General features: G+C 72.5%; 40 protein-coding genes. 24 read left to right on the top strand and 16 right to left on the bottom strand.

Features of this window, described 5'->3' with window-relative positions:
* Window positions 1-782 precede the first annotated feature (782 nt).
* Window positions 783-3788, top strand: coding sequence for a LuxR C-terminal-related transcriptional regulator (locus tag E0504_RS04645; RefSeq protein ID WP_131622140.1), 3006 nt, complete (start codon window positions 783-785; stop codon window positions 3786-3788).
* Window positions 3789-3827: 39 nt separating this feature from the next.
* Here E0504_RS04645 and E0504_RS04640 read toward each other — a convergent pair whose 3' ends face one another.
* Window positions 3828-4535 (bottom strand): TetR/AcrR family transcriptional regulator, encoded by a 708-nt coding sequence (locus tag E0504_RS04640; RefSeq protein ID WP_131622138.1) that lies wholly within the window; start codon window positions 4533-4535, stop codon window positions 3828-3830.
* Window positions 4536-4683: 148 nt separating this feature from the next.
* Between E0504_RS04640 and E0504_RS04635 the strand changes: the two genes are divergently transcribed.
* The 3 genes from E0504_RS04635 (at window position 4684) to E0504_RS04625 (ending at window position 9957) form a co-directional block, all read left to right on the top strand.
* Window positions 4684-6498: an ABC transporter ATP-binding protein gene (locus E0504_RS04635; protein WP_131622136.1), complete on the top strand. Its 1815-nt coding sequence runs from the start codon at window positions 4684-4686 to the stop codon at window positions 6496-6498.
* Window positions 6495-8288, top strand: a complete 1794-nt coding sequence (locus E0504_RS04630; protein ID WP_131622134.1) for an ABC transporter ATP-binding protein — start codon at window positions 6495-6497, stop codon at window positions 8286-8288. The genes E0504_RS04635 and E0504_RS04630 overlap by 4 nt, the downstream gene beginning before the upstream one ends.
* A gap of 85 nt (window positions 8289-8373) precedes the next feature.
* Complete coding sequence (locus tag E0504_RS04625; RefSeq protein ID WP_112104976.1) at window positions 8374-9957, top strand: MFS transporter; 1584 nt, start codon at window positions 8374-8376, stop codon at window positions 9955-9957.
* A 15-nt stretch (window positions 9958-9972) separates the two neighbouring features.
* On the opposite strand, the gene E0504_RS04620 is transcribed toward E0504_RS04625, so the two are convergent.
* The 4 genes from E0504_RS04620 to E0504_RS04605 are packed head-to-tail and all read right to left on the bottom strand — an operon-like array spanning window position 9973 to window position 15138.
* Window positions 9973-11658 (bottom strand): ABC transporter ATP-binding protein, encoded by a 1686-nt coding sequence (locus tag E0504_RS04620; RefSeq protein ID WP_131622132.1) that lies wholly within the window; start codon window positions 11656-11658, stop codon window positions 9973-9975.
* Window positions 11655-12587 carry an ABC transporter permease gene (locus E0504_RS04615; RefSeq protein WP_112107181.1) on the bottom strand — a complete coding sequence of 311 codons (933 nt, stop codon included), beginning with the start codon at window positions 12585-12587 and terminating at the stop codon, window positions 11655-11657. Before E0504_RS04615 ends, E0504_RS04620 begins: the two co-directional genes overlap by 4 nt.
* Entirely contained in the window at window positions 12584-13570 is a 987-nt protein-coding gene (locus E0504_RS04610; protein ID WP_131622130.1) for an ABC transporter permease, read from the bottom strand. The genes E0504_RS04615 and E0504_RS04610 overlap by 4 nt, the downstream gene beginning before the upstream one ends.
* Complete coding sequence (locus E0504_RS04605) at window positions 13567-15138, bottom strand: ABC transporter substrate-binding protein (RefSeq protein ID WP_131622128.1); 1572 nt, start codon at window positions 15136-15138, stop codon at window positions 13567-13569. The genes E0504_RS04610 and E0504_RS04605 overlap by 4 nt, the downstream gene beginning before the upstream one ends.
* A 91-nt stretch (window positions 15139-15229) precedes the next feature.
* On the opposite strand from E0504_RS04605, the gene E0504_RS04600 reads away from it, so the two are divergent.
* Window positions 15230-16102 (top strand): TetR/AcrR family transcriptional regulator, encoded by an 873-nt coding sequence (locus tag E0504_RS04600; protein ID WP_131622126.1) that lies wholly within the window; start codon window positions 15230-15232, stop codon window positions 16100-16102.
* A gap of 102 nt (window positions 16103-16204) precedes the next feature.
* On the opposite strand, the gene E0504_RS04595 is transcribed toward E0504_RS04600, so the two are convergent.
* Together E0504_RS04595 and E0504_RS04590 are read right to left on the bottom strand one after the other, a co-directional pair.
* Entirely contained in the window at window positions 16205-21718 is a 5514-nt protein-coding gene (locus tag E0504_RS04595; protein WP_131622124.1) for a type I polyketide synthase, read from the bottom strand.
* A gap of 118 nt (window positions 21719-21836) precedes the next feature.
* The gene (locus E0504_RS04590; protein WP_112107251.1) at window positions 21837-23147 is read right to left on the bottom strand and encodes a phenylacetate--CoA ligase family protein; all 1311 of its coding nucleotides are present in this window, start codon (window positions 23145-23147) and stop codon (window positions 21837-21839) included.
* 317 nt (window positions 23148-23464) lie between these two features.
* Between E0504_RS04590 and E0504_RS04585 the strand changes: the two genes are divergently transcribed.
* The 7 genes from E0504_RS04585 to E0504_RS04555 are packed head-to-tail and all read left to right on the top strand — an operon-like array spanning window position 23465 to window position 31607.
* On the top strand, window positions 23465-24505 hold the full coding sequence (locus E0504_RS04585; RefSeq protein ID WP_131622122.1) for a ketoacyl-ACP synthase III family protein: 1041 nt from the start codon (window positions 23465-23467) through the stop codon (window positions 24503-24505).
* A complete protein-coding gene (locus E0504_RS04580) occupies window positions 24505-26157 on the top strand; it encodes a (2,3-dihydroxybenzoyl)adenylate synthase (RefSeq protein ID WP_112107193.1) in 1653 nt (550 codons plus the stop codon). The genes E0504_RS04585 and E0504_RS04580 overlap by 1 nt, the downstream gene beginning before the upstream one ends.
* Window positions 26154-26426: a phosphopantetheine-binding protein gene (locus E0504_RS04575; RefSeq protein WP_112107195.1), complete on the top strand. Its 273-nt coding sequence runs from the start codon at window positions 26154-26156 to the stop codon at window positions 26424-26426. The genes E0504_RS04580 and E0504_RS04575 overlap by 4 nt, the downstream gene beginning before the upstream one ends.
* Window positions 26423-27904 (top strand): amidohydrolase family protein, encoded by a 1482-nt coding sequence (locus tag E0504_RS04570; protein ID WP_112107197.1) that lies wholly within the window; start codon window positions 26423-26425, stop codon window positions 27902-27904. Before E0504_RS04575 ends, E0504_RS04570 begins: the two co-directional genes overlap by 4 nt.
* Entirely contained in the window at window positions 27901-28764 is an 864-nt protein-coding gene (locus E0504_RS04565; protein WP_131622120.1) for a 2,3-dihydro-2,3-dihydroxybenzoate dehydrogenase, read from the top strand. Before E0504_RS04570 ends, E0504_RS04565 begins: the two co-directional genes overlap by 4 nt.
* A 57-nt stretch (window positions 28765-28821) precedes the next feature.
* Window positions 28822-29568, top strand: coding sequence for an isochorismatase family protein (locus tag E0504_RS04560; RefSeq protein WP_071062928.1), 747 nt, complete (start codon window positions 28822-28824; stop codon window positions 29566-29568).
* Entirely contained in the window at window positions 29565-31607 is a 2043-nt protein-coding gene (locus tag E0504_RS04555) for an anthranilate synthase family protein (RefSeq protein ID WP_112107201.1), read from the top strand. The genes E0504_RS04560 and E0504_RS04555 overlap by 4 nt, the downstream gene beginning before the upstream one ends.
* Window positions 31608-31695: 88 nt before the next feature.
* Here the strand turns inward: E0504_RS04555 and E0504_RS04550 are convergent, their stop codons facing one another.
* Window positions 31696-32094, bottom strand: coding sequence for a helix-turn-helix domain-containing protein (locus E0504_RS04550; protein WP_198541287.1), 399 nt, complete (start codon window positions 32092-32094; stop codon window positions 31696-31698).
* 110 nt (window positions 32095-32204) lie between these two features.
* On the opposite strand from E0504_RS04550, the gene E0504_RS04545 reads away from it, so the two are divergent.
* Window positions 32205-33074: an SDR family oxidoreductase gene (locus tag E0504_RS04545; RefSeq protein ID WP_112107204.1), complete on the top strand. Its 870-nt coding sequence runs from the start codon at window positions 32205-32207 to the stop codon at window positions 33072-33074.
* Between the two features lie 58 nt (window positions 33075-33132).
* Here the strand turns inward: E0504_RS04545 and E0504_RS04540 are convergent, their stop codons facing one another.
* From E0504_RS04540 to E0504_RS04525, 4 genes are all read right to left on the bottom strand, one after another.
* Complete coding sequence (locus E0504_RS04540; protein WP_112107205.1) at window positions 33133-34005, bottom strand: helix-turn-helix transcriptional regulator; 873 nt, start codon at window positions 34003-34005, stop codon at window positions 33133-33135.
* 55 nt (window positions 34006-34060) lie between these two features.
* Window positions 34061-34852, bottom strand: a complete 792-nt coding sequence (locus E0504_RS04535; protein ID WP_112107207.1) for an SAM-dependent methyltransferase — start codon at window positions 34850-34852, stop codon at window positions 34061-34063.
* A gap of 108 nt (window positions 34853-34960) precedes the next feature.
* Window positions 34961-36112, bottom strand: coding sequence for a hypothetical protein (locus tag E0504_RS04530; RefSeq protein ID WP_131622118.1), 1152 nt, complete (start codon window positions 36110-36112; stop codon window positions 34961-34963).
* Window positions 36113-36459: 347 nt separating this feature from the next.
* Complete coding sequence (locus E0504_RS04525) at window positions 36460-38268, bottom strand: serine/threonine-protein kinase (RefSeq protein ID WP_112107211.1); 1809 nt, start codon at window positions 38266-38268, stop codon at window positions 36460-36462.
* 515 nt (window positions 38269-38783) lie between these two features.
* Between E0504_RS04525 and E0504_RS04520 the strand changes: the two genes are divergently transcribed.
* From E0504_RS04520 to E0504_RS04480, 9 genes are all read left to right on the top strand, one after another.
* Window positions 38784-39500, top strand: coding sequence for a hypothetical protein (locus tag E0504_RS04520; protein ID WP_071062943.1), 717 nt, complete (start codon window positions 38784-38786; stop codon window positions 39498-39500).
* Between the two features lie 105 nt (window positions 39501-39605).
* A complete protein-coding gene (locus E0504_RS04515; protein ID WP_071062945.1) occupies window positions 39606-40721 on the top strand; it encodes a serine/threonine-protein kinase in 1116 nt (371 codons plus the stop codon).
* Complete coding sequence (locus tag E0504_RS04510; protein WP_243657410.1) at window positions 40697-42439, top strand: hypothetical protein; 1743 nt, start codon at window positions 40697-40699, stop codon at window positions 42437-42439. The genes E0504_RS04515 and E0504_RS04510 overlap by 25 nt, the downstream gene beginning before the upstream one ends.
* Window positions 42432-42959, top strand: a complete 528-nt coding sequence (locus E0504_RS04505; RefSeq protein WP_071062949.1) for a hypothetical protein — start codon at window positions 42432-42434, stop codon at window positions 42957-42959. The genes E0504_RS04510 and E0504_RS04505 overlap by 8 nt, the downstream gene beginning before the upstream one ends.
* An 83-nt stretch (window positions 42960-43042) precedes the next feature.
* On the top strand, window positions 43043-45541 hold the full coding sequence (locus tag E0504_RS04500) for an Hsp70 family protein (RefSeq protein WP_131622115.1): 2499 nt from the start codon (window positions 43043-43045) through the stop codon (window positions 45539-45541).
* A complete protein-coding gene (locus tag E0504_RS04495) occupies window positions 45522-46577 on the top strand; it encodes an OmpA family protein (protein WP_131622113.1) in 1056 nt (351 codons plus the stop codon). The genes E0504_RS04500 and E0504_RS04495 overlap by 20 nt, the downstream gene beginning before the upstream one ends.
* Before the next feature lie 27 nt (window positions 46578-46604).
* Window positions 46605-48011, top strand: coding sequence for a tol-pal system YbgF family protein (locus E0504_RS04490; protein WP_112107222.1), 1407 nt, complete (start codon window positions 46605-46607; stop codon window positions 48009-48011).
* 231 nt (window positions 48012-48242) lie between these two features.
* On the top strand, window positions 48243-49091 hold the full coding sequence (locus E0504_RS04485) for an SAM-dependent methyltransferase (protein WP_131622111.1): 849 nt from the start codon (window positions 48243-48245) through the stop codon (window positions 49089-49091).
* Window positions 49092-49181: 90 nt separating this feature from the next.
* Window positions 49182-49826: a nitroreductase family protein gene (locus tag E0504_RS04480; RefSeq protein ID WP_112107254.1), complete on the top strand. Its 645-nt coding sequence runs from the start codon at window positions 49182-49184 to the stop codon at window positions 49824-49826.
* Between the two features lie 54 nt (window positions 49827-49880).
* On the opposite strand, the gene E0504_RS04475 is transcribed toward E0504_RS04480, so the two are convergent.
* The 3 genes from E0504_RS04475 to E0504_RS04465 all read right to left on the bottom strand — a co-directional run bounded on the left by E0504_RS04475 (window position 49881) and on the right by E0504_RS04465 (window position 52366).
* On the bottom strand, window positions 49881-51185 hold the full coding sequence (locus E0504_RS04475; RefSeq protein WP_200835342.1) for an RNA polymerase sigma factor: 1305 nt from the start codon (window positions 51183-51185) through the stop codon (window positions 49881-49883).
* Window positions 51185-51604 carry a YciI family protein gene (locus E0504_RS04470; protein ID WP_071062959.1) on the bottom strand — a complete coding sequence of 140 codons (420 nt, stop codon included), beginning with the start codon at window positions 51602-51604 and terminating at the stop codon, window positions 51185-51187. The genes E0504_RS04475 and E0504_RS04470 overlap by 1 nt, the downstream gene beginning before the upstream one ends.
* A gap of 153 nt (window positions 51605-51757) precedes the next feature.
* Window positions 51758-52366 (bottom strand): TetR/AcrR family transcriptional regulator, encoded by a 609-nt coding sequence (locus tag E0504_RS04465; protein WP_112107228.1) that lies wholly within the window; start codon window positions 52364-52366, stop codon window positions 51758-51760.
* Window positions 52367-52448: 82 nt separating this feature from the next.
* Here E0504_RS04465 and E0504_RS04460 point away from each other — a divergent pair, with 82 nt between their 5' ends.
* Together E0504_RS04460 and E0504_RS04450 are read left to right on the top strand one after the other, a co-directional pair.
* The gene (locus E0504_RS04460) at window positions 52449-53372 is read left to right on the top strand and encodes a TIGR03620 family F420-dependent LLM class oxidoreductase (protein WP_131622109.1); all 924 of its coding nucleotides are present in this window, start codon (window positions 52449-52451) and stop codon (window positions 53370-53372) included.
* Window positions 53373-53673: 301 nt separating this feature from the next.
* Window positions 53674-55956 (top strand): MMPL family transporter, encoded by a 2283-nt coding sequence (locus E0504_RS04450; RefSeq protein WP_131622105.1) that lies wholly within the window; start codon window positions 53674-53676, stop codon window positions 55954-55956.
* A gap of 265 nt (window positions 55957-56221) precedes the next feature.
* Here E0504_RS04450 and E0504_RS04445 read toward each other — a convergent pair whose 3' ends face one another.
* Window positions 56222-57184 carry an alpha/beta hydrolase gene (locus tag E0504_RS04445; protein WP_373693863.1) on the bottom strand — a complete coding sequence of 321 codons (963 nt, stop codon included), beginning with the start codon at window positions 57182-57184 and terminating at the stop codon, window positions 56222-56224.
* Between the last annotated feature and the right edge of the window lie 487 nt (window positions 57185-57671).

Raw genomic sequence — 57671 nt, 5'->3', positions numbered from 1 at the left:
GGGCCGGCTGCTCGTGCCGGCTGGCTCGTGCCGGCAGGCGTAGCGGGGTTCCCGTGGAACACAAGCCTTCGTCGCCTTCCGGACAGACCGGGGGAGGCGAGTGGCCCGGTGATGTTCCTGATGTCGATGAAGTCCGAGCGTATGGCTCGATGTGCGTTCCGTGATATTGGTGCCTGGCGTCGTGCCAGCATTGTGATCCTGTGTAAAGGTTGTCAGATCTTCTTGACGATCGATGGTCGCTGGCTTAGGTTGGCCTTAGTTGTTAGACGCTGTCTAGGTCGGAGTCGTCCCGTCTCCGTGAAGCGATCTTCTGTCTGCTCACCCGCCCTCTGTCGGGCATGTCGAGTCGGGCCGGGGACGCCGGTCGGCACCTCTGGCCGACGGTTGCGGGCGCGCTTGGACGGCGGAGCCGTTCCGGTCACGGCGCCGCCTGAGTGACGGAGCGGTCGCGACCACCGGGACGACCGCCCAGGTCGTTCCCGGCCGGCAACAAAAGCACCGATGTCGACACTGGAGATGATCTGTAACCTCAGGGCGTCATTCTGACCACACCGCTGCAGCGCATCAAAAAGCGATGTTCCAGGCGGCACCCGGTGCGGGTCCCGGCAGGCGCGGCGAATCTCGATGCACACAATTTGACAAGGATGGGACGAGGATGCGGAAACTATTGCGTCCACGATGGCCGGATTCGCCAGCCCCGTTCGTGGGGAACCGGCGTGCCGCCGCTCTGACCGTGTCGAGACAGCTTGCCACAATGATCGCGGGCACCTCGCGGTGTACCGGTGCATAAGGGAAACACCGGCGGTCAAGAACTGGACTTCCTGAACCGGGTTGGCTCGCTGGCCCTGGACACCCGAGAATCCGACGGCGGCGTGGGGCCGGTGGCGCCCGGCGAGGACCGCGCCGTCAGCAACCAGCAGTGGCCGATGGCGGCCCGTGCGTCCGAGCTCGCCGCGGTGGTGGGCGCCGTCCGGCGGGGAACCAGCGTCGTTCTCGTCGGCGAGCCCGGTGTGGGCAAGACCCGGCTGCTGCGGACCGCCCTGGCGGAGGTGGCGACAGCCGGTGATCCGGTCCGACTGATCGACGCTCCACACGGGACCCATCCCGACCTGCCCGGCTCGCTGCTGGCGGAGCTCTCGGCGACCTTCGACCTGCTGGGCGGGGATCCGCTCGAGGGCGGTCCGACCGGGGGTTTTCGGCCTCGCGACACGGAGCACCGGCCGGGGGGCCCGGATGCCCGCCCGCGGCGGGTGTTCGGCTCGGCGGGTCTGGGCGCGGCACGCCCGGACCACGGATTCTCCGGTACCCGCCGAGGTCCGGAGGCGGGCGGCGGGAACCGAGCGCCCGCTCGGTTCCCGCCGGCGGCCGGCACGGCGGGACGGGTGGTGCTCGGCGTCGACGACGCGCACCTGTTGGATTCCGAGCCGGCGGCGATGCTGCACCACCTGGTCGCCACCGGCCGGGTCACTCTCGTCGCCGCCGTCTGCTCCGGTGAGAACCAGCACCGGGGCGTCAGCAGGCTCTGGATGGAGCGGCTCGCCGAACGTTTCGACCTGGCCGAGTTCAACGAGAGCGGTGTGCACGCGATGGTCCGGGCCCGGCTCGGCGGCACCGTCGACGAGTCGACGCTGGCCAGGCTGCACCACCTGACCCGGGGCAATGCCCTTTACCTGTGTGAGCTGGTGGGTCACGCCCTGGCTGAGGGGACCTTGGTCCAGGCGGACGGGATCTGGCGGTGGTCCGGTCTCGCGAGCAGCGGTGGCCGGCTCTCCGACCTGGTCCGGCTTCGGCTGGCCGACCTCGCGCCGGATGAGGTCGAGCTGGTCGCCATGGTGGCGCTCGCCGAGCCCCTCGAGGCCGATCTGCCCGTTGTGGCGGAGCTCGCCGCCGCGGCCGAGTCGCTCAACCGGCGCCGGATCATCGTGGCCGAAGGAGTCGGCCGCCGTGTCCAGCTGCGCCTCTTCTATCCGTTGCACAGCGAGGTGCTGGTCGCGTCCCTGCCGGAGCTGACCGCGCGGCGACTGCGCGCCCGGCTGGCCGGCGCGATCGAACAAACGGGGCTGCGTCGGCGCACCGACCTGTTGCGGGCCGTCCGGCTGCGTCTCGACGCGGGTCAGATGCCCGAACCGGCGCATCTGATCGCGGCGGCGGAACGGGCGGTGGGCACCGGCGACGTCGTGTTCGCCGAACGGCTGTGCCGGCTCGCGATCGCGGTGCGGGAGCCGACCCTCTCCCGCAGCCGCATCGAGCTGCTGCTGGGCCGGGCCCTGTGCTCGCAGGGCAGGCATTCGGACGCCGAGGACGTCTTCGGGCCGGGCTGTGACCACGCCCCCCGGGAGGAGCTGGCCGCGCTGGCCCGCACCCGGGCGCTGAACATGGCCGGTGGGCTGGGCCGGATCGACGACGCTGAGGCGCTGCTCGCCGCCGTCCGCTCCGCGGTGCCCGCCGCGGACGAGGCGAAGCTGTCGGCCACCCTGGCGATCGTCTGGATGCTCGCGGACCGCCTGCCGGAGGCGCTGACGCTGGTCGGGTCCGCCATCGCGGGGGAGAACGCGGACTCACCGCTGGTGCGCGAGGCCGTCCCGGTCATGGCGGTCGCGCGCACCGAGCTCGGTGACGCGGCCGGTGCCCTCGAGCTGCTGGACAGCTGCCTGCCGGCACTCGACCGGTGGGCTGATCACCACTGGCTGCCGCACCGGCTGGCGACGGTGGCCGCCTGCGTCGCACTGGGACGGATGGGCGACGCCTCGGCGACGCTGCGGTGGGTGCGCCGCCGGCTGGCCGACGGCCCGTCCCGGGTGATGTGGGATCCGCTGACCGTGCTTGTCGAGGCCCACCACCTGAGGCTGACCGGCCGGAACGCCGAGGCTGTCGACCTGCTGCGGCGCTCCGATGACTCGGCCGCCGCCGCGAGCATCCCGGACATCCGTTGCTGGACGCGTGCCCAGTTGGCGGGTGCCCTCGCGGAGGCCGGCTCCCACGCGGACGCGCTGGTGGCGATCGCGGAGGCCCGTGCGCTGGTGGCCTCGACCGGCGGCTCCACGACCGCCCGCGGGTGGGTGGAGATCGAGGAGGCGGCCGTGCACGCGCATGCCGGTGACCGGGCGCGGGCCGTCGCCCTCGCGCTGGAGCTGGCCGACCGTTTCGTGGCCGCCGGGCGGATTGTTCGCGCCGTCGAGGCGTTGCACCTCGCCGCGCGGCTGGGCGTCGCGAACGCCGTGGTGGCCCGGTGTGAGGCCCTGGCCACCCGGATCGGGGCCGCCGAGGTGGCGCAGGCGTGGTCCGCTCATGTCCGGGCCCTTGCCGGCGCCGACGGTGACGCGTTGAGTGGCGTCTCCCGCCGCTTCGAGGACATGTGCCTGCTGCCGCTGGCCGCCGAGGCCGCCGTCCAGGCCGCCGCCGCGTATCAGATGCGCGGTGCGGTCCGCAGCGGGCGGCTGGCGAGAGTCCGCGGCGCCGATCTCGTCTCCCGATGCGGGGGGCCGCTGCCGCCCTGGGCGTCCGACGAGGTAAGCGTCGCCGCCGGTGCCGCGGCGACGCGTGGCGGGACCAGGTCGCACGGGGTTCCCGGCCCCGAGCTCACCCCGCGGGAACGGGAGGTGGCGGCGTTCGCGGACGTCGGGCTGTCGAACCGGGAGATCGCGTCCCGTCTGGTCGTGTCTGTCCGGACCGTCGAGAACCACCTGCAACGCGCCTACGGCAAGCTCGGGGTGCTGCGTCGCGCCGATCTGGCACTCCGGCTGCAGGAGAGCCTGGAGTCCGGCTTCGCCGCGGGGTCGGCGACCTGACGCCGGGGCGCCGCCGGCTCCGGCCGTGCGCGCCGCCGGTCATCGCGGGGCGCTCGACGACTCCAACCAGGTCGCGACGCCGTCGAGGGCACGGGCCACGGTGAACTCGAAGAACTCGACGTCCAGCTCGGCGGGCGGCCGAGGGTCGCGCGCCCGGGCGAGGGCGTCGACGCTGGCCGCGGCGAGGCCGGGCTGCGGGGTGTCCTGGAAGTCACTGAGGACCTGTGCCATCTTGCCGCGCGCCTCCGGCCGCTCGGCGCGGTCGTCCTCCGCCGCAACCATCATGAACGCGGTGTTGAGCAGGAACCGGTAGACCAGGGTCGCGTCGCCGCCGAAACCGGCGCGCTGCAGCACCTGGACGCCGCGGTCGATCGTGGGCAGGGCGGCGGGAACCGTCGGCCCGATCAGGACGACGCGCCGGGCGACCCCGCGGAACTCCCGCAGCACCGCCCGGCCCTCGCGCAGCAGCCGGGTGAACCACTCCCGCCAGGGCAGGTCGGCGTCCGGGACGGGGATGAGGGCTATCACCCGGTCGGTGATGGCGTCGACGACGGTCTCGCGGTCGCCGACGTGGTGGTAGATGACGCCGGGCCAGACCTCCAGGGCTCCGGACAGCTGGCGGATCGACCAGCCGTCGAGACCCTGGCCGCGGGTCAGTTCCAGCGCCGTGTCCACGATCTTCTCGGCCGTCATCGGCGGCAGACCGGCGGCCAGGCGCGATCGTGCGGAGTGGCTGGGCCGGTCCATGGGGTCACCTTAACCGCCGGGCTCGAGCGCCCCCGTCTTGATGCGAGGAACATCCATCGGCTAAGGTCAGCCTAAGCTATTAGACGGTGTCTAACATCTGTTGCACACTGTTCAGCGAAGGCTTGGACGATCTAGCGAAGGTCGACACATGAACGAAGATCGAGGAGCGCTGGCGGCGCTGCTGCGGCCCATCCGGGGCCGGCTGTGGCTCGCCACCGCGGCGCAGGCCGTCTCCGCGGCCGTGAGCGTCGTGCCCTTCATCGCCGCCGCCGAGCTGGGGCGCGTCCTGCTCGACGACGGCCCGGTCGATCACGGGCGCGCCTGGACGATCACCTGGGTCGGCGTCGCGGCCCTGTTCGCGCGGCTCGTCCTGCTGGCCGTGGCCGGCGGGGTGAGCCACTTCGCGGACAACCGGCTGCAGCTCGACATCCGCCGGCGGATCGTCAGCCACCTCGGCCGGGTGCCGCTGGGCTGGTTCTCCGATCGCAACTCCGGCACGGTCAAGAAGGCCGTCCAGGACGACGTGACGACCATGCACCACCTGGTCGCGCACTCCCGGCTGGAGATCACCGCGGCGACCGTCGTGCCGCTGACGACCCTGGCCTACCTGTTCTGGGTCGACTGGAGAATGGCGCTGATCACCCTCGCTCCGCTGATCGTCGGCCTCTACTTCTACGGGCGGAACCTCGCGGCCGTCGGCGCCCAGCTCCAGCCCTTCGACGAGGCCACACGGGCCATCAGCGCCAGCACGGTCGAGTTCGTCGACGGCATCGCCGTCGTGAAGATCTTCGGCCGGGCGCGCGGCGCGCACGAGCGCTTCACCCGGGCCGCCGACGACTACTCGACCTTCTTCAAGGGCTGGGTCACCTCGACGATCGGCCTGCGCGCGATCTCGGAGATCCTGCTCTCCCCGGTGGTGGCGCTACTCACCGTCATCGTCGGCGGCGCGCTGCTCGTCACGAAGGCCGGCATGGAGCCGGTCGACCTGCTGCCGTTCGCGCTGCTCGGCGCCGGCCTCGCGGCGCCGATCCTCGCGCTCAGCTACGGGATCTACAACATGCGCACCGCCCACCAGGCGGCCGCGAACGTGACGGGCGTGCTGGCCGTGCCCCCGCTGCCCGTCACCGCCGAGCCCGCCGTCCCGGCCGGCAACGACGTCGTCTTCGAGGACGCCCGGTTCTCCTACGACGGGGAGACCGAGGTCCTGCGGGGCATCGACCTGACCCTGCGCCCCGGGACGATCACCGCGCTGGTCGGGGCGTCGGGCTCCGGCAAGTCGACCCTCGCGTCGCTGGTGCCGCGCTTCGGCGACGTCACCGGCGGCGCGATCCGGCTGGGTGGCGTCGACCTGCGCGACATCGCCCCCGACGAGCTGTACCGCCGGGTCGCCTTCGTCTTCCAGGACACCCACCTGCTGCGTGACTCGATCGCCGACAACATCCGGCTGGCCCGGCCGGAGGCCGATCTCGCCGAGGTGCGCGCCGCCGCCCAGGCCGCGCGCATCGACAGCCGCATCCGTGAGCTGCCCCAGGGCTACGACTCCGTCATCGGTGAGGACGGCCAGCTCTCCGGCGGTGAGGCGCAGCGGGTCGCGATCGCCCGCGCCCTGCTCGCGGACACCCCCGTGATCGTCCTGGACGAGGCGACGGTGTTCACCGACCCCGAGGCCGAGGCCGACATCCAGGACGCTCTCTCCGAACTGACCAGGGAGAAGACGGTGCTCGTCATCGCCCACCGGCTGGCGACGATCGTCGCCGCCGACCAGATCGTCGTTCTCGACGACGGCGCGATCGCCGAGCGGGGCACCCACGCCGAGCTGGTCGCGGCGGGCGGCGTCTACGCCCGGATGTGGGCGGCGCACGAGCGCGCCGCCGACCCGCACGCACGTCCCGGCCCTGCCCCGGGACCTGCCGGCGTTCGCGGTGCCGCGGGCGCGCTGACCGGAACGGAGGAGGCCCGGTGATCCGGAGGCTGTTCACACTGCTCGGCCCGGAGCACCGGGGCGAGCTGCGGAGCCTGCTCGGCTGGCTCGTCGGCGCGGCCGTCCTGCAGGGCGCGGCCTTCGTGCTGCTGGTGCCGATCCTGCGCGCGCTGCTCGGCGACAACCCGGATGACGTCTGGCCGTGGATCCTGGCCCTCGTCGCGACGACGGCGGGGTACGGGTTCGCGCACCGGGTGGGCCTGCTGGCCAGCGCCGACGCGGGTGCCGGCCTCTCGCGCACCGTGCACCACCGCATCGGCGACCGGGTCGCCGGCCTCCCGCTCGGCTGGTTCTCGGCTGACCGGACGGCGGCGGTCAACCAGCTCGCCACGCGGGACGTCATGGACGTCATGGGCGTGTTCGCGCACCTGCTGCGGCCGCTGCTGACCGGATTCGTGACCCCCGGTGTCGTCGTCGCGCTGATGTACGTCTTCGACTGGCGGCTCGCGCTCGCCGCCACGCTCACCGTCCCGATGCTCGCGCTGGTCTACCGCTGGAGCACCCGGCTCGCCCACCAGGCCGACGCCGCCAGCGACGCCGCCCAGGTGGACGCCGGCGGGCGGGTGCTCGAGTTCGCCCGGGCCCAGCGGGTGCTGCGGGTGTTCGGCCGCGGTGCGACCGGGCCCGCCGCCCGGGCGCTCGACGAGGCCCTGGAACGGCAGCGGGCGGCCGGGCACCGGCAGCTGAGCGTGGCCGTGCCGGGGCTGATCGGCTTCGCGGTCGCGGTCCAGGCCGCGTTCACCGTGGTCATCATCCTCGGCACCTACCTCGCGCTCGACGGCTCGCTCGACGCGCCCACGCTGCTCGCGGTGCTCGCCCTGGCGGCCAGGTTCATCGAACCCGTCGCGGAGGCCGCGGCGCTGGGCACCGAGCTGCAGAAGGCCAGCCGCGCCCTCGAGCGCATCGAGAACCTGCTCGCCCTACCGACGCTGCCAACCCCGGCGGCCCCCCGGCACCCCGAGGGCACCGGCATCGAGCTCGACAACGTCGTGTTCGGCTACGAGGGCCGCCGCGTGCTCTCCGGGGTGTCCGCCTGGCTGGCCGAGGGCACGATGACCGCGCTGGTGGGCCCGTCGGGCTCCGGCAAGACCACGGTCACCCGGCTCATCGCGCGCTTCTGGGACACCGACTCGGGAGCCGTGCGGATCGGCGGGGTCGACGTCCGGGAGATCGACCCCGACGAGCTGACGTCGCTGATCTCCGTGGTCTTCCAGGACGTCTACCTGTTCGAGGGCAGCATCGAGGACAACATCCGGGTCGGACGTTCCGGGGCGAGCGCCGAGCAGGTGCGCGAGGCCGCGCGGCTGGCCCGGGTCGACGAGATCGTCGCGCGGCTGCCCGAGGGCTGGGACACCCGGGTCGGGGAGGGCGGCAGCGCCCTGTCCGGCGGCGAGCGCCAGCGGGTGTCCATCGCCCGCGCGATCCTCAAGGACGCTCCGATCGTGCTGCTCGACGAGGCGACGTCCGCGCTGGACCCGGAGAACGAGCAGGCCGTCGCGCAGGCACTGGCCGCGCTGGCGAACAACCGCACGCTGCTCGTGATCGCGCACCGGCTGGGGACGGTGATGGCGGCCGACCAGATTCTCGTCCTGGAGCGGGGCCTCGTCGTCGAGTCCGGAACCCATACCCAGCTCATCGGGACCGGCGGCCGGTACGCCGCCTTCTGGCAGCGGCGCCGCGGAGCCGAGGGCTGGCGCCTGGCGCCTGGCACCGCACCCACCGGCGAGGCCGCGCTCGCCCGTCTTCCCCACCCGGCCGCGGGCCACCAGTAAACCCGAGGTCACTCCCGCTACCGCCGGCGGGACGCGTCGGGTCGACGCCCGAGCGCCGCCTCGCCCCTCCCGAGAACGGCTCCCCATGCGTAAATGGCTACCCCTGCTCACGGTCTCCCTGAGCACCTTCATGCTGCTCCTCGACGTCACGATCGTCAGCGTGGCGGTGCCGGCCATGGCCGACGCGCTCGACTCCTCGTTCACCGATCTGCAGTGGACCGTCGACATCTACGTCCTGGTGCTCGCCGCCCTGCTGATGGCGATCGGCTCGGCGTCCGACCTCTTCGGCCGCCGCCGGATCTTCCTCCTCGGGCTGGTCGTCTTCGCGGCGGCCTCGCTCGCCTGCGGGTTGGCTCCGAACATCGGCTTCCTGATCGCCGCCCGGGGCATGCAGGGGCTCGGTGCCGCGGCCATGTTCGCGACCAACGCCGCCCTGCTCAGCGCCACCTACCGCGGCCGTGACCTCGGTGTGGCCTTCGGGGTGTGGGGCGCGGTCAACGGCGCCGCCGCGGCGCTGGGCCCCATCGTCGGCGGCCTGCTCACCGAGCACATCAGCTGGCGGGCCATCTTCCTGGTCAACCTGCCGGTGGCCGCGGTCGCCATCGTCATCGCCCTGCGTGCCGTCACGGAGTCGCGGGACCGGGCGAGCGGCCGCATCGACATCCCCGGCACCGTCACGTTCACGCTCGGGGTCTCCCTGCTCATCTACGGCCTCATCGAGGCCGGTGACCAGGGCTGGTCGGATTTCGTCACCCTCGGGTGCCTCATCGGCGCCGCCGTGGCTCTGGTGGTCTTCGTCCTGGTGGAACGCGGCCGGCGCGCGCCGATGCTCGACCCGCGGCTGTTCCGCGGCCCGTCGTTCTCCGCGCTCATGCTCGGCGGCTTCGTCCTGACCGGGGCGGCGTTCGCCAACCTGGTGTTCGTGTCGGTGTGGGCGCAGACCGTCCTCGACTTCGACCCGGTGAAGGCCGGTCTGGTGCTCACCCCGCTGGCGGGGATGTCGTTCGTGGTCGCCGGGGCCGGCGGCCGGCTGCTGCACGGAGTCCCGCCGAGGATCTCGATCGGGGCCGGCCTGCTGTTCGTGGGAGCCGGGACGCTGCTCGACATGGTCATCGCACCGTCGTCGGGATGGACCGCGCTGCTGGCCGGACTGATCGTCACCGGTGTCGGGGTGGGGCTGGCCTCGCCGGTCCTCGCCTCCGCCGCGCTCACCACGGCGCCCCCCGAGCGCGCGGGCATGGCCAACGGCGCGATGAACACGTTCCGCCAGCTCGGGTTCGCGGTCGGCGTTCCCGTCTTCGGCACGGCCCTGGCCGGGCAGGCACGGGCCACGCTCAGCGACAGCGGCCAGTTCGACGACCCGCAGGCCACCGCCAGCGCGCTGTCCGGCGGCGGCGCGCCGGAGATCATCGCGCGCGTGCCCGCGGCCGCGCGCGCCGCGGTCGACCAGGCCCTGCACGCCGCGTACGCCGACGGGCTCGATCGGGTCTTCCTGATCAGCGGGGTCGCCGCGCTGGTGGCGGGTGTCGCGGTGCTGCTGCTGGTCCGACCGGTACCGACGGCCCCCCGCGCCGCGGCGGCCGACGGCCCGGCGGGCGCGGCGGTACCCGGGGGGCCCGCGATCCCCGCGCCCGGCGGCAGCCAGCTGCCGACGGGGGCGAACGGCTGAGCGGCGGGGCCGCGGTCAGGCCCCGGGCGGCGGGGCGGCGAGCAGCCCGCCCCGCAGCTCCCGGACGTGGTCGGCCACCGCGCTGACGGCGCCCCGGTCGTGGCTGATGAACACGGCGGCGAGACCGCGCTCGGTGACCAGGCCGCGGACCAGCCCGCAGATCGCGCCGGCCGACACGGGATCCAGCGCCGACGTCACCTCGTCACAGATCAGCAGGTCCGGAGCCGTGGCCAGGGCCCGGGCCAGGGCGAACCGCTGGCGTTGGCCGCCGGAGAGTCGCCCGGGGCGGCGGGCCGCCAGCTCCGGGGCGAGCCCCAGCTCCGCGAGCAGCGCGGCGACTTCACCGCCCGACTCCTCCGGTCCCTCCGGTTCCCCCGCCTCCCGCGCGTCGCCCGCGGCGAGGGCGTAGGCGCGGGTCACCGCCTCGCCGACCGGACGACGCGGGTTGAGGGACGTGTACGGGTCCTGGAAGACGTAGCCGATCCGGCGGCGCTGCGGCGGTGGGCGATCCGTCGCCGAGGGTGCCAGCGGCACTCCGTCGAGCTCCACGGTCCCGTCGTCCCACGGGTGCAGGCCGATGACGGCGCGGGCCAGGGTCGTCTTCCCGGTGCCGGAGACGCCGACGACGCCGACGCACTCACCCCGTCGCACGGTCAGGTCGACACCGCGCAGCACCTCGGCCCGGCGGCGCGCGGCCCCGGTGGAGACCCGCAGCCCGGCGACGCGCAGCTCCACCGCGCCGGGCCCGGGGGAGAGGGAGGGGGCAGCGGCAGGGCCGGGGCCCGGGGCAGGCTCGGCCCCGGCCGCCCGTGGCGACGCCTGTGCCGGTGGCTGCTGTGCCGGTGCTGGTGCCGGTGCGTGGCTCAGCCGCCGGCTGGCGGCACTCAGCGCCCGGGTCGGGCCGGTGCGCGGCCGGTCGAGGACGTCGCGGGGCGCTCCCCGCTCCACGATCCGCCCGGCGTCCAGCACGACGAGCTCGGGCACGCCCGGCAGCTCGGCCACAGCCGCCAGGTCATGGCTGACCAGCACGAGCGAGAACGAACGCACCGCCCGCCGCTGCTCGATCAGGGCCAGCAGGGCGGCCGCCTGGTCGGGGTCCACGTTCGCCGTCGGCTCGTCGAGGACCAGCACGTCCGGCTCGCCGGTCAGCGCGAGCGCGAGCAGCAGCCGCTGGCGCTGCCCGCCGGAGAGCTGGTGGGGATACCGCGCGAGGAAGGCCCGATCGTCGGGCAGCCCGACCGCGCGCAACGCCGCGGCGGCCCTCGCCCGCACGTCCGCCCCCCGGCCGCCGACGAGGCGGATCATCTCCGTCAGCAGCGCCGAGACGCGCATGGTCGGGGTGAGCGAGGCCGCCGGATCCTGCGGCAGGTAGCGCACCCGGCGGCGGCGCAGCTCCCGCGCGCGGGACGCGCGCGGGGCGAACACGTCGACCCCGCCGATCGTCACGCCGCCCGACGTCCGGGTCAGGCCCGGCCCGAGGTGGCCCAGCAGGGCGAGCGCGAACGTCGTCTTGCCCGCGCCGGAGGTGCCGATGACCGCGAGGGTCCCACCGGCAGGCAGGTCACAGGAGGCGCCGTCGAGGACCGCGCGCCCGCCGGCCGCGGCGACGCTCAGGTCGGCCACGACGACGTCCGCGGCGGGCTCCTCGGGGCCCTCGGGGGCCTTGCCGACGTCCGGTGCGCCGGCCGTTCTGGTGGTCATTCCCGGTTCGTCCCGTCGGAGTGGGCGACCAGCCAGTCGCTGATCAGGTTCGTGCCCACCGCCAGCAGCGTGATCGCGAGGGCCGGGGCCAGCACGCACCAGGGCGCGACCGTGATGCCCCCGCCGTTCTCGTTGATCATCTGGCCCCAGTCCGGAGTGGGCGGCTGGGGGCCGAAGCCCAGGAACCCGGCCGCGCTGATGATGATGATGGCCTCGACCATCCGCGTGCCGGCGTCCGCGAAGATGATCGTCCGGAGGTTGGGAAGCAGGTCGCGGACGAGGATCTGGCGGGTCGGTGTCCCGCACAGGACCGCCGCCTCGACGTAGGGCTCCGTGACGAGCGCGCGGGTCGCCGCGTAGATGACCCGCGCGGTGGGCGGCGTGAGGACGACGACGATCGCGGCGAAGGCGGCGAGGCCACCCACGCCCAGCGCGCTCGCCGCCGCGGCCAGGACCAGCACCGCGGGGACGGCGAGGATGACGTCGAACACCGCCAGCACGGCCCGCGCGCCGCCCCGGCCGAGCCAGCCCGCGAGCAGGCCCGTGCTGACGGCGATCAGCTGGGCGGAGGCGACCGCGAGGACCGTGATGAGCAGCAGGCTCCGGCCGCCGACGAGCATGCGGGAGAGCACGTCCCGGCCCAGCAGGTCGGTCCCGAGCGGGTGCGCCCCGCTCGGCCCGGCGAGCGGGCCGGAGACGCTGGCGGTCGTCGGGTAGGGGTGGACGAAGACACCGACGAGAGTCGTCAGCACCGGTACGCCGAGGACGAGCAGACCGATCACCAGTCCGGTGCGTCCGCGCAGGTGCTGGCGTCCAGGGAGCCCACGGCCGCCGCGGCCACCCGGCTCTGACGCGGCCCCGGTCGCTTCGCCGGGCAGGGCGGTCTCGGTCGCCGGCCCGGTGCCGGACGCGGCGGAGGGCCCGCTCACGTGGCCGTCCGGGCGCGGGGGAGCAGGAGCCGGACGGCGCCGTCGGCGAGGGCGCTCACCGTGACCACGAACGCGGCGACCACGATCGTCACCGCCTGGATGACCGGGACGTCCCGCTGGGAGACGGCGGTCTGCAGCGTATTTCCCACCCCCGGGTAGCCGAACACGATCTCGACGACGACGACGTTCGTGACCATCGCGATCATGGTCAGTGCCCCGGCCTGGCACAGCACGGGCAGCGCCGCCGGAAGGATGTGCCGGGCGACGACCCGCCGGCGCGGGATGCCGCGCAGGCGGGCGGCGAGCGCCCAGGGCATCGCGGCGGCGTCGAGCACGCTGGCGCGGACCAGACGCGTCACGTAGGCGAAGGAACTTAGCGTCAGCGCGGCCGCGGGCAGGACCAGCAGCCGTGGCTGGAGGATGGCCGGGCGGGTGGGATCGACCAGCGCGAGCGCGGGCAGCCAACGCAGGTCGACGGCGAACAGCAGCACGAGCAGGGAACCGGTGACGAAGGCCGGAACGGCCGACACCGTCAGCGAGAACAGGAGCAGCAGCCGGTCCACGGCCCCGCCGGGCCGCAGGCCCGCGGTCACGCCGGCCAGTGTGCCGGTCACCAGCACGGCGGCGAGGGCGGCGGCCGCCAGCGTCAGACTGTTCACCATCGGCCGCGACAGCAGGGTGGCCACCGGCAGGTCGTTCACCTGCGACCGGCCCAGGTCGCCGTGCGCCAGCCCGGAGATCCACCGCAGGTACCGCTCCCAGACCGGGTGCTCGAGCCCCAGCCGGACATGCTCCGCGTGGAGCCGCTGTTCCGTGGCGTAGGGGCCCAGGCGGGCGCGCACGTTGTCACCGGGCAGCGCGGACGTCGCGGCGAAGGTCACGACGGACACCCCGAGGATGACGGCGAAGGCACCGGCCAGCCGCCGGAAGGGCGACGGCACGCGGCCGGCCAGCGCACGCGGCCCGGCAGGCGGAGTGCTCACCCCGTGCGATGGATGAAGATCAGGTCCGGGATGCCGAAGTTGGGGCTGGAGTCGACCCCCCCGACGGACGGCGCCGTGGCGACGAGTCTCGGCGCGAAGCCCCACACGAGGTCGGAGCCGGAGTCCCAGAGCTGCTTCTGCAGGCCGTCGAACGTCGTTCGCCGCTTCGCGGCGTCGAGCTCGCCCACTCCGTCGGCGAACCCGGCGTCCCAGTCGGGCTTGCGCCAGCCGAAGTTGAACGGGCCGTCGGACAGGTAGACCAGCGGGGCCATGTCGGTGAACGCGCCGACCTGGGCGAACGCCACGCCCGACGCCTTCGCCCACTCCTCGGGCTGCGCGAAGTAGACGTCCGGCGGGATGACCTCGACCTTGATGTCGAAGCCGACCTCGCGAGCCTGGTCGGCGAGGAGCTGGGTCGCCTCGACGAGACCCGGGCCGATGGGCGAGGTCAGGAGGGTGGCCTTGACCGGGGTGGGCACCCCGGCCTCCCGCAGGAGCGACTTCGCCTTCGCCGGGTCGTGCGGCCGCTGCGCGATCGAGCCGTTGTAGTTCGGCAGGCCCTTGCCCCACAGGTCGTTGCCGACGGAGCCGAATCCGAACAGCGTGGTCTCGACGAGTTTCTCGCGGTCCACCGCGTACCGCAGGGCCTGCCGGACGCGCTCGTTGTCGAACGGCGGCGCCGCCATGTTCAGGAACCAGGCGAGGCCCTGCTCGGCCGCGCCGCGGTGGATGGTGACCCCGCGGTCCTCCCGCAGGGTCGAAGCGTCCAGGTAGGCGACGTCGTCGGCCCAGTCCACCTGGCCCGACCGCAGCGCGGACAGCCGCGACTTCGCGTCCGGCGCGGCCACCAGCTCGATCTCGTCCAGGTAGCCCCGGGTGTCGCCGTCCCAGTAGTCGGCGCGCCGGCGCAGGACCGTGCGCTGGCCGGGCACGAACGAGGCGATCTCGTACGGGCCGCTGCCGACCACGTCGCCGAGCTGGGACGCCGGCCTGCCACCCGGCATGATCACCAGGACGACGCCGCTGACTCGGGCCGGCAGGTCGTACACGGGGGCGGTCAGCGCGATGGTCGCGGTGCGTGCGTCCGTCGCCTTGCTCGCCTTCAGATCGATCGCGGCGATCGCGGCGCCGCTCTCGGTGCCGGCGAACGTCGCGAAGCTGGCCAGCACGTCGGCCGTCGTCAACGGCTTGCCGTCGGAGAAGGTGATCCCCGGCTTCAGCTTGAGCGTCCAGACGGCCGCGTCGGCGTTGGGCGTCAGGCTCTCGAACAGGCGCGGGGTGACCGAGCCGTCCGGGTGGGCGTCGCCGAGGCGCTCGTACACCGCCAGGCCGCGCACCGAGCCCAGGACGTCGTGCCCTTTCACGATGTCCAGGGTGTCGGCCGGGCTGCTCGCGAACGCGGCCCGCAGTTTCCCGCCGCGGCGCGGGGCCGCCGCCCCCGCCGCGCCCGTGGCTGGCACGGCGGGATCGTCGTCGCCGCAGGCCGCGAGCAGTGCCGGCGCCGTGAGGGCGCCGACGGCGAGCAGGCCGGCGCGCCCGAACGCGCGACGGTTGAGAGCAACGTTCATCGAGGTCTTCTCCTGGGGGCCCGTGCCACCCAACCAGCGGGCAGCTAAGGGTAACCTTATGCATAGACCATTCGCTTAAGGAAGACCTTAGTTGCATCTGACCTGGGTTGACGGGTCGGCATGCGACGATGGTCCGGTGTGGGCACAGGGTGAAGACGGCGACACGGCGGGCACCGCGGAGTCCGGTGCGGAGTCCGGTGCCGAGCCCCCTGCCCGGACGGAGCCGGCGACGCGGCCGTCCGGGGTGCTCGGCCGCTACGGCCACCGGCGGCCGCGGCGGGGTCTCACCCCGCAGGTGGTTGTCGACGCCGCCCTGCGGGTCGTCGCCCGCGACGGCCTGGACGGGCTCACCATGCGGGCCGTCGCGGCGGAACTGAACACCGCGACGACCTCGCTGTACCGGCACATCGCCGACCGGGACGCGCTGCTGACCGCGATGCTCGCGAGCGTCGCGTCCGGCCTGCCGGTCACCGTGTCGGGCCGGACACCCCTGGAGCGGGTCGCGGCCCGGCTGATCGGGGCGCACGACCTGCTGGCCGACTGGCCCTGGGTGCCCTTTGTGCTGGTCACCGGGCAGTATGTCGCCGCGGAGTCGCTCGCCTTCGACGAGGCGAACCTGGCCGATCTGCTCGCGGCCGGGCTCGACATGCCCGCCGCCGCGCTCGCCTACCGCAGCTGCTGGCACCTGCTGGTGGGCGAGCTGCTGGACCAGCACGCCGCGCCGGCCGCCGCCGCGGCCCGACGTCTGCGGCGGGCCGCGATACCGGTGGCCGACCTGCCCGTCCTGGCCCAGGCAGGCCCCTTGCTGACCGACGCGGGGGGCGACTCGTTCGCCCACGGCGTCGCGCTGCTGCTGCGAGCCGTGGTCACCGGGGCTGGAGTCGGGGCTGGAGTCGGGGCTGGGCCCGGAGCCGGGCCCCTCCGACCCCTTCCAAGTCCGGGCGCCCGACCCCCGGAGCCCTGAAGCCCGGAATTCGGGGCCCGGAGAGCCAAGTCAGCCCCCTGCCAGGCCGGGCGCGCCGGTCCGCCCGGCCGCTGAACTGGGCGGGCGGCCCGGCGCGGCCCCTCAGCCTCCGCCCACCAGGTGCGGCAGGGCCGGATCACCGGCGTCGCCGAGGATCGACGCCAGATGGCCGGCTATCGCGACCACCGTGGGATGGTTCCACAGCAGCGTCGCGGGCAGGGCGAGGCCGAACTCGCGTTCCAGCGCGATGCGCACGGAGGCGGCGAGCAGCGAGTCGACCCCCGCATCGGTGAGCGGCTGGTGCGGGTCGAGGCTGGTCACGTCCGTGCCGAGGACGGCCGCGACCCGGCCACCGACCACGCCCAGCAGGTGGTCGGCCAGCTCGTTGCCCCGCAGGCCGATCCAGTCCGGCACGTCGGCCGGTGCCGCCGCGTCGGTGGTCGCCAGCTCGGACAGCAGCGCCGGCCGGGGGCCGGTGTGCCCGCGGGCGAGCCCGAGCACCGCGACCAGCGGTGCGCTCGGCGCACCGGCCCTGGCCGCCGCCGACGTTGCCGCCGCTGACGCTGACGATGCGGCGGCGGTCTGGTCGAACGCGCGCAACGCCTCGTCCGGTGAGATCGGCGTCGTGCCGCGGGCGGCGAGTTCCATGTCCGTGGTGTCGCCCGAGGTCGCCATCCCCAGGCCCTGCCAGCTCGTCCACGCGATGCTCACCGACTCGCGGTGACCGGCGGTCCGCCGGTGCGCGGCGAGGACGTCCAGGAAGGTGTTCGCGGCCGCGTAGGCGCCCTGACCCGGCAGCCCGAGCAGCGGGCCGGCGGAGGAGAACAGCACGAAGAAGTCGGTGCTGCCCGGCGGGAACAGCTGGTGCAGCACCCACGCCCCGTCCACCTTCGGCGCGAGCACCTCGCGCAGCCGCCCGTCGTCGAGGCGGCGCAGCAGCTCGCCGTGCACCACGCCGGCGGCGTGCACGACGCCCCGGACGGGGGGCAGGTGCGCGACGTCGAGCGCCGCGCGCATCGCCGCCAGGTCGGTGACGTCGGCCGCGACCGTGTGGACGGTGACCCCGGCGGCCTCCAGCCGCCGGAGGGACGCGGCTCGCGGATCCTCATCTGTCCAGCTCGCCCGCGCTGGCATGGGCGTCCGGCCGAGCAGGACGACCCGGCGGGCCCCGCGTGCGGCCAGGTGCTCGGCGACGACGAGGCCGAGCACCCCCAGGCCCCCAGTGATCAGATACGTGCTGTCGGCGCGGCAGGTGAACGCCTCGGCCGGGCCCAGGGGCACGGGTACCAGCCGCGGCACCAGGACCCTCGGCGTGGGGTCGGTGGGGTCGGCGCCGCCCGGCGCGGGAGCCGGCCCGACGGCGACCAGGGGCTCGGCGGGAGGCGTCGCGAACAGGTCCACGACTGTATCGGCGTCCCACCGGCCTGCGGGGACGTCGACGACGGCTCCCCAGAGCTCGGGATGCTCGGTGGCGACCACCCGGCCGAGTCCCCAGAGGGGTGAGTGCGCGAGGGCCTGCGGCCCGCCAGCCTCGCGGACACCCCGGGTCAGGCACCACAGCCGCGGGCGGGGCTCGGGGAGCGCGGCGACGCGCTGGACGAGGGCGGTGAACGCCGACGCGCAGTCGGCCGCCGGCGGCGCCACCACCGACGGCGCACCTGCCGGGGTAACGGTCGTACCGCCCGCGTCAGGCCCGGCACCGAAGGCGTTCCCGCCCGCCGCGCGCCCGCCGGCCGGCGCGGCCCACGGCGCGAACACCACGTGCGCCGCCGTGGCCACGGCGTCCGGATCGTCGTCGACGACGGCTCCACGCGCTGCGCAGGCCGGCGTGAACTCGCGCGCCACCTGGTGTGATCCGAGCACGAGGATCGTCTGGCCGGCCAGCGGATCCGCGGATGCCGGCTCGGCGGAAACCGGCCCCGCGGTCGGCAGCCAGCTCATCTCGAAGCGGTCCGTGCCGCCGCGGCCGTCCAGGTCACCGTCCAGCTCGCCGTAGCGCAGCCCGCGCAGCGCCGCCTCCGATCCGGAGCCCGGCCCGGCGCCGGCGACATCGCCGTAACCGTGGACCGTGACGTGCACGGTGTTCTTCTGCTCGGCGTCCAGCCATACCGCGACGCGCGCGGTGGCCGGTGGCGGCCCGGCCACCTGGACATGGTCGATCCGCGCGGGCATCCGCAGGACGGCGGGCCCGGGGAAGATCACGGACGCGGCCGACAGCGCGGCGTCGAGCACCGCGGCCCAGCTGCGGGTCGCCTCCGTCGTCACGACGGCGGACATCGACCGCGGGCCCCGGCGGAGCTCGGTGACCGTCCACGGGTAGCCCATGTCCGCGACCCCGAGCTCGGCCAGCCTGGTCACGACGTGATCGTCGGGCAGGGTCTCGTCCTGCGCCTCGGGTTCCTCACCCGGGACCGGCGATGCGGAGCCGCCCGCCGGCAGCGCCGTGGTGTGGGTCGACCAGCCGGCGGAAGGGCCGGTCAGCGGGCGGGTCACCAGCCGTAGGCCGGCCTCGTCGTGGACGACCCGCAGCTCGATCGGCTCGCCTTCCTCCGGCACCACGACCGGCTGGCGCAGCGCGACCTGGCGGAGCTCCTCGGTGCCGGCGGCGGTGAGAAAGGTGTTCAACAGGACGGCCGCCGGCACGATCTCCGTCCCGAGTACCGGATGGGTGCGCGGGTGGGGCCGGGTGCGGAAGTCCAGCGTGGTCCGCCACATCCGCTGCCGCGCGTTGGGCACGGCGAGGTCGGCGCCGAGCAGGGTGTCGGCGGGGAACTCGGTGCCCGCCGCCCCGTCCACCCAGTGGCGGGTGTGCCGCCAGGCGGTGGTGGGCAGGTCCACGGCGGGCCCGTCCGGGGCCGCCGGCCAGTTCACGCTCACACCGTTGCAGTGCAGGGACGCGAGCGCGGTGAGCAGCGTCCGGCGCTGGGGCTTGTAGCGGCGCAGGCTCGGTACCACGACGCCGCCGGTGTCCGCCGGTGTCCCGGCACCGGCCGCGGCGAGCGTCTCGGTGATCGAATGACTGACCACCGGGTGCGCCGACACCTCGAGGAACACCCGGTGGCCGTCGTCGTACGCCGCGGCGACGGCCTCCCGGAAGCGGACGGGGTTGCGCAGGTTCGCGGCCCAGTAGACGGCGTCCAGGCGGGGCCGTGACCGCGGGTCGTTCACCGCGGTCGCGTAGAGCGGCACGGCCACGGCACGGGGCCGCAGCTCCGCGGCGGCCACGGCGAGGTCCGGGCACAGCGGGTCCATCTGGGGGCTGTGGAACGCCACGTCCGAGTCGATCCGGCGGACGGTCCAGCCCGCGTCGGCGGCCCGTGCGGCGACGCGGTCGACCACCGGGATGTCCCCGGATACCACTGTCGACGCCGGGGCGGCGGAGATCGCGGCGACGGCCCCGGCGGCGTCCGCTCCCATGTCCGCCAGCCAGGACTCGACCTCGTCGAACGACCGGTCGACCATCACCATGGCGCCACGCCCGGCGACCCGGCGCAGCAGCATCGACCGCCGGCACACCAGCGTCGCGCCCTCGGTCTCGGTCAGCGCCCCCGCGGCGACCGACGCGGCGATCTCACCGACCGAGTGGCCGATCACCGCCCGCGGCACCAGGCCGTACGCCCGCCAGACGGCCGACAGCCCGACCTGCATCGCGAACAGCATCGCCTGGATGACGTCCACCGAGCCCAGGTCTCCGGACTCCAGCACCTCCCGCGGGCGGACTCCCAGCTCGGCGGCGAAGACCGGGTCGATCCGGTCGATCGCGGCGGCGAAGGCCGGCTCGTCGGTGAGCAGCTCCCGCCCCATGCCCGACCACTGCGCGCCGTGCCCGGAGAACACCCACACGGCGCCGGGCGCCTTGCGGTGCGCGTGCGCGGCCGGGCCCGCGGGCAGGCCGGCGCGCGCGGCGGTGCCGGTGACGACGGCGGGATCCGCCCGTCCCTCGGCGAGGGCAGCCAGACCCGCCGACAGCTCGGCCCGGTCCTCGGCGACGACCACCGCCCGCGCGCTGAGGTGGGAGCGGCGGGTGGCCAGGGTGTCCGCGACGGCAGCGAGGTCGGCGCGGGCGATCCCGGCGCGCGCTCCGCCCGGGCGGCCGTGGCCGTTTCCGACGCTGGGGCCGGGGCCGCCGGGGTTGAGCGCGGCCGCCAGACGGGCGGCCTGGGCGGCGAGACCCGCCTGGCTTGTCGACGACAGCGGGTAGAGGCGGAGATCGGATGCCGCCGTCCGTTCCGGGCCGCCGCGCCGCCCGGCCTGACCGGCCGACGCGGGCCGCGGCGGGGCCTCCTCGAGGACGACGTGGGCGATGGTGCCGCCGTAGCCGTAGCTCGCCACCCCTGCTCGGCGCGGATGACCGCTGGCCGGCCACGGAGTCGTCTCGGTCACCAGACGCAGGCCGCTGGCCTCCCAGGGGATGTCGGGCCGGGGGCCGGTCACCGTGCGGGTCGGCGGAAGGACGCCGCGGCTCAGCGCCAGCGCTGTCTTGATCACGCCGGCGATACCGGCGGCGGCCTCGGTGTGCCCGATGTTGGTCTTCACCGAGCCGATCAGGCACGGGCGCGGTATCCGTCCGCCGTCGCCGTCGCCCTCGTGGTGATCGGCGGTGCGGTTGCCGACGACGGCCGCCAGCGCGGCCGCCTCGATCGGGTCACCGACCCGGGTTCCGGTCCCGTGTGCCTCGACGTAATCCACCTCGGCCGGCGAGACGCCCGCGTCGGAGTAGGCCCGTCGCATCAGGTGCGCCTGGGCCTCGCTGCTCGGCGCCATGATGCCGTCGGTGCGGCCGTCCTGGTGGACGGCGCTGCCGCGCAGCACGGCGATGATCCGGTCACCCGAGCGCAGCGCGTCGGAGAGGCGGCGCAGCACCACGATCCCGCAGCCCTCGCCCCGCCCGTAGCCGTTCGCCGCGGCGTCGAAGGCCTTGGACCGGCCGTCCGGGGAGATCGCCCCGGCCCGGTCCAGCACCGTGGTCAGGCCGGGGCCCGCCATCAGCATCACGCCACCGGCGAGCGCGACCGGCACCTCGCCGCGCAGCAGGCTCAGGCGTGCCTGGTGCAGCGCGACCAGCGACGAGGAACAGGCGGTGTCGACCACGACGCTCGCGCCGCGCAGGTCGAGCGTGTAGGAGATCCGGTTCGCCACCGCGCACAGCGACGCCCCGATGCCGGTCCAGGCCTGGACGCCGGGCAGGTCCTCCAGCAGCCTGCGGCCGTAGTCGTCGGTGCCGACCCCCAGGAAGACCCCGGTGTCGGTGCCGGCGAGGTTGGTCGGCGGGATCCCGGCGTGCTCCAGCGCCTCCCAGGCGACCTCCAGCGCCATCCGCTGCTGGGGGTCGAGCTGGCGGGCCTCGGTCGGCGAGATCCCGAAGAAGGCGGCGTCGAAACCGGCGATGTCGTCGATGAAGGCACCGCGGTCGATGACGCGGGACAGCACCGCGGCCTCCTCCCGCGAGCGGCCGCGGTAGGCGTCCCAGCGGCCGGCCGGCACGGGGCCGGCGGCCGTCCGGCCGGCGAGGAGGAACTCCCAGAACGACCGCGGGCTGTCGATGCCTCCGGCGAACCGGCAGCCGATGCCGATGATCGCCACCCGGTCGTCGGGGGGCGGGCTGAACCTGCTCATGTGTCACCGCGGCGGGTCGGGCGCCACACGTCCTGGGCGGCGCGGAAGGGGGAGATGGTGGGAACGCCGGGGGAGGTCACCGGCCACAGCGGCACGCGGCCGCGGGCGACTACGGCGGTCACTGGTACATGACCGCCTTGCTCCACTCCTCGCCCGGCCCGAACAGATAGCGGGCCTTGAGGATGTCCCGCTGCTCCCGCAGCGCGTGGGCCGGGACGATCGTGCCCGGCGACAGGCCGGTGACCTGGTGCGGAACTCCCAGCTCCCGGTCGATCGCCGCGCGCAGCTCCTTGACCGCGCGTTCGCGGGCCTCGTCCGCCACCTCGATCTCCACCCGCAGCACGTCGGGCTCGGCGGCCGCGCGCCAGAACATCACCTCGCACGCGGCGGGAAGCCGGAAGACCAGTTCCTCGACCTGCTGCTGGGTGATGGGGGTGGAACCGACGTGATAGGCGAACGCCGCCCGGCCGAGCACCCGCACGGTCGGGAGCGGCCAGCCGCACGGGCAGGGCCGCGCGGAGACCTCGACCTCGTCGGCGAGGTTGTACCGCAGCAGCGGCATCGCCTCCCGGAACAGCGGGGTCACGACCAGCTGGCCGCGCCCGGTCGAGCTGAGAGTCCCCGTCTCCGGCGACCAGACTTCGAAGATCGCCCGGTCCGCCCACAGGTGCATCGCCCCGGACGGGCACTGGCCGGCCATGGTGCCGGTCTCGGTCGAGCCGTACTCCTCGATCACCGGGATGCCGCCCCAGATCTCGCTGATGCGCTGGCGCCGCGCGGCGGTGAGCGGCTCGGCCGCGACGAACATCGCCCGCAGCGCCGGGAAGTCCCGCTCCGGCCGCAGCCCCGCGGCCCGGGCGGCGGCCGCCAGCAGCAGCGCCTCGGTCGGATTGGACCAGGTCAGCGTGACCTCCAGGTCATGCACCACCCGGACGATGCGGGACAACGGGGTGGCCATCGACCGCGAGTCGCCGGGCACGACCGTGGCGCCGCACAGCCGGCCGGCGGCGTGCGCTAGATGGCCGGTGATGAGCAGCGCGTACGGGGTGCGGACCAGGAAGGTGTCCGACGAGCTCATGCCGATCCACTTGCGGGCGTACCGTTCCGCCAGGTCGGTCCAGTCCTTCTCGGTGTAGTAGGACGCGGTCGGGTCGCCGGCCGTGCCGCTCGACTCGTGGTACGTCGCGAGCTCCGTGCGCGCAACGGCGAGCATGCCGAACGGGTAGGCGTCGCGCAGGTCCTGTTTGGTGGTGAGGGCGAGGCCCGCGAAGTCGGCCGCGGTCCGCGGCGGCTCACCGCCGGCGTACCGGGCCGCGTAGAAAGGCGAGCGCAGCGCGGTGGCCAGGACTCGGGGCAGTTCGGCGCGTTGCAGGGCGGCAAGTTCGTCCGGGTTGGGCCAGCTGGTTGCGTCAGGACGCGTCCACGGCATCGGGACTCCCGTTCGGGTGAGGTTCGTTGCGAGGTGCGTGTCAGATGGACCGACGACGTCCAGCAGCACAGCACCGGAACCTGCTCCGGATCGTGAGTAGCCGGCACTCAATTCGGTCGTCAGTAGCGGGCCGGGAGTGCTGCGAGGAACCTGCCGATGACGGCCGGAAAAGGGTTCCGGAAGCTGGGTCCACCGAGAATCTTTGAGTAGTGACTACTCACGAGATCGGAATACGCGTCGTGTTCTTCTTTTCTTCGCGGCCGGCTGGCGGCAGCCGGAGGAGACCCAGTTGATTCACGTGGAGGAGATATCCAACGATGAGGACCACGAATCTGTATCTCGCCGGGATCGGCAGCCATCTGCCGCCCCTGGAACCGGTCGAGCGGGCCGTCGCCGAGGGCCGTTACGATTCCGCCGCCGCGAAGGCGTCCGGGATGCGCTCCGTGGCGGTCAGTGACTCGACTCCGGCCCCGGAGATGGCCATCGAGTCGGCCCGGGCGGCGCTGGCCGGCTCCCGGCACACCGCGGACGACATAGGCGTGCTGTTCCACAGCTACACCCATCACCAGGGCCCGGACGGCTGGTCGGCGGTGCACTACATCCTGCGCAACACGGTCGACCGGCCGGTGCCCGCGGTCGAGGTGCGCCAGGGCTGCCTCGGGATGATCGCCGGCGTGGAGGCGGCCGCGAACCGGCTCGTCGCCAACCCGACCCACGACGCGGCGCTGGTCACCACCGGCGACAACTTCTCCACGCCGCTGGTCGACCGCTGGCGTGGCTCGGGCCTGTTCCTGCTGGCCGACGCCGGGTCGGCGGTGGTCGTGTCGCGCCGGGCCGGATTCGCCGAGCTGCTCGCCGTCGGGTCGTTGTCGGATTCGTCGATGGAGATCCTGCATCGGGCCGGCGAGGATCTCTTTCCGCCGGGAATCACCCGGGGCCGCGGGCTGAACTTCGCCGAGCGGGCCGAGAAGGTGCGCGAGCAGTGGGCGGCCGGCCAGGCGCCCCCCATCAAGAATTTCGGCGACCGGGTAGCCGAGATAGCCGAGCGCACGCTGAAGGAGGCCGGGCTCACCCTTGAGCAGGTGAGCCGGGTCTGCCATGTCGGTTTCGGCCGGCCCGCGCTGGAGGCCATGTTCCTCGTCCCGCTCGGCCTGCCCGCCGACAAGGACACCTGGGACTACGTGAACACCATCGGCCACACCGGCGCCGCCGACCTGTTCCTCGGCCTGGAGCACCTGTGGCGCACCGGTCAGGTCGGCCCGGGCGACAACGTGCTGCTGATCGGCGCCAGCACGGGGATGGAAGCCGGGGCGGCCGTCGTCCGGATCACCGTGACGCCGGCGGAGTGGGAGGTCTGATGCTGCCCGGTTGCACCTCATGGCCGGCGGAGGTCGCTCGCGGCTACCGGGAGAAGGGCATCTGGCGGGGACAGACGATGGGCGCGATGCTGGCCGAGCTCGCCGGCCGCCACCGTGACCGCACGGCGCTGGTCCACCACGACCGCCGGATCAGCTACGCCGAGCTGGACGCCTGGGCCGACCGGCTGGCCGCCGGGTTCGCCGCGCACGGCGTCGCGCGCGGCGAGCGCGTCGTGGTGCAGCTGCCGAACACCCCGGAGTTCATCGCGATCGTGTTCGGGCTGTCCCGGATCGGCGCGATCCCGGTGTTCTCTCTGGTCGCGCACCGGGCGACCGAGCTGACCCACCTGGTGCGGCTGTCCGGCGCCACCGGGTACATGGTGCCCGAGACCTACCGCCGGTTCGACCACCTGGCCCTGGCCCGCCAGGTCCAGGCGGAGACCGACACGTTGCGGACGCTGTTCGTGTTCGGTGACCGTGCCGACGGCTTCGTCGCGCTCTCGGACGTCGAGGCCGCCGGCACCGCCGCCCGGGAAGCCGGCACCGCCGCGGGGGAGGCCCTGTCTCCGGAGGCCGACCCGTCCGATGTGGCGTTCTTCCTTCTCTCCGGCGGGACCACGGCGCTGCCGAAGATGATCCCGCGCACCCACGACGACTACGTGTACCAGTCCGAGCTGGCCGCCCAGGTGTGCCAGATGTCCGCCGAGGACGTCTACCTGGCCGTGCTGCCCGTCGAGTTCAACTTCGCCTTCGGCTGCCCGGGTGTGATCGGCACGCTGCAGACCGGCGGGACGGCCGTGCTCGCCGACACCCCGAACCCGCTGGACTGTTTTCCGCTCGTGGAACGGCACGGCGTGACGATGACCGCGATGGTCCCCTCCGTCGTGGCGCTGTGGCTGGAGGCCGCCGAGTGGAACGACGCGGACCTGTCGAGCCTGCGCCTGGTCCAGGTCGGCGGCGCCCGGATGACCCGCGAGTTCACCGCCCGGATCGGGCCGGGCCTGGGCTGCTCACTCCAGCAGGTGTTCGGGATGGCCGAGGGCCTGCTCTGCTTCAGCCACCCCGACGATCCGGCCGACGCGGTGCTCACCACCCAGGGCCGCCCGATCTCGCCCGCGGACGAGATGCTCGTCGTCGGGCCGGACGGCGACCCGCTGCCCAGCGGCGAGATCGGCGAGCTGGTCGCCCGTGGTCCGTACACGCTGCGCGGCTACTACCGGGTGCCGGAGTACAACGCGCGGGCGTTCACCCCGGACGGCTTCTTCCGCACCGGTGATCTCGCCCGGTTGACCCCGGCCGGTGACCTGGTGATCGAGGGCCGGATCAAGGAAATGATCATCCGTGGCGGGGACAAGATCTCCGCCGGGGAGGTCGAGGACCACCTGCTCGCCCACCCCGGCGTCACCGCGGCGGCCGTGACCGCCGTCCCCGACGACCTGCTCGGTGAGCGGATCTGCGCCCACCTGATCGTCGACGGGCCGGCCCCGTCGCTGGCCGAGCTCAAGCGGGCCATGCACGCGCGCGGCGTCGCCGACTACAAGCTGCCCGACGCCGTCCGGTTCGTGACCGAGTTCCCGCTCACCCCGCTCGGGAAGATCGACAAGTTGGCACTGGCCGCGGCGGCCGCGTCCGAACGGAAGGCTGAGGTATGACCGGCATCCCCGTACCGAACGAGGCGGCGCTGCGCGACGTCGTGGCGTCCGCGCTCGGCCTCGCGCCCGCGGATCTCGATCCGGAGGCGAACCTCGTCGTGCTCGGCCTGAGCTCCCTGGAGATCATGCGGCTGGTCGGCACCTGGCGGCGCCGGGGCGTGCCCGCGGACTTCGACCGGCTGGTCGCGGCCCCGACGCTCACCGGCTGGCTGGAGCACTTCGCCGAGCTGGTGCCCGCCGCCGACCCGTCGACGGAGGCGACCCGGTGAGCGCCCTGCTGATCACCGGCGGCACGGTCTACACCGCGGACGACGCCGAGCGCGTCGTGCCGGGCGGCGCCCTGCTGGCCCTGGACGGCGAGATCGTCGCGGTCAGCACCGCGTCCGAGGTCGCGGAACGGGTCGGCGAGCTCACCCCGGACATCCAGGCCGGCCTGGAGACCGTGGACGCCCGCGGGATGCTCGTCCTGCCCGGGCTGGTGAACGCTCACTGGCACGAGATGTTCTCGATGCGGTTCCCGATGCGGGGCGTGCTGCGCCCGCCGTCGGACCGCGAGGACAAGGCCGTCTTCATGGGCGCCGGCGGCGACATCCACCAGATCTCCGGGATGTTCGACTCGTTCGGCCCGATGATCGAGGCGATGACGCCCGACGAGGGCCAGGCGATCGCCGAGTACTCGATGTGGACCCAGCTGCGCGGCGGGGTCACCACCCTGGGCGACATGGGGTCGCTCAACCGGCCCGCATCCATGGTCGCCGCCGCTCAGACGCTCGGCCTCCGCTTCTCCGCCAGCACCTGGGCCTCGGACGCGATCTGTCCGCCGGGCGGCTCGCGCTTCGTGCGCACCCGGGACGCCGACACGGTGCTCAGCGGTGTCGAGTCGCTGCTCAAGACGGTCGGCGCCGACCCGACCGGGCTGCTGCGGGTCCGTCCCAGCATCGCCTACGTGACCAACATGACCGACGAGCTCGGCCGCGGGATGGCGGAGCTCGTCGACGCGAGGGATCTCGGGTTCGCCACGCATGTGGGCGCGCTGCGCAACGAGGTGGAGGTGATGCGGACCTTTCACGGCACCACCGGGGTGCGCCGCCTCGCCGAGCTCGGTCTCGTCAACGACCGACTCATGGCCGCGCACTGCGCGTTCGTGGACGACGACGAGCGGCAGCTCCTGCTCGACGCGGGGGTGCACATCAGCCACTCGCCGGCCAAGTACGGACCGTCCGGTGAGTCGTCGCTGACGGAGACCGCCGTCGTCCCGGCGCTGCGCCGGGACGGGCTGGAGGTGTCGCTGTCGACCGACGGCGCGGCCATGCCGATCGCCGGGATGGCCGAGACGATGCGGGCCGCCTGGCAGATGTACAACGAGATGAGCGCCGACCAGACCGAGGTGCGCGCCAGCGACGCCCTGGCGATGGCCACCCGCATCGCGGCCCGCGGCCTGCGCTGGGAGGGCGTCGGGAGCCTGGCGCCCGGCTACCAGGCCGATGTGGTGCTGGTGCGGGCCGACGACTGGCGGTACGTGCTCAACCCCAGGCCGATCGAGGGCTTCCTGTGGCTCGGCGGGTCCACCGACGTGGACACCGTCATCGTCGCGGGCCGCACGCTGCTGCGCGGCGGGAGGAGCCTCGCCGTCGACGAGCGGGAGCTCGAGGCGCGCTACCTCTCGGCGCTGGCCTCCTTCACCACCCGGGTGGTGAAGGTCCCGGCCGACGTCGTCGACCGCGCGATGCGGCAGGCCGCCCGATGACCACGACGGCGCAGACCAAGACGGCGCAGACCACGACGGCGCAGACCACGACGACGCCGAGGGCGGGGGGCTCCACCGCGCCCGGCGGGCCGTCGTCCGGTGGCGTGACGCTGGTGACCGGGGCCGCGGGCGGGATCGGTGCGTCGGTGGCGCGCGCGCTCGCTGTCGAGGGCACGCCGGTGGCGCTCGTCGACCGCTCCGCCGAGCCGCTGTGGCGGCTCGCCGACGAGCTGGCCGGCGCGGGCCGGCAGGTGCTCGCCGTCGCCGCGGACGTCACCGTCAGCGCCGACGTCGACGCCGCGGTCGCGAAGGTCGAGGCGGAGCTGGGCGCCATCGGCGGGCTCGTCAACGCGGCCGGTGTGCTGCGGACGGGGGCCGTCACCGCGCTCGCCGACGAGGACTGGGAGCAGACGCTCGCGGTGAACGCCGGCGGGGTCTTCCACGTCTGCCGCGCGGTGGCCCGCCGGATGGTTCCCCGCGGTGCCGGATCGATCGTCACCGTCGCCTCGAACGCGGCGCGCACGCCGCGGACCGGGATGGCGGCGTACGGGGCGTCCAAGGCCGCCGCGACCATGATCACCAAGGTGCTCGGCCTGGAGCTGGCCGGTCACGGAATCCGCTGCAACATCGTCGCTCCCGGTTCGACGCGCACTCCGATGCTCACGGCGCTGGCCGGCGACGCCGCCGAGCGTGCGTCGATCGAGGGCACCGCGGCGACCTTCCGCCTCGGTATTCCCACCGGACGGATCGCCGAGCCCGACCAGATCGCGGACGCGGTGCTCTTCCTGCTCTCCGACCGGGCCGCCCAGATCACCCTGCACGAGCTGACCGTCGACGGCGGAGCCACGCTCGGCGCCTGACCGTCGCACGAAGGCGATCGCCGCGCGGAAACGCGCAGAAAGGAACGGACCGCGGTCATGGGGATCACTCCGATCGAGTCCTATCCGATGCCGACCCCGGCCGACCTGCCCGCGAACATCGCGTCGTGGCGGGTCGAACCCGAGCGTGCCGTCCTGCTCATCCACGACATGCAGCACTACTTCCTCGCACCGTTCGCGCGTGGCGCGCAGCCGCACACCGACCTCGTCCACAACGTGCGCGCGCTGCGTGAGCGGTGCGCACAGCTCGGGATTCCGGTGATGTACTCGGCGCAGCCCGGCGGCATGAGTAGTCGGGACCGCGGGCTCCTGGCGGACTTCTGGGGGCCGGGAATGACCGCACAGGCCCGCGACCGGGGCATTCCCGACGAGCTCGAGCCTGCCCCGGCCGACACCGTGCTCACCAAGTGGCGGGCCAGCGCCTTCCACCGCTCGCCGCTGCTGGAGCTGATGCGCGATGCGGGTCGTGACCAGTTGATCATCTGTGGTGTGTACGCGCACGTCGGAGTGCTGCTCACCGCCGCCGACGCGTTCGCGAACGACATCCAGGCCTTCGTCGTGGCCGACGCGGTGGCCGACTTCACCCCCGAGTTCCACCGGATGGCGCTGGACTACGTCGCCATCCGGTGCGGGGCCGCCGTGGTGGCGGCCGACGTCCTGGGCTGGCTCGGCGCCTCCGGCGCCGCGTCGGCCGCGTCGGCGACGGCGGCCGGGTCGGCCGCTTCGGCCGGGTCGCCGGCGGGCGTGTTCGCCGTGGCGAACGGGGGCGGTGAGGAGCGGAGATGAGCATCCCGTCCCAGCGGAGCGAACCGGCCGGGCTTGCCGAGCTCCTCGACGCGCAGGACGCCCGACCGGAGGCGTTCGCCCTGCTGCACCGGCCCGACAGCGGCCCCGCCGGGCAGGTCGAGCTGTTGCGGGGGACGTTCGCGGAGATCGCCGGCACTGCGGACCTGCCGATCCCGGCCCACGGGCCGCCCGGCACTTACCACACCCTGGCCCTGCTGCCGTACCGGCTGATCGGCGAGCGAGGGTACGAGCATCACGACGACGGCGAGCCGCTGCTCGCGATGACCGTCACCGGCGAGCACCGCATACCGGTCGACGACGTCCTGCGCCACGTCCAGGACTGGCCGATCGACGTCGGCGACGGGTACTTCGACCTGGGTGACGACGAGTACGCCGAGCTGGTCCGCCGGGTGCTCGCCGAGGAGATCGGGTTCGGCGCCGGCGCCAACTTCGTGCTGAAGCGCACGTACATGCTCCAGGTCGACAACTGGTCGGTGCGGACGGCGCTGGCGTTCTACGGCCGGCTGCTCGCCGGCGAACTCGGGGCCTACTGGACGTTCCTGATCCACACCGGCGACCGGACGTTCGTCGGCGCGAGCCCGGAGCGGCACGTCAGCCTCGACGCGGGCACCGCGGTGATGAACCCGATCAGCGGCACGTACCGCTATCCGCCCGGCGGGCCGAGCGTGGCCGGTGTGCTGGAGTTCCTCGCCGACACCAAGGAGACCAACGAGTTGTACATGGTCCTCGACGAGGAGCTCAAGATGATGAGCCGGGTCTGCGACGACGTGCGCGTCGTCGGCCCGGGCCTGAAGGAGATGGCCCATCTCGCGCACACCGAGTACCGGATCGTCGGGCGCAGCTCCCGCGACGTGCGCGAGATCCTGCGGGAGACCCTGTTCGCCCCGACGGTGACGGGTAGCCCGCTGCAGAGCGCCTGCCACGTCATCGCGAAGTTCGAGCCGTCCGCGCGGGGCTACTACGCGGGGGCGGCCGCGTTGATCGGCTGGGACGCACTCGGCGGCCAGCGGCTCGACTCCGCGATCCTGATCCGCACCGCCGACGTCGACAGCACGGGCCGGATGCGGGTCGGGGTCGGCGCCACGCTGGTGCGCGACTCCCACCCGGCGGCGGAGACCGACGAGACCCGCGCCAAGGTGGCCGGCCTCCTGCACGCGCTGCGTCGCCCCGTCGTCCGGCTCGGTCGGTCCTCGCCCTCGAGCGGGCCCGCGGTGGCCGACCAGCCGGTGTCCGTACGGCCGGTGTCCGGGCAGCGGGCGCCACAGGCCACCGCGACAGGGCGGGCACGTGGACCGGCCGCCGGGCCGCGGGCGGCCAGTCCACGTCGCCCCGGTGCCCCCCTCGGCGAGGATCCGGCGGTACGGGCGGCGCTGGCGAGCCGGAACCTCCCGCTGGCGCCGTTCTGGCTGACGCCGGCGCAGACTCGTCCGCGCGACCGGGGCCGCCTGCTGATCGTGGACGCGGAGGACACCTTCACGGCGATGGGGGCGGCTCAGCTGGGCGCCCTCGGATTCGACGTCACGGTCCGCCGCTTCGACGAGCCCTACCAGATCGAGGGGGTCGACCTCGTCGTCCTCGGCCCCGGGCCGGGCGATCCACTGGACGGCGCGGATCCCAAGATCGCCAGCTTGCGGGCTGTCACCAGGAGCCTGCTGAACCTGGATGTGCCCTTCCTGTCGGTGTGCCTGAGCCACCAGGTGCTCTGCGACCTGCTCGGCCTACCGGTAATCCGGATGGCGGTTCCCAACCAGGGCGTGCGGCGGACCGCCGATCTGTTCGGCCAGTTGGAGCCGGTGTACTTCTACAACACCTTCGTCGCGATTCATCCGAGTGACCTGCTCGAGGGCGGGCCGGGAGTCGGACCGGTCGAGGTGGCCCGTGACCTGACCACGGGCGAGGTGCACGCGTTGCGGGGTGCCGGGTTCGCCTCCATGCAGTTCCACGCGGCCTCGGTGATGACCCGCGGCGGCCTGACGCTCATGGACACCCTGGTCACCGGTGTGCTGCGGGACCGGTGACGACGACCCTTCGTGGTGGCTGGTGGCTGGTGGCTGGTGGCCGGTGGCTGGTGGCTGGCGGTCGGCGGCACCGCCGGCGCCGGCCGGATCACGGTGTGGACGGCGTCGCGCGGGTGACGATCTCGTCGGCGTGCCGGGCGATCCAGGCCACCAGGGGGGCCAGGCGGGTGACCAGGTCGTCTCCGAGACCGGTGAGGCTGTACTCCACGTGTGGCGGGATGACCAGGAGAGCCTCACGGTGGACGAGCCCGTCCTGCTCGAGGGTGCGCAGCGTCTGGGCGAGCATCTTCTCGCTCACGCCCTCGATGGCTCTGCGCAGCTCCCCCCAGCGCAGGGTCCGCCCGGCCAGCGTGAGCAGGACGAGGATCCCCCACCGGCTCGTGACGTGGTCGAGGACCGTCCGGGTCGGACAGTCGCGGGGAAAGAAGCCGTCCGCGAAGAGGGCCCGCAGCCCGCCGAACTGGTCGCTGACCTGGTTACTAACCATGAAGACAGTACCTTACCTGAAGGTGGGTACTATGCGCAGGAAAGTGTTCGCGAGAGGGTCCTGGTGGGCGCAGACGGCGCTGTTCGACCACACCCACCACTGGAGGACCCATGTCCATCGTCGTCACCGGAGCCGGCGGTCACCTCGGCCGGCTCGTCGTCGAGAACCTGCTGGCCCGCGGCGTCCCCGCGGGGCGGATCGTGGCGGGCACCCGCAATGTCGACGCACTGTCGGCGCTGGCGGAGCGGGGCGTGGACGTCCGCCGCCTGGACTTCGACGACCCGGCCTCGCTCGCGACGGCGTTCACCGGGGCCGAGAAGGCGCTGATCGTGTCGGGGACGGACTTCGGCCGCCGGGTCGAGCAGCACGTGGGCGCGGCCCGGGCGGCGCGCGACGCCGGCGCGTCCCTCGTCGTCTACACCAGCGCGCCGTACGCCGACACCACCGACATGCTGCTGGCCGAGGACCACCGGGGGACCGAGGCGGGCATCCGCGCGCTCGGCGTCCCGTTCACCTTCCTGCGCAACGGCTGGTACTTCGAGAACTACACCGACCAGCTCCCGGTCTACCTCCAGGTGGGCGCGGTCGTGGGCTGCGCCGGCGAGGGCCGCGTCAGCGGGGCCGCCCGGTCGGAGTACGCCGAGGCGGCCGCCGCCGTCCTGACGGGTGAGGGGCACGAGGGCGCCGTGTACGAGCTGGGCGGCGACACGTCCTTCACCCTGCCGGAGCTGGCCGAGCAGATCGCCAAGCACACCGGCCAGCCGATCGTCTACCGCGACGTCACGCAGCCCGAGCTGGAGGCCGTCCTGACCGGCGCGGGTCTGCCCGGGCCCGTCGCGCGCGTCCTCGCCGACGCGGACCGGGCGATCGGCGCGGGACGGCTCCAGATCGACACCGGCGACCTGAGCCGGCTCATCGGCCATCCGACCGTCAACCTGTCGGACGCGGTGGCCGCCGCCGGCGCGCCCGCGGCGCCGTGACCGGCCGGGCAGGCTCGTGGACCGGCGCACCACGAAAGGCGGTCAGGACGGCGCGCGGCTATTCCTCGGCGAGGATTCGCTGCAGATAGTCGGCGAACTCTCCGGGCTGTGTGCTGTCAACGATCATGCGGCCCATGACCTCCGAGTACCGGAGCACGTCGGCTGGCTTTTCCAGGTAGACCGCACCTGTGAGGTACCTGCAGTGGACGAGGTCGGAAAGCTCCGGCTCGGCGAAGCGCAGGATGCTGAAGGTGCCGCCTTCCGCGGCGTGGCCGCCGAAGGCGAACGGCATCACCTGGATGATGACGTTCGGCTGTTCGGAGACCGCGAGCAGGTGCTTCATCTGGGCGCGGGTGACCCGCGGCCCGCCGACCGGGCGCCGCAGGGCCGCCTCGTCCAGGACGACCCAGAGCGTGGCGGGATCCTCCGGGTGGGTCAGTATCTTCTGCCGGTGCATCCGCAGGCTGACCCGGCGTTCGAGCTCTCCGGGCGGAGCCGCGAACTGGCTGCTGTTCAGGCCGATGGCGGCGCGGGCGTAGTCCTCGGTCTGGAGCAGGTCCGGGACGAACTGGGCCTCGTAGGCCCGGATCTGCGTCGCGGCGGTCTCCAGGCCGAGGTACATCTCGGACCAGTCCGGCAGGACGGCGGCGAAGGCGCGCCACCAGCCGGGCTGGTTGGCCTCCCGGGCCAGGGCGAGCAACGGGGCGCGCACGGCCTCGTCATCCACCCCGTAGAGGGTGAGCAGATCCTCGATGTCGCGAATTTTGAACGCGACCCGCCCCAGCTCCAGCCGGCTTATCTTCGAGTCAGAGCTCCGGATCGCATACCCGGCCGCCTCGCGGGTGATTTCCCGCTCCTCCCGGAACCGGCGAAGCTGGCCGCCAAGCAGGATCCGCAGCGCGACCGGCCCGCGGTTCCGCTGGTCTACCATCCTGTCCCCCGTAAGTGATCAACGTCCGAGAATGTCTCCCCTTCTTTGATGGCGCTCACGCCTTGCGCGCGACACCGCAGAACGAGTCCAGCGCAGTGGGGGTGGTGCCCGGGGCGGGTCGCCAGAGCGGGGTCGAGATCAGGCCGGGCTCGAGCAGCTCGAGACCGTCGAAGTACCGGGCGATCTCCTGGGGCGTCCGGTTGTAGTACCCGTGCCCGCCGGATCCCTCGCTGAGGGCGTGGACCTCTCCGTCGGCGACGGTGCCGTCACTGAGCACGAGATGGCTTCCCGATGGCACGGCATCGAGAAACCGCCGCACGATCGCGTATGCCTCGTCGAGGTCGACCACATTCCCCATGATCCCCATGAGGATGAGCCCGACCGGGCGGCTGAAGTCCAGGGTCTCGGCCGCGCCCGCCAGGATGGTCTCGGGGTCGTGCACGTCGGCGTCGAGGTAGGCGGTGGCCCCTTCGGGGCTGCCCGTCAGCAGGGCGCGGGCGTGCGCCAGCACCAGCGGGTCGTTGTCGACGTACACGACGCGGGACCGCGGGTCGACCGACTGGGCGACCTCATGGGTGTTTCCGGTGACGGGCAGGCCGGTGCCGATGTCGAGGAACTGCCGGATGCCCACGTCGCCGGTCAGGTGGCGGACCGCACGACCGAGGAAGGCCCGGGAGGCCCGGGCGATCTCGACGATGTCCGGGTACAGCTCGACGTAGCGGTCTCCGTACTCGCTGTCGACCTCGAAGTAGTCCTTGCCGCCCAGCCAGTAGTTCCAGACCCGGGCCGACTGTGGCCTGCTGGTGTCGAACGTGGCTGGCGGGTGGTCGTCGGTGGGGCTGTTCACGGGGCGGCTCCCTGCGCGCGGTGGTCGCGGGCGTCGGCGGGCGGAATCCGCGGTGGTCCCGAACCCTGGTTCGGGACCACCGCGGATTCCTGGTTGGCTGCTTCTCGGCTACTTCAGGGAGATCGACCGGTCGAGGAACTCGTTGGTGGCCAGGTCCTTCGGGGCGAGGCCCGGCTTCAGCTTGTCGCCCTTGGCCTCGAAGACCGGGGTGAGGCGGCCGATCAGGGTCTGGACGCGCGCGGTGTCGAAGCTGCCCAGGACGCCGTCGCTGCCGTCGGCGATCAGGCCGAGGCTCTTCTGCTGGGCGTTGGTGTTCGCGAGCAGCTCGGGGGAGAGGGTGAACCCGCTGGTGTTCAGCGAGTCGAGGACCTTGAGCAGGAGCTGGTTGGTCGCCTCGGGATCGTTGATGTAGTCACGCTGCGCCTGCTGGAACAGTGGCACGAGCCTGCTGAGGCAGTCGCGGTTGGCCGCGAGCTTGTCCGGCCGGATGGAAAGCTGCGACCGGTAGACCGGGTAGTCCTTGTCGAGGAGCAGATACTTGACGGGCTTGTTCCACGCCTTGACGTCATGCTCGAGCTGGTAGGGCTCATAGGTCACGAACCCCTGCTGCACGATCTTACCGTCGGCCGCGACGAAGCGGTCCGGACTACCCTGGTAGGAGGTGTCGATCTGCGACTTGTTCAGCATGCCTTCCCGCTCGAACACCTCGGGGTAGGAGACCTGGCTCGCGGAGACCAGCACCGTCGCGCCTTCCCGGCCGATGTCGGCGACGCTGGTGAAGTTCCAGTCCGGGTTTCCCCACAGCAGGACCTGCGGGTTCTTCTCGTACACCGAGAAGACCGCCACCGACGGCGCCTTGGCCGAGTTCTGGATCGCCTCGTCCGTGCTGATGTCGCCGAGCAGGATGTCGTCGTCCTGGGCGAGTAGCGAGGAAGCCGGCTGGAAGCCCACCGCCGGGCCGCCGGCCCGGATCTCAAGCGTCACACCGGTTCCGCCGAGCTGGCCGGTGATGCGGCTGGAGTCCTTGTCGATGGTGGGGTTCGGCCCGAGGAGCTGGAAGAGGAACCCCTGGTCGGCGCCGGGCCACCATGGTTGTTGGACGGTGACGGTATCCGGGCAGCTCCCCTTCAGCGGAGTGCTGTACCGGGATGCGCCCACCGCTCCGGTTCCGGTTGGGGCCGGCCCGACCGACTGGTCGTCCGAGTCGGCGCACGCGGTTAGCCCGCATAGGAGGGCGACAGCACACACGCTCGTGGTCACGGAACGGCGACGGAATCCAGAAACTCGCACGGGGAAGGATGCTTCCAGACCCGCGAAATTGCCGCCGTGACGGGACCGGCCCACCCGTCGCGGTTTTCGTGGTCAAGATGTTCTGTAGTGCTGGTGTTGTCTGTATGGGATCAGGCGAAATTTGCCGCGTGTTGCCTGCCAGACGTGGGGAACTGGCTTTGACCTGGCCTTTTACCTGCTTCGTTCGTACTTGCCGACCGAGTGGTCAAGGATGGGGCGAACCTCGGATTGATCTGTCGTGACATCAGCGATCGGACGGTGGGGCCGGGACGGCGCTCGCCCGATGGCAGGCCGGCCGGACGGCGCGGCCCCGGGCACTACGCGCCGGCCGAATCCTGGTGGGTCCACCACTGCAGCGCCTCCTCGACGGCGAGGGCGTCGGGATGGTCGGCGCCGAGGATCCGGCGGCGGCCGGCCCGGACCTGCTCACCGAGAGCGCGAGCCTCCCGGTACCGACCGAGTTTGCCCAGGTAGACGGCAAGGTTGTAGGCGGAGGTGAGGGTGTCGGGGTGGTCGGGCCCCAGGACGCGGCGGCGCCGGGCGAAGGTGTCCTCGCCGAGATCGCGGGCGGCCCGGTGGTCACCGAGCGCGCTCAGCCGCACGGCCAGGTTGTACGCCGAGTTGAGGGTGTCGGGGTGGTCGGGTCCCAGCGTGCGGCGGCGCCGGACCAGGGTGTCCTCGCCGAGGTGGCGGGCGCTCTCGTGGTCGCCCAGCGCGTTGAGCAGGATGCCGAGGTCGGTCGCCGAGTCGAGGGTGTCCGGGTGGTCGGGTCCCAGCGCGCGGCGGCGCCGGGCGAGGGTGTCCTCGTACAGGTCGCGGGCCGCGGGCCGCTCGCCGAGCTCGACGAGGTCGACGGCGAGGTTGTGGGCCGAGGTGAGGGTGTCGGGGTGGTCGGGCCCCAGGGCGCGGCGGCGCCGGGCGAGGGTGTCCTCGTCGAGCCCGCGGGCGGCCCGATGGTCACCGCGCGCGCTCAGCCGCACGGCGAGGGCGTTGGCGGCCTCCAGTGTGTCGGGATGCTCGGGGCCGTGGGTCCGCCGAAGCCGGGCGAACACCTCCGCTGCGGATTCGGGGCCGCCCGGCCGCCTGCTCTCCGGCCGCTGCTGCGCGCCGCCGTCATCGAGAACGGCCCTCGGCCCGCCGGGGCCGGTCGCGGGCCGCGTGCGGACGGTCGACGCCTCCATGCGGACGGTCGTCGACTCGGGGGCATCGGGGGTGCGGCCGACCGGCGGCTCGGCGGCCGGCAGCCCCTCGGCAATGCGGCGGACGACGTCGTCGAGATGCAACGGCAGGCCGGCCCGGGCGATCCAGCCCGCGCCGAAGGCCGCGGCGGTGGCACGTGCGAGCGCCAACGCGAAGGCGGTGGCGTCCGACTGGCGGGCGGCCGGGTTCTTCTCCAACGCATGCAGCACCACCTCGGCGACCGGGGCGGCCACCCCCTCCATGGGTGGGGCGGGCTCGGTCAGCTGCCGGCGCCACAGAATGTGCAGCGGCAGCTTCGGGTCGAACGGCGGCCGGCCGGTCAGGAGCCGGTAGAGCACGATGCCCAGCGCGTAGAGATCGGTAGCCGGGACCAGCCGGCCGCCCTCGATCTGCTCGGGCGCCATGTAGACCGGCGTGCCGGCCACCTTGCTGGCGGTCGTCGCCGACCCCTCGAACAGCTTCGCGATGCCGAAGTCGCCGACCTTCACGGTCCCGTCCGCGGCGAACAGGATGTTGTCGGCCTTGACGTCGCGGTGCAGCACGTTGCGGGCGTGGGCATGGCTCAGCGCCGCGGACACCGCCAGGCCCACCGCGCACGCCTGTTCCGGCCTCATCCCGGCGCGCTGCCGGGTCAGCGTGCCACCGGCGAGCAGCTCCATCACCACCAGGCACAGGTCGTCGGCCTCGATGTAGTCGTAGACCCGGACCACATGTGGATGATCGAGCCCGCCCAGCAGCCGCGCCTCGGCGGCGAAGTCGATCCGCTCACCCTCGGCCGTCTGCGCCGGCATGACCTTGATCGCCGCCGGTCGGCGCATCCGCCGGTGCTCCGCCCTCAGTACCAGCCCGAACGCGCCCGCGCCCAACTGCTCACCGAGGACGTAGTTCGGCACCACCGCGGCCACCCGCGCCCGGTCGACGATCATCAGCAGTCCCGGCGGCCCGGCCGACCTGCTGACCGCCGCATCATCACGGTCTGTGTCACCACGACCTGTGTCATCACGGTTAGTGTCATCACGATCTGGATCATCACGATGAAACCAGCTTAACGATTGCCCCGGGATCCCGGACCACTACGGATCGCCCCGCTCCGGCGTCTCGGCCCGGTGGCCCCTCCTGCCAATCCCGGCGTATGTCGGCTTCACGCGGCTCGGTGCCGGTGATGGCGGTCGTTGGTCGTCGTCAGCCTCTGTCGGGTTTCCCGCGCCCGGAGGCTCCGGGCTGCCAGGAACGCCGCCGACCTGCGGCGTTGCGGATTCCTGGTGATGGTGGGTGGGAACGAGGGCGCCACCCGGTCCTGATCTGGTCACCGCCGCGAATCCGCCCTAAAATGGGCCCGGCTCGGAAGATCATGTCGGTCGGCACTGTCCGGGCGCATGGCCGGCCGATTGATTGTCCCCACATTCATCTGTGACAGGCAGCGTAGAAAAAGGGGCTGTGGGTGGGCAACCACGGTACGGGCCGCTCGCCGGGCCCGGTCGTCGTGCTGGAGTACTGCGGGCGGCGGTGGCACGTCGCCCGCGATGAGGAGATCACCGTCGGGCGCAGCAGCGCCTGTGCCATCAAGCTTCCCGACGACACCTACCTGTCGCGGCACATGGCCTCGTTGCGGGTTCTGGACGACTGCGTCCTGGTGTACAACAAGTCGCAGTCGAAGCCGTTCTGCCTGCGCCCGCCCGCCGGCGAGGACAGAATCGTCGAGCCCGGGGCGGCGATGACCTCGCTGCCGTTCCCCAGGTTCGGCATCGTCGCGGCCCGCCGCGGCGGAGCGACCGTCACCGTGCAGGTCGACGCCTCCGCCGTCACCCATGACCGGCAGTCGCTCGGCCATACGACGCTCTCCGAGAGCAGGGCGACCATCAGCCAGCCGGTCCAGCTCAGCCCCGCACAGCTCGACATCATCATCGAGCTGTGCCGGCCACTGCTGACGAAGTCCGGGTCCGACGCCCGGCCGGCCACCTACAAGGAGATCGGCGAGCGGCTGGGCCGCGGCCCGAACTACGTGCGCAACGTCATCTCGGACGTCCGCCGCGAGCTGAGTGACCGCGACGAGCCCGGCCTGGCCGACTGGGAGGACCTGGCCCGCTGGATGATCCTCAACCGCCTGATCACCGAGCGGGACGTCCGGAGGTCCCGGCGACCAGGCGCCGGGGTGTAGCGCTCAACTACCCGGCTGGATGTCTTTCGCCTAGGTTCTGATCCGGCGGCCGGAGCCGGCTCGCGAGAACAAAAACCTGGAGTTGGGCTGCCGGAGGTCTCACCTATGGTCCTGTTACGCGAGGGGCAGGTAGTCCGGGATACCTACAAGGTCGACCGGCTGCTGGGCGAGGGGGCTTTTGCCGAGGTCTACCGGGTCGAGCACCGCTATCTTGGCCGGCAGGCGATGAAGGTCTTCCGTCAGGTGGGAATGTCCGCGGAACAGGTGCGCGACGCACTCGGCGAGGCTATGCTGCTGTCCGGCATGGGGCACCCCAACGTCATCCGTGTGTTCGAGGCGAACACCGTCGAGACGGCCGGTGGGGTGTACGCGTACTTCACCATGGAATACGTGGCCGGTGGAACCCTGCACAGTTTCTGGTCGTCGTACGGCACCACGTTCGTCCCCATCCCGACCGTGGTGGACATCCTGCGGCAGATAACGCGCGGCCTGGCGGTCGCGCATCGGGAGTCCCCGCCGATCGTCCACCGTGACATCACTCCGCAGAACATTCTGGTCGGCTACAGCGGGGCCGGTCTGCAGGTGCGGATCAGCGATTTCGGTCTCGCCAGGAAGGTCAGTGCCCTGACCCTGCTGGCGAGCTCCCAGGGAACCATCGCCTTCATGGCGCCGGAGACCCTGCTCCACCCGCATCTCGCGTCGGTTCCGGGCGATGTCTGGGCGCTGGGCGCGGTGCTCTACCTGCTGCTGACCGACCGGCTGCCCTACCCGCAGCGCTCAGGCGGCGACCCGATCACCGCCGCCTGGAACACGGGCACGCTCGTACCGCCCAGCGAGATCCGGTACTCCGTGGACGAAGCACTGGACGGAATCGTCGCCCGGGCGCTGTCCTACGCCCCGGCGAAACGCTATCCGTCGGCCGTCGAGATGCTCGCCGACCTGGAGGCGTGGGAGCCAGGTAGGTCCGTGCCGCCGAGCCCGCCCGAGCGGGAACCCGGGCCGGCCGGGGAGATCGCCGCGGGCAAGAACGCGCTCGGCCGGTCGTCCCCCGCGGACGAGGCCGCGGCCGTGCGGATGGCCCGCCAGGCGGTCACCGTCGCCACCGGCGGCCAGTACGACCGGGCCGCCGACCTGATGGAGGAGGCATGCAACAAGTGGCCCGGGCTGCGTGACCAGTACGCGTCACGGATCCGGCTGTGGCGCAAGGGGGTGACGATGTGACGGCCCAGGACAGCGACGCCGACGCCCTGCCGCGGGTGTCCGCGCGGATCTACCGGCAGAACGCCTTCCGGGTGACAGGCCTGCCGCTCTCGTCCACCGGACGGGACATCCGGCGGAAGGCCGACATGCTCGCCGTGATCGAGAAGACCGGCGGGCAGATACCGACCTCGGACATCCTGCCGCTGCGGCCGGCTCCGTCCGCCGGGGATGTCCGGGCCGCTCTCGACCGGCTGGGTGACCCGCGTCAGCGGCTGGTCGACGAGTTCTTCTGGTTCTGGCCGGCCGAGTCCGGCGCCGCGCGGGACGAGGGGATCGCAGCCCTGGCCGCGGGCGACCCGGACGGCGCGCTCCGGCACTGGACCGCGGCGGCCGTCTCCGGCACGGGCGCCGCGCCCGGTGACGCGGATACACCCGGCGACGCGGATACGTCCGGGGAGCCGGCTGCGCCCAGCGAGCCGGCTGCGCCCAGCGAGCCGGCTGCGCCCAGCGAGCCGGCTGCGCCCAGCGAGCCGGTCGCGCCCAGCGAGCCGGTCGCGGCCGGGGACGCCGCGAGCGCGGTTCACAACATCGCGGTGCTCGAGCACCTGCGGGCCCTCGAGGTCGAGATGGGCGCCGAGGGCGAACAGCCCGACTGGGTGTCGGTCTATCGCCGCTGGGGCCACGTCCTGCATGACGACCGGGTCTGGGACAGCCTGGTGGCGCGCATCAGGCGTACCGCCGACGCCCGGCTCGACGTGGGCCTCGCGCGGAGGATCCGCGCGGCGCTGCCGGGCGCGCTGCTGTCCATCGGTGCCGAGATCGTTGTCGCCGCCATCGGGGACGGAGACGACGACCGGGCCGAACGGCAGTTGACGGCGATGCGGGCCGCCCAGCTCGGGGACGGCGCCCGCGAGGCACTCGGCACCGCCCTGCGTGCCGCCGGCGAACCCTGGGCCGACCAGGTCGGTGAGCTGTGCGAGGAGGCCGTCCGGCTCGCCACCGACACCCGGGCGGCGGGCCTGGACCAGGCCGCGCACATCCTCGACCACTCCGCGGGGCCGCTGGCGCGGCTTGACCGGATGCTGGCGCCCGACGATTCGACGCGGGTGCGCACGCACGACAAGGTCGCCCTCGACGCGCTGCGCTGCCTGCTCCTCTTCGACCAGGCCCGGGACACCTCGGACGCCTCCGCGGCCCGCGACCACCCGCGGATGATCGAGGTGATCACCCGGGCCGAGCGGGCGGCGGCGTCCGAGGCCGTCCGCGGCCGGCTGGCCGAGAACCGGGAAATTCTCGACAAGGCCTCCGTACGCCTGACCTGCTGGATCTGTCATGAGAAGCCGGCCGACCCCGGTGCGGCGATCACGAGATGGATGCACGGCGACGTGGTCCGGGCTGTGCGCGAGCTGCGTTGGAACAAGGTGGAGGTCACCGTGCCGCGTTGCCGGTCCTGTCAGCGTGGTGAGAGGGGCCGGGGCTGGCTGGCCGCGCTGCGGTGCGCGCTGTACTTCGTGGTCGCGATCAGCCTGCCCACCATGCTGTTCACCAGCGCCGGCGGCGGATACATCTTCCTGGCCGTGCTGGTCGCGTTCTTCGCGCTCATCGTGGATCTGAATGTCGTCGTCGGTTCCGCCGGGCGAAGACAACGAGAACACATCGACTTGTTCCCACCGATCGTGGAACTACGCGAAAAGGGATGGCGGAACGGGGAACGGCCGCTGGGAGTCGGCGGTGCTTGAGATCCCGCGCCAGTGGCGCCATCCCCGTGAGTTCCGCATCGCCCGGCCCGCGACGCCCGAGGAATGGGCCGCGGCACTGCTGCGAGCCGTCGCGAGATCCGAGCCCGTCCCGGCGCCCGACGATCAGCCGGTGAACCCGGCTCCGGCGGGGACGCTGGCCCAGCCGGCGGTGGCCGAGCTCGCGACCGGGCTGTGGCGACTGCGCCGCCGCCTTTCCGGCCCGGCGCCGAGCCCCGGCGCGCGCGACGGCGGCGGGGCGGCGGATCTCCGCCGGGCGCGGCGCCAGTTCGAATCGCTCTGGAGCACCCTCGCCGCGGCCGGCGTCGAGATTCAGGAGCACGACCACACCCGGTACGACTCCGGTCTCGATCTGCAGGTCCTGGAGTTCCAGCAGACCGAGGGCCTGACCGACGAGACCGTCCTGGAGACCCTGCGGCCGAGCGTCTACCTGCACGGACTGCGCGTCCAGACCGGCGAGGTCGTCGTCGGCGTCCCCGTGACCCGGGACGAGGACGGCTGATCCGACCCGCATCCGCCCGGCCCGCTCGTGGGCCCCTGACACCGGCACCGCGCGACCCGCCCCACCGGGCAGCAGGAGGAACGATGGCGCGATCGACGATGGACTTCGGTATCGACCTTGGCACCACCAACAGTGCGATCGCGGTCCTGGACGGCACCGAGGCCCGCATCGTCAAGAACGCGTTCCAGCACGACACGACCCCGTCCGCGGTCTACGCCGACCGCAACGGCCGGATCCACGTCGGTGAACGCGCCCGGGAACGGGTCGAATCCGATCCGGCGAACGCCGCCGCCGAGTTCAAGCTCAAGATGGGGCTACGTGACCAGGCGACGACATTCGCCAACAGTGGCCTTTCGATGAGCCCGGAGGAACTGTCCGCGCACGTGCTACGGGCACTCAAGGCGAACGTCAACAGGCAGCTCGGGGAGGATATCCGCGCCGCGGTCATCACCGTCCCGGCCGCTTTCGAGCTGAACCAGACCGACGCCACCCGGCGGGCCGCCGAGGCCGCCGGCCTCGGACTGTCTCCGCTGCTCCAGGAACCGACCGCGGCCGCCCTCGCCTACAGCTTCCAGCGCGACGAGGACAACATCTACCGGCTGGTCTTCGACCTGGGCGGCGGAACCTTCGACGCCTCGGTCGTGCACATCCGGGACGGCGAGTTCGACATCGTCAACCACCGCGGTGACAACTTCCTCGGCGGGAAGCTCATCGACTGGGCGATCGTCGAGGAGCTGCTGATGCCCGCGCTGCTCCGGCAGTACTCCCTGCCCGGCTTCGGACGGGGCGAGCCCACCTGGGCGCAGGCGATCGCGAAGCTGAAGGCCGCCGCCGAGAACGCCAAGATCGAGCTGTCCTCCGCTGACTCGGCGCTCATCGACATCAGCGACCCCCCGTTGTGCACCGACCCCCGGGGCAACCCGGTGGAGTTCGTCCACGAGCTGTTCGCCGCTGACGTCGACAAGCTGACCGAGCCCTTCGTCGCCCGCGCGATCAACATCTGCCAGGCCGCGCTCCGGGAGAGCCAGCTCGCGCCGGAGAAGATCGACCGGGTACTGCTCGTCGGCGGGCCCACCCTCATGCCCCATCTGCGGCGACGGCTGCGCGAGGGCCTCGGCATCGAGCTGGACGTCAGTCAGGACCCGATGACCGTCGTGGCCCGCGGCGCGGCGATCTTCGCCGGGACTCAGCGGCTGCCGGCGGAACCGGTGCGCGCCGACGTCTCCTACACCGTGGACCTCGAGTACAAGCCGATCGGCGCCGACCCGGAGCCGGTGGTCGGCGGGGTGGTGCAGGGCCCGGCGGACCGGAACCTGGAGGGGTTCACCGTCGAGTTCGTCAACGGGCAGGCCCGCCCGCTGTGGCGCAGCGGGCAGATCATCCTGCCGGCGGCCGGCTCGTTCATCACCACGCTGCGGGCCGAGCCCGGGCTGCGCAACACCTACGAGATCGTCCTGGAGGACCCGACGGGCACCCGCGAGCGGATCCAGCCCGCGGAGCTGACCTACACCCTCGGCGTGGTCGCCCCCGCCGCCACCCTCACCCACTCGATCGGGGTGGCGCTGGCCGGCAACGAGGTCGCCTGGCTGCTGGAGAAGGGCACCCGGATTCCCGCCAGGGCCCGCGAGATCCTGCGCAGCACCGTGCGGCTCACCCGCGGCCAGTCCGGCGGCCTGCTGCGGATCCCGATCCTGGAGGGGGAGCACCCCCGGGCCGACCGCAACCGGCAGGTCGGCGCGTTGGAGATCCTCGCCGACCAGGTGGCCCGGGACATCCCGAAGAACAGCGAGATCGAGGTGGAGATCCAGATCGACGCCTCCCGGCTGGTCACCACCAAGGCCTACGTACCGATTCTCGACGAGGAGTTCGAGGCGTTCCACGACCTGACCACCGAGACCGCCGCCGACCCGGTCAAGCTGCGCCGGGACCTGACAGCCGAGCAGGAGCGGTACGACGCCCTGCGCGCCGACGCGGAGCGGACGTCCGACCCGGCCGCGCTCGCCCTGCTCGGCGAGCTGGAGGACGAGCGGGCGCTCGGCCAGCTCGAGAACGACGTGTCCTCCACCGAACACGGGGACGCGGACGCGGCGGGCACCGCCGGCAAGCGGATGCTCGACCTGCGGGCCAAGCTCGACGCCGTCGAGGAGGCACTGGAGTGGCCCTCGCTGGTCGAGTGGGCGAACCGGGTGCTGCGCGACGCGCCGGGCATCATCGACGAGTACGGCGACGCCCAGGACCGGCGCCGGTACGAGGTCCTCGCCGCCGACGTCCGCCGGGCACTGGCCGGTCGCGACGCCGCGCACCTGCGCACCCTCGTCGACGAGCTGACCGGTCACCTGGCGATGGTGGTCGACCGCAAGACGGGCGCCGTCGTGATGGCCCACTTCTCCCAGCTCGTCGAACAACGGCCCGAGCTGCGCGACCAGGCTCTGGCCGCCCGCCTGATCGCGGAGGGCCGGCGCGCCGTCGACAGCAACGACATCGAGCGGCTGCGCACGGTGAACCGGCAGCTGTTCGACCTGCTTCCGTCCGAGGGCACGCCAGAGCGGCAGGAGGGGAGCAGTGTCCGGCGATCCCTGTGACGTCGGCACCCGCCACCGCCGGGCCGGAATCGGCTCCCTGGGCCGCACCGGGCCGCCGGATCTGGCCGTGCCGGCCGAGCCGGTGACCGAGCCCGGCCCGCCGCCGGCCGCGGCGGGGCCCGGTGACACCGCCCGGGCCGTGCTCGTCGGCGAGGTCGTCCGCGGGCAGGCCGCCGTGCTGGCCCGCTCCGGCCGGTACGAGGACGCCGCGCGCCTGCTCGCGGAGCTGGCCGCCGGGCGCGAACACACTGCCGCGGAGCACGACCTGCTCGCCCGGATCCGGGCGCAGCAGGGCCGGTTCGACGACGCCGAGCGGCACTGGCGGGCCGCACTGGCCCTGGACGGCAACCTGGCGGGGGCGGCGGCGGGTCTGCGCCGCCTGGAACGGCTGCGCACCCGCGGCGGCGGCATCGCCCGGGGCGGCGCGGCCGCCGCCCTTCTCGTCGCGCTCGCCTTCGGTGGCGGCTGGTGGCTCGGCCACGACCGCGCCGAGCCGGCGGCGTCGACCGCCACCGCATCAGCCCCCGCGGCGCCCGCGGCCTCCGTGTCGGCGCCCGCGGCCCCCGCTCCGGCTCCGGCCAGGCCGGGGGATCTGACGGCGGACCTGGCCGCGCGCCTCGCCGGCCCGGACGTCACGATCACCAGGGCCGGCGGGCAGGCGGTCGTGGTCTTCCGCAACGCGTTGTTCGCCACGCACGACACACCCACCCCCGAAGGCCGCGCGGCGCTCACCGCGCTGGGTGCCCGGCTCGCGGCCGCGCCCGGGGTCGCCGTCGAGGTCGTAGGCCACAGCGACAATCTCCCGGTCCGCCCGGGCGGACCCTTCCCCGACAACACCGCGCTGAGCCTGGCCCGCGCCGCGTCCGCCGCGGAGATCCTGCGCGCGGCCGGCGTCCCGGCCGCGGCCCTCACGATCTCCGCGGCCGGCGACGCCCTCGCCCCCTACGCCGGCGAGCCCGCCGGCGATCCCACCGGAGACGCCGCCGGCGATCTCCGAAACCGAACGGTGACCCTCCGCGTGGCGCCGCCCGCCTGACGCGACGGCGACCAGGAAGGACAACCCATGACGCAGGGCGAGCCGACGCCGAAGCCGGCGGCCCGGTCCCACGACCCGCTGGCCGTCGCCGTCGCCAACGCCTCACTGTTCGGCGGCGGCTACCTGATGCTGGGCCGGGGACAGCTCGCCGTCGTCGTCCTCCTGATCACCGTCGAGCTACTGATCATCTTTGCCTCGGTCGCGCAGACGCTGTGGTTCGGGCTCGTCGTGCTCGCGTGGTGGGTGGCCGTCATCGTGCACGGCTGGTACCTGGCCGGGGGACGGCCGCACCGGGGCCGGATCCGACCGTTCCGGTCGAGGCGGCAGTGGGTCATCGCCGTCGCCTGCGTGCTCCCGGTGCTGCTGGCCTTCGGTCTTCTCCGGTTCGACGTCGCGCGGATCGAGGGGGACGTCGCGCAGGCCCGCCGTGCCGGCGACTGCCCGCGGGTGGAATCAGCCGTGGGACGGGTGTCGCCCGCCCATCGCATGGTCGACGTCTCCCCGGGCGCCGACGGCGAGGGCATGGCCGAGGCGTGCGGGCTGCTGCGGACGGCCGTCGGCCCGCTCGACGCCGGACTGGCCGGCGACACGAAAGCGCTGGACCAGGGCTTCCAGCAGCTGACCACCGTGCTCACGGAGCTGCCCGGCAACGAGGGCCTGGTCGAGGCGGCCCTGGACCGGTTCCTCGACGGCCTGCCGACCGAGGATCCCTGCATCACCGTGCGGATCGCCACCTGGCTCGCCGAGCGGCCGTCCGATGGCGGCGAGCTGGACCGCGCCCGCCGGGCCGTCCCGCGGATAGCGCCCGCGGCGCTGGCCGACTGCGGCAGCCGTCTGCTGGCGGCCGCGGACTGGGAGCACGCGCGGGCGAGCTACCAGCAGCTGCTCGACGAGTACCCCGACCACGAGCTCGCGCCCGCGGCCCGGGAGGGGGTGCGGCAGGCCGCCCAGAAGATCGAGGAGGCGAGGATCGCCCACGAGCGGGCGGTCGAGCTGGCGAACCTGCGGAATCTGCTGCGGCCGTCGGGTTCCGCTCAACCGAGGTACTGCGCCGCTCCGGTACCGTTCTCCGCCGCTCCCGCCGGGCCGAATCGAGCACTGACAGTCGGCGACACGCAATACACCAGCAAGCTCCCCGCCGAGTGGAAGACCGATGACGTCGCCACTGCCACGCGGGTTCTCTGCGTCGGCGCGTCCGAACTCGGAGCAGCGGTCGAGACCTGCCGATACACCAGCGGGAACGTGACGTTTCACCGGGTGGCGATACCCGTCCGCGTTTACGAGTTACGGACCGGACAGCTCCTGGCCGACACCAGAGTGGAGATCGGCGGGACCAGCTGCCCGTATCTGGTCTACGGCTACAGTCCGACGAGGTCCGTCACCCCCTCCGACTCCCAGGTGCAGGCAGCCTTCCGACCACTGATCAGCCCCTGACCGGCGGAGCCGGCACCTGATCTCACCGGCTGTCACGAGGTCCGCGGCCCCGGGTCGGCAGCGTGTCCGGGCCGATCCGGTGGCGGACGCCACTCGTGCCCGCTGCGACGCTCCGCGGACGAAACACCATAATTCGGTGACAGAACTTCCGTGCTCCGCCCTGGCGCCCGCGTCCGTCGCAGGTCATCGGCTTGTCGGCGGGGGCGGCACCAGTGACGCCGAGGGGTGGGCATGACCGACGATCCGACAGGTGGCCATCAGTGGAAGACCCTGATGGACCGGCTGGACCCCGTCGAGCTCAGAACGGACGTCCCGCACGCGGCGAGGATGTACGACTATTTCCTCGGCGGAAAGGACAATTTCCCGGCCGATCGGGAGGCGGCGGAACAGACCATCGCCGTCTTCCCGAACTCCCGGATCGTCGTCCGGCAGAACCGGACGTTCATGACCCGGGCGACCCGTCATCTCACCGGTGAGCTGGGCATCCGCCAGTTCCTGGACATCGGCACGGGCATCCCGACCTCGCCGAACCTGCACGAGGTCGCCCAGGAGATCGCGCCGGAGACCAGGGTCGTCTACACCGACAACGACCCGATCGTCCTCGCCCACGCCCGTGCCCTGCTCACCAGCACCCCCGAGGGCCGCACGTCCTACCTGCACTCCGACGTGCGCGACATCGACCACATCCTCGGCGCCCAGGAGCTGAAGGAGACCCTCGACCTCACCCGGCCGGTCGCCCTCTCCCTCATCGCGGTCTTCCACTTCATCCCCGACTCCGACGACCCGTACGGCATCATCCGGCGTCTCGTCGACGCCCTGCCGTCCGGCAGCTACGTCGCGCTCACCCATCTGACGGCCGACTTCGACCCGGCGATGCTGGCGGTGCAGGAGACCTACCTGAGCCGCGGTGTCCCCATGCACCTGCGTGACCGCGCGCAGGTCGAGCGGTTCTTCGACGGGCTGGAGCTGCTCGAACCGGGCCTGCAGGTCGTCCACCGCTGGCGGCCGGACGGCGCGGTGCCCGCCGACCTGACCGACGCCGCGGTCAGCATCTACGGCGGCCTCGCCTACAAGGCGTGACGTCCCACGCCCCCGTCCGGTGATTCCGGGAAGCCGGGTGAGGAGCCCGTGGCGGCCCCCGCCGGCGGCCGGCAGTGGGAGGATGACCCGGTGGCCGTACCTGAGCTGACCCCAGAGGAACTGCTGACCACGACCCGCAGCGTCCGCAAGCGGCTGGACCTGGACCGCCCGGTCGCACCCGAACTGATCGAGGAGTGCCTGCGGATCGCGCTGCAGGCGCCGAGCGGCTCGAACCGGCAGGGCTGGCACTGGATCGTGGTGACCGACCCCGAGCTGCGCGCCGGCATCGCCGGGTACTACCGGAAGGGCGCGACCGCCTACCTGGCCGCCGGCGGGGCGTCCGCCGCGGGGTACGAGGGCGAGCGCGCGGCGACGCAGGCCCGGGTCAGCGACTCGGCCCGCTACCTCGCCGAGAACATGCACCGGGTTCCCGTCCTGCTGATCCCCTGCCTCGAGGGTGACGTCACGCAGATCCCGCCGCAGGTCCAGGCCGGGTTCTGGGGTTCCCTGCTGCCCGCCGTCTGGAGCTTCATGCTCGCCGCCCGCCTGCGCGGCCTCGGCACCGCGTGGACGTCGCTGCACCTCGGTTACTCGCGAGAGGTCGCCGAGCTGCTCGGCATCCCGCCCGGGTACAGCCAGGGGGCGCTGATCCCGGTCGCCCACACCATCGGCACGACGTTCCGCCCGGCCGCGCGGGAGCCGTTGGAGACCGTCCTGCACCGCGACCGGTGGTGATCCCGGCGACCTGGTGGTGATCCCGGCGATCCGGCGCTGAACCCGGCGAGGGCGTCACGCCAGCGCGGCTGCCTTGCGCAGGAGCACCGAACGCTCGCGGACGTTGCGGCACAGCCGCGCGGCGAGTTCCAGCTCGGCCCGGGCCTCGGACGTCCGGCCGAGCCGGGAGAGCAGCTCGCCGCGCACGCTCGGGAGCAGGTGCGAGCCCGACAACCGGCCGGCGGCGACGAGATCGTCCACGATGGACAGCGCCTCCCGCGGCCCGGCCGCCATCGCCACGGCGACGGCGCGGTTGAGCTCGACGACGGGGGAGGGAGCCACCCGGCCGAGCGCCTCGTAGAGGAGCACGATCCGCTCCCAGTCGGTCTCCGCCACCGAGGGTGCCGACGCGTGGCAGGCAGCGATCGCCGCCTGCAGGCCGTACGGCCCGAGGCCGTGCCCGAGCGACGCGGCCCGGCCGATCGCGGCCACGCCGCGGCGGATCGCCGACCTGTCCCACCGCCGCCGGTCCTGGTCCTCCAGGAGCACCGCCTCGCCGTCGGGCCCGGTGCGCGCCGCGAAGCGCGCGGCCGTCAGCTCGCACAGGGCGAGCAGCCCGTGCGCCTCCGGCTCGTCGGGCAACAGCGCGGCCAGCGTCCGTCCCAGCCGGATCGCCTCGTAGGCCAGATCGGGCCGCAGCAGGTCGTCACCGGACGTCGCCGTCGAACCCTCGGTGAAGATCACGTAAAGCACACTCAGGACGTCGGAGAGCCGCCCGCGCCGTTCCGCCGCCGGCGGCAGCTCGAACGCCACCCGGGCCGCGGCGAGGGTCTTCTTCGCCCGCGTGATCCGCGCCTGGATCGTCGGCACGGGCACCAGGAACGCCCGGGCGATCTCCTCGCTGGACAATCCGCCGACCGCTCGCAGGGTCAACGCCACCCGGGCCTCGGCCGACAGCACCGGATGACACGCCACGAACATCAGCGCCAGGATGTCGTCGTCGATCCGGTCGGGGTCCCACGGCAGATCGTCCGACCGGGCCGCCGGGGCCAGGCCGCCCGAGACGGCCTCACCCTCGGCGAGCTGCCCGGCGACCATGGCGTACCGCTCGTCGAGCGCCGCCCGGCGGCGGAAACTGTCGACGGCGCGCCGTCGCGCGGTCGTCAGGAGCCAGCCCACCGGGTTCGCCGGCTCGCCGTCCCGTGACCAGGAGACGAGCGCCTCGGCCACCGCCTCCTGGGCGACGTCCTCGGCGAGCGCGAAGTCGCCGGTGTAGCGGGCGAGTGCGCCGACGATCCGGGCGGACTCGATCCGCCAGACGGCCTCGACGGCCCGCCGCGCCGGCTCGGCGCTCGGCGGGCCGCCGGTGCCCGCGGGCATCAGAGCTGGCCGGTCCGCTCGCGCCACGCCCGCTCCCTGACGACCCACTCGTTGTCCTGCGGGAACTCGTCGATGCCCGGCACGCGGCGGATCTCGCACTTCGAACCGTTGATCGCGGGCATCCGCTTCGCCCACTCGACAGCCTCCTCCTTCGAGGCGACCTCGATGATGTAGAAGCCGCCGAACAGCTCCTTGGTCTCGCCGTACGGACCGTCGGTGACCACCGGCGTCTCACTGCTGTAGTCGACCACCACGCCCTGGGACGGGTCGTCCAGCCCCTCGGCGGCGACGAGCACACCAGCCCGGATCAACTCCTCGTTGAAGCGGCCCACGACCTCGAGCATCTCCTCGAAAGGCGTGTCCATCATCTTCGCGAGGGACTCGTCCGTGCCACGCATGATCAGCATGTACTTCGCCATCATCGATCTCCCTTTCCCGAGGTCGCCGTTCGACCCTCTCACCACCAGGTCGAACGGCCCCGCCGCGGATCGACACGGCCAGCCGGCATTTTTCGTGGCCTCCTGTGGACCGGCACCGTCGTCCTGCGTGAACCTGATCAGAGGCGTCCCGGCCTATGCGACGGGCCCTGTCCGGTGGACGGCGTCCAGGACGAGCGTGAGTAGCCGGTCGGCCTGGTCGGCGTCGCCGTCGCGGGCGGTCGCCAGCGCGATGCCGACGACGATCTGGATCAGATCATCCGGGCTCAGGTCGGGGCGGGCGGTCCCCGTCCGCTGGGCGCGGCCCAGAAGGTCGGCCGCGGCGGCGGTGATTGTCTGATGGCAGTCGGCGGCCGTCTCGGGTCCCTCGGTCATGAACGCGCCGGCCAGGCCCTGGTTGACACGTGCGTGGACGAGGAACAGGTGCAGCCAGGCCGCCAGCGCCTCGTCGGTGGAGAGGGCGGCTGACAGCTCCGCCGCCTGTCTGCGAAGTGTCTCGATCCGGTCGGCGAGAACGGCGCTGAGCAGCGCGGCCCGGGTCGGGAAGTGCCGGTAGAGGGTTCCCTGCCCGACCCCGGCCCGGCGGGCGATCTCGACAAGAGACGCGTCGGGTCCGGCCTCGTCGAACGCCTCGCGGGCGACCACGAGCAGGCGCTCCCGGTTGCGCCGGGCGTCGGTGCGTGGGGGGCGCTCTGCGGGCGCTCGTCCAACCACTGCCGGCCTTCTCCTCTCACGTGCCCACATGGACAACCGGACATCGTGTCCGTATCGTAGCCGGACCGAACCGGACAGCCTGTCCGGATGATGAGAGGCTCGAAGGAGCACGGTGACAGAGGACCTGGGACACCCGCTCGGCCACGTCGGTGTCTGGACGTTCGCCTTCGACGGCCAGCCCTCCAGCCGGGTGCGGGAGGCCGCAGCGGAGATCGAGGAACTGGGCTACGGCGCGATCTGGTACGGCGAGGGATTCGGTCGGGACGCGGTGAGCCAGGCGTGGCTGCTGCTGTCGGCCACCCGGCGGGTCACCGTCGCGTCCGGCATCGCGAACATCTCGTTCCGTGACCCGATCGCCCTGGCGGGCGCGGCCCGCGCGCTCGGCGAGACGTTCCCGGGACGCTACCTTCTCGGCCTCGGGGGACACCGGGTTGACGACACCACCCACCTGCTGGACGGATACCCCGTACCGGGCCTGGGTCGAGCCGTGTCGACCATGGGTGCCTACCTGGCGGCCATGGACGCCGTCCCCGCCCACAGCCCGTCGCCGCGGCCGGCCGTGCGCCGGGTGCTGGCCGCGCTCGGCCCGAAGATGCTGTCGCTGGCGGCCGAACGGACATGGGGGGCACACCCGTACTTCGTGCCCGTCGAACACACCCGGCGGGCCCGCGAGATCATGGGTCCCGAGGCGTTCCTCGGGGTCGAGCAGGCCGTCGTCCTGGACACCGATGTCGACCGGGCCCGCCAGGTCGCCGCGGCGCACGTCGCCGGCTACGTCTCCGCGGCACCCCACCAGGAGGCGAACATGCGGCGGTTGGGCTTCGGTGATGACGACCTCGTCGGCGGCCCGAGCCGCCGGCTGGTCGACGCGATCGTCGCCTACGGCGACGCCGGGACAATCCGGGACCGGGTACGCCAGCACCTCCACGCCGGCGCCAACCACGTCTGTGTCCAGGTCCTCACCGTCGACCCGACCGTGCTGCCAGACCGTGAATGGCGTGAGCTCGCCCCAGCCCTGCGCGACGCCGCCCCATGAGGCACCGCTGGTCCCGGTGCGTCGAAACACATCCGCGGAGGGTCACCAGGCTTGCAGCTCGCAGACACGGGCGGTCGCCGTGCCGAGCACGTGCCGAGCACGGAGCCTCCACAGGTCCGCCGTTCGGGATGACGTGCCGGCTGCCGAGTAGCAGGCCGACTACGGACAGGGCCCCTGCCGGCGCCACCCAAATCGCAGGCCACGGCTGTCTGGAAGTATGTGCGAGAAGCTGAGATCGACTCGGACTTGATCGTTGATGCCAGGACGTTCGCCGGCTACCCGACATCGAGCAGGAGAATTGATGAAACGGATCGCTGAACTCGCTGTCCGTCGCCGATGGTTCGTCGTCGCCGGCTGGATTGTCTTCATCGTCGCGGTGCAGGGGATCGCCGGGGCGATGGGCGGGGCCTCGTACAAGGACACGTTCAGCCTCCCGCACACCGAGACCGCGTCCGTCGCGAAGCTCCTCGAGGATGCCGGCCTGAACAATCAGAACGGCGCCCCGGGCACGGTTGTGATCAAGAGCGAGAGTGGAACGCTCACCCAGCCGCCCGCGAAGCTGAAGCCGGCCCTGGCCGAGGTGTGCGCTTCAGGCAACCACGTGGCGCTGATCGCGTCGCCGTGGGAGTCGATCGACTGCGCGAAGAGCGATGTCGCAGCTCCGGGAAACCCGCAGCTGCTCAACACCGCGCGCGGCTCCACCACGGCCCTGGTCACCATCACCTGGGAGAACGACTACTACGACGCCGAGCTGTTCAAGAACGTTTTTGATCAGCTGAAGACGCTGCGCAGCGATTCGCTGCAGGTCGAGTTCACCGGTAACGCCTTCACCGGCATCGGGCAGAGCGACGGCTCGGGCTCGTCGGTGTTCATCGGATTCGCGGCCGCCCTCATCATCCTGGCGTTGGTCTTCCGCACCGTGGCCGCCACGGTGCTGCCGCTGGCCAGCGCGGTGGCCGCGCTCGTCAGCGGCCTCGGCGTGATCTACATCCTCAGCCACGCCATCAACGTCTCCAACATCACCCCGTACCTGGCCGAGCTGATGGTGATCGGCGTCGGCGTCGACTACGCGCTGTTCATCCTCACGCGGCATCGCCGCAACCTGCGGCGCGGCATGCCCGTCGCGGATTCGATCGTGAACGCGCTCAACACCTCCGGCCGGGCGGTGCTGTTCGCCGGTACGACCGTGTGCATCGCCATCCTCGGCCTGATCGCGCTCGGGGTGAGCTTCTTCAACGGTATGGCGGTGGCGACCGCGCTCGCGGTCGGCTTCACCATGATTGCCTCGCTGACGCTGCTGCCCGCATTGCTGGCCATCTTCGGCCTGAAGGTGCTGCCCCGCCGGCAGCGGGCGGCGGTGCGGGCCGGTGAGTTCATCGATGACCGTCCGGTGGGGGGCTGGGCCCGGTGGTCGCGGTTCGTCGCTGGGCGCCCCGCCGTCGGCGCGATCGTCTCGGGCGCGATCATGGTCGCGATCGCGCTGCCGTTCTTCTCGATGGAGCTGGGCGCCAGCGATCAGGGCAGCGACCCGAAGAGCTCCACGACCCGCGACGGTTACGACCTGATCGCCTCCGATTTCGGCGTCGGCTACAACTCCGCTCTGGAAGCCGTTGTGAGCGGCCCGGGCGCCTCGGACCAGGCCTACCTGCAGCGCGTGGCAAAGACGCTGTCCGCTGTCCCGGGCATCGACCCGGGCAGCCTGGGCACGGTTCCGCTCGCTGAGAACGTCGCCTTCGTGACGTTCAAGACGACCACGTCACCGCAGTCGGAGAAGACCTACGAGCTGGTCCGGCACCTGCGCTCGACCACCCTGCCGCCGCTGTACGACGGCACGGCCAACCACATCTACACATACGGTGACACGGCGATCAACGTCGACTTCGCCGCGGTGCTCGCCCGGAAGATGCCGCTGTTCATCGCGGTCGTGGTCGGCCTGTCGTTCGTCCTGCTGCTCATCGCGTTCCGGAGCCTGGTCATCCCGCTGACCGCCGCGGTGATGAACCTGCTGGCAGCGGCCGGTTCGTTCGGTCTGGTTGTGGCGATCTTCCAGTACGGCTGGCTCTCCGACAGCATGGGCGCCGGACCAGGCGGACCGATCGACGCCTGGATCCCGGTCATGCTGTTCGCCATCCTGTTCGGCCTGTCGATGGACTACCAGGTGTTCCTGGTCAGTCGCATGCATGAGGAATGGGTACACACCCGCGACAACAAGCGATCGGTGACCATCGGGCAGGGCGAGACCGGCGGCATCATCACCGCCGCCGCCATCATCATGATTGCCGTCTTCCTCGGCTTCGTGGTCAGCCCGGGCCGGCCGATCAAGATCTTCGGTACCGGCCTCGCCGCCGCCGTGTTCATCGACGCTTTCGTTCTCAGGACAATGCTCGTACCGTCGCTGATGCACCTTGTCGGCAAGGCCAACTGGTACCTCCCGAAATGGCTGGACCGCATCACTCCGCGAGTCTCGGTCGAACCAGCCGACGAGGCCGTCCCCCACAGTGTGGGCACCGGCTCCTTCGAGGTCGACCGGCCTGAAGACGAGGTCGACCGGCCCGAAGGCGAGCGGGAGCTGGCCCGCTCCTGAGACGGGTCAGCACCGTCAAATGAGGCTGCCGCACTTGTCGCGATCAGGGGTTTCGCGATTTCAACGCGGTTAATGGTGCCGGCGGCGGTGACACCGCCGCCGGCACCAGGAGCGCCCGCCGTGGCGGTGCCTGTGACGAGCGCTGAAACGGGCGATCCCTCTTCGGTATCCGGCAGCAGTGTCCGGAACTCCTGTCGAAATTAAGGCCGCAAGCCTGTCCTCCGGCCATGTCGCGGAAACCTGGAGGTTCCTAAAGGCTGTTGGCCTAGGTGGCGTGGCTACGGGCACGACTGAGGACTCGGGCCAACCAGCGTTCGCGGGCTACGAGAGTGTCTACGGCGAGCGGGGCGTTGGGCGCGCAGTCCTCATAGCCGTGAAATCCGCCGGGCCAGACATGGATCTCCGCATCGCCGCCGCACGCCCAGATCGTTGAGGCAAAGGCAACGTCCTCGTCGCGGAAGAGATCGACGGTGCCGACGTCGATGAAGGTTGGAGGGAGCCCGGACAGGTCGGTCGCTCGGCCGGGCGCAGCGTAGATGGATACATTGTCGGTGCCGGCACGATCCCCCAGCAGCATACGCCACCCGGTCTCGTTACTGGTACGGCTCCAGGGGAGTACGCCGGTCATGTGGGCTGAGGCAGTGTGCATCCGGTCGTCGAGCATCGGGCACGACAACAGCAATCCGGCGATGCTCGGCCCGCCGTTGTCCCGCATGCGAAGTGCTGTGCCAGCAGCAATGCCACCGCCGGCGCTGCCGCCAGCGAGGACGAGCGTACTGGCGTCGATCCCGAGTTCGTCAGCATGATCAAAGGTCCAGAGCAGAGCGGCGTAGCAGTCGTCCACGGGCGCGGGGTCGGGATACTCAGGAGCGAGCCGATATTCGACGGAAACAACGACGGCGGCGGTCGCCATCGCAAGCCGAAGCGCCGGAACAATCCCGAAACGGTCGCCAGTGACCATTCCGCCACCATGAATCCAGAAAATTCCCGGGCCAGTGTCGCCGTGATCAATGGGTGTGAAAACAGAGATGGTGATCTCTGATTCTGGCCCTGGGATCGTGTGCTCCTCCTCGGTAAAGGGGAATGCTTCGAGTAGCATTTCGCGGCTCGGCATTTTGTGGGCACGCGCTTTGGGAATGATGTCTTCGGTGATGTCTATCCTTCCGGCTGCTCCACCGAAGTACTTGTCGAGAATAAGTCGCCACGCGGCCGCGCATTCCTCATCCATGACTGGCGTCGAATGATCCAAAGTGCCCACCTCGCCCTGTATGTCACGTCGCTAGCGCGTGATAGTGACTCGGAAGCGACGTTACCATTGCGGTACTATCGCGCGCAAGTAGTCCGATCGGCGGCTCGGTCTCGCCACCCAGGGCGAGATAGGTGTGGCGCCGCGGAATCGTGAGGGCGCTCGCGGCGCGCGGCGGTCAAGCTCTCGATCTTCGGCCCTGCGTCGACGGTCCGGCAGCGAAATCACGATCGGTGAACCGACAGGCCATCGATTATCTTGGAAGCAAGAACCGCAGGTAGAGCACCTGATTGCAGTGGGTTCCAAATGTAGGGCTTGACCACTCCGGCCGTTGGCGGCTGACATGGTCGGAGAAGGGAATGTTTTTCTGGACGGGCCCGTTCGGCGCGACGCTCGTCACCCGTCCGCATTCATATGTCGAACCGCGGTACAACTCCGGTGCGGCGGGAGAGGGCGGCGATGAATCATC

It is taken from the genome of Parafrankia sp. BMG5.11 (assembly GCF_004337455.1).
Note: the sequence above shows the minus strand (reverse complement) of the source record. Positions and strands in the feature narration are given on the sequence as shown.

Excerpts from the sequence above, each read along its gene's own strand:
- E0504_RS04640 (WP_131622138.1), bottom strand. The coding sequence starts at position 4,535 with ATGGACCGGCCCAGCCACTCCGCACGATCGCGCCTGGCCGCCGGTCTG.
- E0504_RS04635 (WP_131622136.1), top strand. The coding sequence starts at position 4,684 with ATGAACGAAGATCGAGGAGCGCTGGCGGCGCTGCTGCGGCCCATCCGG.
- E0504_RS04625 (WP_112104976.1), top strand. The coding sequence starts at position 8,374 with ATGCGTAAATGGCTACCCCTGCTCACGGTCTCCCTGAGCACCTTCATG.
- E0504_RS04620 (WP_131622132.1), bottom strand. The coding sequence starts at position 11,658 with ATGACCACCAGAACGGCCGGCGCACCGGACGTCGGCAAGGCCCCCGAG.
- E0504_RS04605 (WP_131622128.1), bottom strand. The coding sequence starts at position 15,138 with ATGAACGTTGCTCTCAACCGTCGCGCGTTCGGGCGCGCCGGCCTGCTC.
- E0504_RS04595 (WP_131622124.1), bottom strand. The coding sequence starts at position 21,718 with ATGAGCAGGTTCAGCCCGCCCCCCGACGACCGGGTGGCGATCATCGGC.
- E0504_RS04590 (WP_112107251.1), bottom strand. The coding sequence starts at position 23,147 with ATGCCGTGGACGCGTCCTGACGCAACCAGCTGGCCCAACCCGGACGAA.
- E0504_RS04585 (WP_131622122.1), top strand. The coding sequence starts at position 23,465 with ATGAGGACCACGAATCTGTATCTCGCCGGGATCGGCAGCCATCTGCCG.
- E0504_RS04580 (WP_112107193.1), top strand. The coding sequence starts at position 24,505 with ATGCTGCCCGGTTGCACCTCATGGCCGGCGGAGGTCGCTCGCGGCTAC.
- E0504_RS04575 (WP_112107195.1), top strand. The coding sequence starts at position 26,154 with ATGACCGGCATCCCCGTACCGAACGAGGCGGCGCTGCGCGACGTCGTG.
- E0504_RS04565 (WP_131622120.1), top strand. The coding sequence starts at position 27,901 with ATGACCACGACGGCGCAGACCAAGACGGCGCAGACCACGACGGCGCAG.
- E0504_RS04560 (WP_071062928.1), top strand. The coding sequence starts at position 28,822 with ATGGGGATCACTCCGATCGAGTCCTATCCGATGCCGACCCCGGCCGAC.
- E0504_RS04555 (WP_112107201.1), top strand. The coding sequence starts at position 29,565 with ATGAGCATCCCGTCCCAGCGGAGCGAACCGGCCGGGCTTGCCGAGCTC.
- E0504_RS04550 (WP_198541287.1), bottom strand. The coding sequence starts at position 32,094 with ATGGTTAGTAACCAGGTCAGCGACCAGTTCGGCGGGCTGCGGGCCCTC.
- E0504_RS04545 (WP_112107204.1), top strand. The coding sequence starts at position 32,205 with ATGTCCATCGTCGTCACCGGAGCCGGCGGTCACCTCGGCCGGCTCGTC.
- E0504_RS04540 (WP_112107205.1), bottom strand. The coding sequence starts at position 34,005 with ATGGTAGACCAGCGGAACCGCGGGCCGGTCGCGCTGCGGATCCTGCTT.
- E0504_RS04525 (WP_112107211.1), bottom strand. The coding sequence starts at position 38,268 with ATGATCGTCGACCGGGCGCGGGTGGCCGCGGTGGTGCCGAACTACGTC.
- E0504_RS04515 (WP_071062945.1), top strand. The coding sequence starts at position 39,606 with ATGGTCCTGTTACGCGAGGGGCAGGTAGTCCGGGATACCTACAAGGTC.
- E0504_RS04500 (WP_131622115.1), top strand. The coding sequence starts at position 43,043 with ATGGCGCGATCGACGATGGACTTCGGTATCGACCTTGGCACCACCAAC.
- E0504_RS04490 (WP_112107222.1), top strand. The coding sequence starts at position 46,605 with ATGACGCAGGGCGAGCCGACGCCGAAGCCGGCGGCCCGGTCCCACGAC.
- E0504_RS04485 (WP_131622111.1), top strand. The coding sequence starts at position 48,243 with ATGACCGACGATCCGACAGGTGGCCATCAGTGGAAGACCCTGATGGAC.
- E0504_RS04475 (WP_200835342.1), bottom strand. The coding sequence starts at position 51,185 with ATGCCCGCGGGCACCGGCGGCCCGCCGAGCGCCGAGCCGGCGCGGCGG.
- E0504_RS04470 (WP_071062959.1), bottom strand. The coding sequence starts at position 51,604 with ATGGCGAAGTACATGCTGATCATGCGTGGCACGGACGAGTCCCTCGCG.
- E0504_RS04465 (WP_112107228.1), bottom strand. The coding sequence starts at position 52,366 with ATGTGGGCACGTGAGAGGAGAAGGCCGGCAGTGGTTGGACGAGCGCCC.
- E0504_RS04450 (WP_131622105.1), top strand. The coding sequence starts at position 53,674 with ATGAAACGGATCGCTGAACTCGCTGTCCGTCGCCGATGGTTCGTCGTC.
- E0504_RS04445 (WP_373693863.1), bottom strand. The coding sequence starts at position 57,184 with ATGGATGAGGAATGCGCGGCCGCGTGGCGACTTATTCTCGACAAGTAC.